This window comes from Mesorhizobium sp. M0227 (assembly GCF_040321855.1).
Taxonomy (GTDB): Bacteria; Pseudomonadota; Alphaproteobacteria; order Rhizobiales; family Rhizobiaceae; genus Mesorhizobium.
Genome location: NZ_JAMYSJ010000011.1, coordinates 1 through 55,580, shown reverse-complemented (window position 1 = coordinate 55,580; position 55,580 = coordinate 1). Strand labels below are relative to the sequence as shown.

Below are 55,580 nucleotides of genomic sequence, written 5' to 3'. Positions count from 1 at the left end.
TATGGCGTGCTGGTCGGTCTCGCGGCAAGCGCCTTTTTCGCGCCGATGATCGCGCTGACCACAGGCTGGTTCGACACCAACCGCAGCCTTGCCGTCTCACTGGTCTCGGCCGGCATGGGCGTGGCGCCGATGACGATCTCGCCCCTCGCCCGCTGGCTGATCTCCGCCTATGATTGGCGCACCGCCATGTTCGACATCGGCATTACCGCCTGGGTGCTGCTGTTGCCGGCGGTGCTGCTGGTGCGCCAGCCGCCGAAGCCCGTCTTAGTCGACCCCGGCTCCGCGCCGGTTGCCGAAGGTGCCGGCCTGACGGTCGGCCAGGCGCTGCGCTCGCCGCAATTCATCGTGCTGGGGCTGACCTTCTTTGCCTGCTGCGCGGCGCATTCCGGGCCGATCTTCCACATGGTCAGCTATGCCATGCTGTGCGGCGTCGCCCCCATGGCAGCGGTCTCGATCTACAGTGTCGAAGGCCTGGCAGGCCTCGGCGGCCGGCTCTTCTACGGCGTGCTGGCCGACAGGCTGGGCGTCAAGCCGGTGCTGATCGCGGGCCTGGCGATCCAGGCGATCGTCATTGCCGCCTATCTGTCGATCAGCCAGCTTGAGCAGTTCTACATGCTGGCCGTTATCTTCGGTGCCACCTATGGCGGTGTCATGCCGCTCTATGCGGTGCTGGCGCGCGAATATTTCGGCCAGCGCATCCTCGGCACCGTGTTCGGCGCCGCCACCATGCTGTCCAGCCTCGGCATGGCGCTGGGACCGCTTGCCGGCGGCATGGTGTTCGACGCCTACGCCAACTATTCCTGGCTGTTCATCGGCTCGGCTCTTATCGGGCTCGGCGCGGTCGGCATCGCCATCGCGTTCCCGCCACTGCCGCGCAGGGAGTTGCAGCCGGCTTAGCCCGGGTCGATTTCCCAAACCTTGCTGGCCAGGCGCGCAATCAGCCTGGCCCGTTCGGTTCGCCACGGATCCTGTCCCCTGTTTCATCCGTTCCCCCCCTTGCGCGGGGCAGTCCACGGACAACATTTGCACCGTGGGATCTCGACTGAGCTCGCGCATCCAGTCCACGCCAGAGAGGACACCCTGATGGCGGAACATCCGAGTGGAAGCGAAAGCAACAGAATTGCCGCAAGCGCTGTTGCCGACGACGATCCGCGTCTTGCATTCATTTATCAGGAGGCGGTGAGAGGTCTCACGCAACAGCAGACCCTTGTGGAGAACATGAGCACCCGCGCCGGCAGCCTTGTCTTTGCCACCGCATTCGCAAACTCATTGCTCGGCGGTGCGGCCCTTTCCAATGGGCTTGGGCTCTGGGACTGGACCGCGGTGGCCCTGCTGTTCGGCATCGGCGGGTTGATCGTCTTCATGCTTTGGCCCTACCACCAATATACATTCCGCTTCGATCCGGAAGAGCTGCTTGATCAATATGTCGACGGCGACAGGCCGACGACGATGTCGGCCATGCGCCGCGCGCTTGCCCTTCGCATCAAGGCGGACATGGCCGGCAACTGGCGAATTATCCAGCGGCTGCGGGTGGCGCTGCAGATTGCGCTGCTGTTTCTGCTGCTCGACATCCTGGCCTGGCTTTTGGCGATCGCAGGCATTTGAGCCGAAGGCGCGTGGCTCCGCCACGGCCAGGCTTGAATGGCAGGCAACGGTCGATGGATCGAAAAGCTCTCTTGAGCATTTAAGCTTTGGCTAATAGTAGCCCCAGGAGAGAACCAATGAAAAAGACGCTGCTCATTTTGAGCCTGCTCATTCCGCTCTCGGCGTGCTCCCGTACCGAACAAGGCGCCGCCGTCGGCGGCTTGGGTGGCGCGGCCGTAGGCGCCGCGGTGGCCGGAGACCCTGTGGAAGGGGCGGTTGTTGGCGGTGCGGTTGGTGCGATAGCAGGGGCCGTCATCGGCCACGCCAGCGAAGCCGGCCAGTGCAGATATCGCGATCGGTACGGCCGGGTTTACGTCGCGCGGTGCCCGAACGGCTACTGATCTCAACGCCTGATCTCCTTCGATCACGCGTTTGCTGGGGGTTAATCGAATGGCCTATCGGATCAAAAAGCTGCTGGGTTTCTTGTGTGCCGTTATCGGCGTTGCCGCGGTGAATGCCGGGGCTTCGGCCGCGCCGGTTGAAGCAAAGACGATTGCCGATCACTTCTCATCGGTGAAATCCATGTCAGGGGATTTCGTGCAATCAGGCCCGAAAGCGGAAAGAAAACACGGCAGGTTTTTTCTCCAACGCCCAGGCAAGATCCGGTTCAACTATGCAGGCCAATCTGGGGTCAGCGTGATCGCGGATGGCAAATCCCTGGTGGTTTATAACAGGAGACTGAAGACATCGCGGCTTTATGCTCTCTCGAAGACGCCGCTTAAGCTGCTGCTCGACAACAAGGTCGACTTCTCCGGCAGTCGCGTCAAAAGCATCAGAGAAGACGGCGCTCAAGTAACCGTCAAGCTGGCCGACAGATCGGCTTTCGGCAATTCGAACATCTCCATGGTGTTCGACAGAAAATCGCTAGATCTGCGCAGATGGAGCCTCACCGACGAGAAGGGACTTACCACGACGGTGACCATCTCAAATGTGAGGCAAGGCGTTCGCGCTCCCGAGGGCACCTTCGTTATCGATTATGCGGCAAACCGTGAATTCAACACCACAACGAAATAGCCGAAACCGCAGCCATAATCACAGCGCCGGAACCAATAGGATCAGCGGCGGTTTAGTCCATGAAGGGACCGGAACCGCAAAGGACGCGGCACAATGATTGAAATTCACAGCATCGAAGCGGCCAACGCCAGACTGCGCATAAGGAGAGCCGAGCGCTCTCTAAAGCGCGCGAATGACTTGCTGGACGAGGAAGGCGGCGTCGCTCTTAACTTGGCATTGTGCGGCCGGATAAGGGCCGCGAGAAGGCATCTGATCGAGGCCAGGACCCGCCTGATGACGATTGATCCCACCAGGACGAGTTGATCGCCGGCGGTCGTACGTCAACCCGGACCGAGAGGTCCATCGTGGCGCAAAGGCCCGCATGGTTAGGCAGTGACCTGCTGGCGGTGATCTACCCAAAAATCCGGTCGCCCTGCTCGTCGACCAGTTGGATGCCCTTCTTGATCGAGATGTCGACGGCGTCGTCGAGCCCGGCGAAGCGGTCGGCGCGGATGAATTTGTGTTCCTTCACCACGCCGTCGATCTCCTTGGAGACGACGCCGCACGTCTGGTACTGGCCATCCGCCTTGTAGGGCGTGGCGCTGATCAGGAACCCCTTGTGCTCGACCTGCTTGGCCGGCGCTGCGCTCGTTGGCCCAGCCGTTTCGGCTCCGCTGGCGCCACCGCCGAAAAGACGCTTCAGAAAAGACATCGGGCTTCCTCCAACAGCATTCATCCCGCACCATGTAGAGTGACGCGGAATGAATTTCACTATCGGTCCTTGGCCCAGCGGGCAAGGGCTGCGTCCGGTCGGCTGGACGAGCTTACTTGTGCGACAGCGCTTCCAGGGCCTCGGCGGCGGCTTCGAGGATGGCGATCGCCTCGGCCTGCTTGTCGGCCGGGGCGTCGACGAAGTCACCCAGAGCCGCGCGCAGCCGGTGGCGGACTGCGCGGAATTCGTCCCGCGCTTCCGAACGATCCCCGCGGCCACCCCGGCCGCCACGACGCCCGCCCTCTTCGCTCTCGTCGTTCCAGCCGAACCAGTCGCGCGCCTTGGCCATTTTGCGGCCGAAGCGCTCGAGATGGTCGAGCACGCCATCGATCATCTCGCGGTTGTCGGCGAGATGCGCCTGGCCAGCTTCGGTGATCGAAAACACCTTCTTGTTGCCGTCGGCGGCGGAGGCGGCATAGCCGGCCTCTTCCAGGAAGGTCAGCGTCGGGTAGACCACGCCCGGGCTCGGGCTGTAGATGCCGCTGGTGCGCTCTTCCAAGGCCTTGATGATGTCGTAGCCGTGGCGCGGGGCCTCGGCCAGCAGCGACAGCGTGATCAGCTTGAGGTCGCCGTCGGCCAGCATGCGCCCGGCGCGGAACATGTCGCCCGGGCCGCCCCGCCCGCCACCGCGACCGCCGTGCCCGAACGGGCCAAAACCGCCGCCCCCTCTGCCACCAAATTTGCCGCCGAATTTGCCGGCCATGTGCATGAACATGCGCTCGCCGAAATGATTGTTCCCAAAATGTTTGTGCATTGATTGCTCCTTGAGTTGTATCTTACGATATATCTTAATTATGCGAGCCAATCGGGAGAGTCAAGATATATCTTACGATGTATCTGAATGCGGCGCCAGAGGCTTGCTTTCACCGGAACGTACCGCTAGAAGGCCCGCGAGCGCCTCGGCTGCTCCGTAAGCGTCTGACGTCAAGCAACGCATCCAACCCCGGTCTTTCCGGGCAATTTTGCCGGTCACCGGCGAATGGATGCCAAAAGCGACGGACCGGATACTTCAGGGAACTCTCAAAATGACTGCAAGACATCAGCGCAGGAAGCTGCCTGCGCGCTATGCCGCTGTTCTTAGCCCGCTGGTGCTGTCGCTGTTGATGACCTTCATCGTCTCGTTCATCTCGACGTTGAAAAGCCTTGGCTTCCACCCCGAGCTGCCGTCCATCTGGCTGACCGCCTGGGGGCTGTCCTGGCTGGTGGCGTTTCCGACGCTGCTGCTGGTGCTGCCGGTGGTACGCCGCATCGTCGGCGCGCTCTGCGAGCCGGCCAGCCGATAACTCGCACGAAAAAAGGTCCGGAGATGTCCTCCGGACCTTTGCGCTTCTGGTCATTAATCACGAAGCGCTACCAGCGACCCTTGCGCCGGTTCCAGGCATAGAGAAGGTCGGCGAAACGATCATAGGCAAAGCGTGTCAGCGGCAAGACAACCGGATTGCCGAACACCGTCGCCAGCCAGCCCTCGCCCGGCGTGACCTTCCACACGGCGATGGCAACGTCGGCGCCGACCAGCAGCCTGCCCGCCACGTCGGTGGCGTGCAGCCGGCGGCGGATATCCTCAAGCGACGCGCCATGCCCGGCAAGCGCTGCCGGTTCAAAATTGATGTCTCGGAACTCGATCCGCCCGGCCTTGACCGCTTCGATCAGCCGCCGCTTCTGCCTGCTTATGCCGGCATCGCAGACCGGGCAGCGCGTGTTGTACCAGACGGTCAGCATTTATCCGTGGCCATGCCTGTGGTGCAGGTCGGGATAATGCGGATGCCGGTGTCGCATTGGGGCATGCCGGTGCCAATGAGAATGCGGCTCGCTTACCGGCCCGTCATGATGGTGCTGGTGGTGTTCGTCATGCACATGGCTGTGCTCATGCTCCAGTTCCTCATGGTCGTGCTCATGCTCATGGCGCTCCGACAGATGCAGCCACAGGCCAACACCCATCAGAAGTCCGGCGGCCGCAAGCTTGAGCGTGACGGCGTCACCCAGGATGGCGATTGCCAGCAGCGCGCCGATGAAGGGAGCGAGCGAGTAATAGGCCCCTGTCCGGGCGGTACCCAGATGACGCAGCGCCACGATGAACATCACCAGGCTGACCCCAATGCCGAAGAAACCGACTGCCGCGGTCGCTGCAATGACCGACGCCCGGGGAAACAAGGCCCCGCCGGCAAGCGCCAGCCCGACATTGACGACACCCGCCACCAGCCCTTTGAGCATGGCGATCACCACCGGATCGGTGGCGGAGATCCTGCGCGTGAAATTGTTGTCGATCCCCCAGGCCAGACAAGCTCCTGCCACCAGCAGGGCGCCACGGTTGAAGGCTACGCCCTCACCTTGCCACGACAGAAGAACGGCGCCCGCCAGAATGGCGAACGCGCCGAAAAGCAGGCGCCGGTCGACATTCTCGCGATAGACGAGCCATGCGATCGCCATCGTCGCCAGCCCTTCCAGGTTGAGCAGCAGCGCCGAACTGGACGCCGTGTTGAGGGTCAAGCCGAACATCAGCAGCACCGGCGCGATGATGCCGCCCATGCCGATCGCCAGCGCCAGCCAGGGAATATCCCCAGCGGTCAGTTGCGCCTCCCCGGCCGCGGCCTGCCTGCCCCGAAGCAGGCGGTACAGAGCCAGCCCGAGACCGGCACCGAGATAGAGCAGCCCGGCCAGCATGAAGGGATTGACGCCATTGAGCAGCAGTTTGCTGAGCGGCGGCGTCGCCCCGAACAGGGCGGCCGAGCAAGCGCGAGTGGCACGCCGGGCCACAGATGCGAATGGGAATGCGGTTCGGACATGATCTCACCCTATGATGGCAGGTGTGTCACTTGCGGCGCATGGCAGCCTTCGGCCCGACGCACTTGTTGTCGCGAAACAGCGCCCACTCCTCGCAAAGGCGCCCATTGGGCAAGCCGCAGAATCCATATTCATTACCGGCCTTATCCTTCCTGATCACCAGGCGCCCGCCGATCTCGCCACAATGGACGGACGCCGGATTGGCCATGCCGACCGGTTTTTGCGCGCCGGCGCCGGCGGAAAACGGCAGCGACGACAAAGCGGCAAAGCTGGCGACCAATATCGAAACCTTCTTCATTGCGATCTCCCCGGCCGCATTCTATCACGGCGAAGCGCCCCGTCTTGCGGCAAGCGCCACCAGGCCGGCACCAACCAGCGACTTCGAGAAACCCTGCCGATTCCTTCACCCGAGCGAGGTGATGATCTCGCGGTAGGCTAATTCGGGAAAGGCCTTCAGCGTCCGCGTCCTGACATTGCCCGCTGCCGCCAGCATCAGCGAGAAGCGCGCCAGCACCGCGTCGTCGGGGGCTTCGACCACAGCCACCATATCGTATTCGCCCATGGTCAGGTAGAACCCCTTGAACGATCCGCCCATGTCTCCCAGTTGCCTCCTGGCGGCGTCGAGCCGCTTCGGTGACTCGCGTACGTTCCTGGCACCTTGCTCCGTCCAGTTCATCAGCACGATGTAGCTTGTCATGGCACACCTCCCTCCGGGGCCACGGAGCACGGCGGCTTCGCCGGGGCGGGCATCCGGGTTGTCGCCCAGAAAATGCATCCGACACGAAATTATCCTCCCGAAGGGCCTCGCCCGCAAGAGTGCGTCCCACAACAAAAAAGGGCGCCATCGGCGCCCTTGAACTCTTTGCATCGGTAAATGTCAGCTATCCAGGAAGCTGCGCAGCTTGCGGCTCCGGCTCGGGTGCTTGAGCTTGCGCAGCGCCTTGGCTTCGATCTGGCGGATACGCTCGCGGGTGACCGAGAACTGCTGGCCGACTTCCTCCAGCGTATGGTCGGTGTTCATGCCGATGCCGAAGCGCATTCTGAGCACACGCTCCTCGCGTGGCGTCAGCGAGGCCAGCACGCGCGTGGTGGTCTCGCGCAGATTGGCCTGGATCGCCGCGTCGATCGGCAGGATCGCCATCTTGTCCTCGATGAAATCGCCCAGATGCGAATCCTCCTCGTCGCCGACCGGCGTTTCGAGAGAGATCGGCTCCTTGGCGATCTTCAGCACCTTGCGCACTTTTTCCAGCGGCATGGCGAGCTTTTCGGCCAGTTCTTCCGGCGTCGGCTCGCGGCCGATCTCGTGCAGCATCTGGCGCGAGGTGCGCACGATCTTGTTGATCGTCTCGATCATATGCACCGGAATGCGGATGGTGCGCGCCTGGTCGGCGATCGAACGCGTGATCGCCTGCCGGATCCACCATGTCGCGTAGGTCGAGAACTTGTAGCCGCGGCGGTATTCGAATTTGTCGACCGCTTTCATCAGGCCGATATTGCCTTCCTGGATCAGGTCGAGGAACTGCAGGCCGCGATTGGTGTATTTCTTGGCGATGGAAATGACGAGGCGCAGATTGGCTTCGACCATTTCCTTCTTGGCGATAGCCGCTTCGCGCTCGCCCTTCTGCACCTGGTTGACGATCTTGCGGAATTCCAGGATCGAGATCGCCGTTTCGGTTGCGAGGTTCTGGATCTCGGCGCGCAGGTCCTTGATCGCGTCCTTCTCGTTCTTGGTGAATTCCTTCCAGCCGCGCGAGGTCAGATTGCCGATCGCGCGCGTCCAGTTCGGGTCGAGCTCGGAACCCTGATATTCCTTCAGGAACTCCTCACGGCGCACGCCATAGCTTTCGGCGAGCCTGAGCAGCTTGCCTTCGTTCTGCACCAGGCGCTTGTTGATGTCGTAGAGCTGCTCGACCAGCGCCTCGATGCGCGCCGTGTTGAGCGACAGCGACTTCACCGCCTTGATCAGCTGGTCCTTCAGCTCCTTCAGCCGGCGGTCCTGGCTGGGCGACAGCGTGCCGGCCGCGGCCAGACGGTTTTCGACCTGCTGGTCCTGCAGCTTCCTGAGCTTCTTGTAGGTGTCGGCGATGACGTCGAGCGTCTCCATCACCTGTGGACGCAGTTCGGCTTCCATCGCCGCCAGCGACAGGCTCGCCTCGTCCTCGTCTTCCTCGTCGTCATCGACCAGCCCGCGCGTATCGGCGGCGACATTCGTGATGTCTTCTTCCTCGTCGCGCGAACGGCGCGGCTTTTCTTCGACCTTGGCTTCCTCGATGCGCTCGACCACCGGCGCCTGCTTCGCCTCGGGGCCGGCATAGGTGGCTTCGAGATCGATGATCTCGCGCAGCAGGATCTTGGATTCGTTGAGTTCGTCGCGCCAGATGATGATGGCCTGGAAGGTCAGCGGGCTTTCGCACAGGCCGGCGATCATCGTCTCGCGGCCGGCCTCGATGCGCTTGGCGATGGCGATTTCGCCCTCGCGCGACAGAAGCTCGACCGAGCCCATCTCGCGCAGATACATGCGCACCGGATCGTCGGTGCGATCGGTCGGTTCTTTCTTGGTGGTGGTGGCGGCGACCGCAGTGCCGGTCTGCTCGGCCAGCTCGTTGGCGTCTTCCTCGGCGTCCGCCGCGGTGTCGGCCGCCTCGGGCTCCTCGCCCTGCTCGTCGTCCTCGACCACGTTGATGCCCATGTCGGACAGCATCGCCATCGTGTCCTCGATCTGCTCCGAGGTCACTTCCTCCGAGGGCAGCACCGAATTCAGCTCGTCCATGGTGACATAGCCGCGCTTCTTGGCGGCCTTGATCATCTTCTTGACAGCATCATCGGAAAGGTCGAGCAGAGGGCCATCGGTGGCGCCTTCGCGTTCGGTTTCGACCTCTTCCTTTTCCTTTGTCGCCATAGTCTTTATCTTCTCCTAGCGGCCGAACTTCAAAGCCGCGTAAGCTGTCGGACCAGTCAAATCGGATGCGCTCGCTTATGAAACGCGCTTCACCGGGCCAGTAACTGCATCAACTCGTTTCGTTTGGTGTATGTCGTTGCCCCAAAACCGGTTTCCCCTTTTGGGCGACATGCATTAAGTCCAGATTAACCCTGATATCTGTGGCAGGCAGGCTGCCTGTCCAGTGACCAGTACCCTCACATCGCTTATTTCCCGTCGACGCGGGTTCGGGTTAACGTTTCGAATCGTCCTGATTCCGCCAATCTGCCAGAAGGTCAAGCGCCTCTCGCATGATTCGCATGAAAAAAGCGAATCAATTACCCGACTTAGCCCGTTACGCGCCATTTGGACGCGCAACAACGCCTTCGCGTCTCAACTCGCTTCAAACTAAGCTCGCCCAGCCCTGCCCGAGGACACGCCGAATCCTTCGATCAGCGCTTCCGTCGCCTGTACATCCTGAAATTGCGCCTGAATTTCGATCAGGTGCCGGTAGTTTTCGTCTGTGGGATCGGTGGCGAGCGCCGCTTCCGCCTGTTTCAGCTCCTTATGTAAGGTGCGCGCGCTGCGCTGCAAGTGCAGCGCCTGGCTGAAAGCATCGCGGGCATCTTCAAGGGCAGCGGTCTCCAGCGCCGGCCATTGCCGCATCCGCCGGATCAGGCCGACGGCCCGCTCCCAGATCTCGGCGCAGCCGGCGCGTTCGACCGTCGCGATAACGGCCTGACGGTCATTGGCCATGTCATGCGCCATCGCGTCGAGGATCGCCGCATGCAGCCGCCTCAGATCGGAGTTGGCGAGATCGAGAAACTCGATATGAGCGAAATTCTCGTCGATCAGTGCCGGATGGTTGATCAATGCGACGATGATCGTCGCCTCGCGCACTGACATCCCCTCGCCGCCGCGCTTGACCAGCGCCGATTGGCCGAGGCTTTCGGTGATCGCCATGCGGCCGCCGCCGGGCTTGGCGAATTGTCCGCCGGGTGCGGCCGCCTTGCCCTGGCCGCGCTCGCCTGGCCGGCCGCCATCTTGACGCCCTTGGCGCGCACTGCGCTGCGAGCCGAAGAAGCTCAGTACGCGCTCGCGCATCTCTTGTTGATAATGGTAGCGCAGGCTTTCGTCGCGGATGCGGCTGGTCAGCTCGCGCAGCGTCTTCTCGAGTTCGGCCCGCCGCTCCGGCGTGTCGAAGACGCCGCCCGCCGTCTCGCGCATCCACAGCAGATCGACCAGCGGCCGTGCTTCGGCCAGCACGATGCGGAACGCGTCCGGTCCTGCGGCCTTGACCAAATCGTCGGGATCCTTGCCTTCCGGCAGCAGCGCGAAGCGCGCCGAGCGCCCGGCCTGCACCGACGGCAGTGCCATGTCGGCGGCACGCCACGCCGCCTTCAGCCCGGCCTTGTCGCCGTCGAAGCACAACATCGGTTCCGGCGCCATGCGCCAGAGCAGCTCGAGCTGGTTCTCGGTGAGCGCGGTGCCGAGCGGCGCCACGACATTCTCGAAGCCGGCCTGCGCCAGCGCGATGACGTCCATATAGCCTTCAACGGCGATCACAGTGCCGTCCTTGACCTGCGCCTTGCGGGCGCGGGCGAAATTGTAGAGCACGTTGCCCTTGTGGAAGAGCTCGGTGTCGGGCGAGTTCATGTATTTGGCCAGCGCATCCGGCTGCAGCGCGCGGCCGCCGAAAGCAATGATCTTGCCTCTGGAATCCGGGATCGGGAACATGATGCGGTCGCGGAACCAGTCATAGGAAACCGGGATGTCGTCGCCGTGTCGCACCAACCCGCAGGCCTCAATATCGGCCTTGGGAACGCCCTTGGCGGCGAGATGCTCCTTGAGCGCATTGCGGCTGTCGGGGGCGAAGCCGAGCCGGAACGATTGCTGCGTCGCCGGTGTCAGCCCGCGATCCCGCAGATAGGCGCGGGCTTTCGCCCCCTCAGGCCCTTGCAGCCGTTCCTGGAAGAAGCTGGTCGCCATTTCCATGACGTCGGTCAGGCTGGCGCGTTCCTTTTCGCGCCGCTCCTCCTGCGCATCGCGAACCGGCATCGGCACGCCGGCCATATCGGCGATCTTTTCGACCGCTTCGGGAAAGCTCATCCCGTCGAGTTCGGTGAGGAACTTGAAATGATCGCCCGAGACCGAGCAACCGAAACAATGGTAGCGGCCCTTTTTGTCCTCGCAGTGGAAGGAGGGGCTCTTCTCGCCGTGGAACGGACAACAGGCCCAATAGTCGCCGCGCGGCGCGTTGGTTTTCTTCCTGTCCCACGCAACGCGCTGGCCGATAACCGATGAAATCGGCACGCGGTCGCGTATCTCGTCGAGGAAGGCGGGTGGAAAGCGCATCGGGGAGGACTCGTTTCCCGATTATATAATCATACCCGCGAAATCCGACGACCCTTAATGCGGGCCATACCCGGTTTCCACAGGCAAAAGAGGCGGCCGTTGCGGGCCGCCTCTTTCCAATATCCGCCTGGGGACCGCTTAATGCGCGGCAAGCGCGCCGAAAATGACGCCGGAGAGCACACCGACCAACACATAGTCGTTGCCGACGCGGATCCATTCCTGGCCGCGACCGGGACGATGCAGGCCGTAGCGGCCATAGTCGCGGATCGGCTGGTGCTGTCTCCAGCCTGAATATTTATGGCCGTTGCGCCAGTTGTTGCGCTTCACGATGACCTTCTTATGGATGACGCGCTTCTGGATGAAGCGCTTCTTGACATCCCTGTTGGTGGGCTTTTGCCAGTCGACCTGGCTGTAATTCGACTGCGGAGCGTTCGGTGCATTCAGCGGTGCGGCTTGGCCGGTGAGCGACGTAGCGGCCAGCATCGAGAAAGCGAGTGCGGAAAGGACAATGCGTTTCAAAAGAAGTCTCCTTGGTTGTCGATGCCAGAGGAATAGCGGGCCACCGATGAACCGAAGCTGAACGCCTGCATTACAATTGTGTAATGATTTCCTTTATTTACCCAATAGAGCTGAACATAATCGCAAAGGCAGGAGCCGGTCGCGCTGCTAACTCTGCCTATCCGTTGCTTCGAGCCCGCCCCGCAATGCAACCATTTGCGCGTCCGTCCATTTTCCGACACCGCCCGTCGCGCTGCAACGGCCCTTGAAATCGACAAGATTTTATTATCCGGCTAAAATATTCGAGTTATTATAAGTCACCGCCATGAACATGATTCGTACCCTCGTTTTCCCTTCTGATCGCCACGCCAAACAGGACGCGCATCCTGTTTGCATGCGGGGGGCGAAATGAGCGGGTCCGTCGTCCTTCTGCATCTGGCCGGCGCCGTGGCGCTGATGCTGTTTGCCACCCGCATGGTGAAGACCGGCGTTGAACGCGCCTATGGCGACGTGCTGCGCCACCGCCTGCGCGCCACCATGCGCAATCCGATCATGGCGGTGCTGGCCGGCACCGGCCTTGCCATCGCCCTGCAGAGTTCCACAGCCGTCACGCTGCTGGTCGGCTCCTTCGCCGGCTCTGGCATCGTCTCGGGCGCCGCGGGCCAATTGGCAGTGCGCGGCGCCGAGATCGGCTCTGCGCTGGTGGTCAAGCTGCTGACCTTCGACCTCACCTTGCTGGTGCCGCTGTGCCTGATCACCGGCACGGTCATGTTCATGGCCACCGAGCGGCGCGACTGGCGCCAGACCGGCCGCATTCTGGTCGGCATCGGCCTTTTGATCCTGTCGCTGGAGATGATCGGCCAGGCGTCTGAGCCGCTGCGCAACAGCCAGCTCATGCCGGTCATCATCAACTACTTCTCGACCGATTCCATCACCGCCTATCTGCTGGCGGCGCTGATCACCTGGCTGTTCCAATCGAGCATCGCGGCGGTGCTGTTGATGGCGACGCTGGCAGGCCGCGGCCTGATCACGCCCGAACTCGGCGTCGTTCTCATCCTTGGCGTCAACCTCGGCTCCTCGATCATCGCGCCGATGCTGACCCGCTCGTCGAGCCCCGAAGTGCGCGTCGTGCCGATCGGCAACCTCCTGATGCGCGGGCTTGGCTCGCTGGTCATGCTGATCCTGGTCATGATCTTCAGGCCGCACTTCGCCTTTCTCGGTTCGACGGCGGCGGACCAGATCGTCAATGCCCACATCCTGTTCAACGTGCTGATCCTGCTCGCCGGCCTGCCGCTGGCAGGGTTCGTCTACCGCGCTTCGGAGAAGATCGTCGCACTTGGCACCAAGCCGGTGCCGGCCGCCTCGCTTGACGTCGTCGAACTGTCCGCGCTCAACGAAAGCGCGCTCGACGTGCCGAGCCAGGCGCTGGCCAATGCCACCCGCGAGGTGGTGCGGGTCTGCGAGACGATCGAGATCATGCTCAAGCGCATCATCGAACTCTATGAAAGTGCCGATGCCGACAAGATCAAGGCGCTAGCCGCACTCGACGACCGCGTCGACCGCAAGCACGCCGCGATCAAGCTCTACCTCGCCAAGTTGACCAGGAACCCGCTGACCGAGGACGAAGCGCTGCGCTGCCAGGAACTGATCGGCGCCTGCGTCAAGCTCGAGCAGGTCGGCGACATCATCGTGCGCAACATGCTGGTGCATGTGAAGAAGAAATTCGAGCGCGGGTTGGAATTCACCGACGAGGGCTGGGCCGAGCTGTGCGCCTTCCATGGCTCGGTGCTGGCCAATGCGCGGCTTGCCTTCAATGTGCTGGTGTCGCGCGATCCCGAGACTGCCCGCCAGTTGGTGCTGGAAAAGGACCAGCTGCGTGACCGCGAGAAGGAAACCAGCGCCAGCCATTTCGTGCGGCTGCGCGACGGCACCGCCAAAAGCGTCGAGACGAGTTCGATTCATCTCGATACCATCCGCGACCTGAAGCAGATCAATTCGCTGCTGGCCTCGATGGCTTATCCGGTGCTCGAAGAGCGCGGTCTGCTCACTGGGTCGCGGTTGAAGGCGAGCTGAGAAGCAGCCGATCTCCCCCACAAGGAGGGAGATTGGCGCTTCACCGCCTCGCTCACTGAAGAAAACCTAAACTCGCGACAAAAATTTCTTCATTGCCCGCAAAGCCCATCCGTGGTTTGAGGCCGTTCCAGCTAAGGCCTTGCCATGTCGCTTCCGCTCATAGCCCTGTTCATTGCCGCTTTTGCCTTCGGCACCACCGAATTCGTCATTGCCGGCGTGCTGCCGCAGGTGGCGCAAGGTCTTGGCGTTTCGGTCCCCTCGGCCGGCTACCTCGTCTCCGGCTATGCAGGCGGCATCGCCATCGGCGGCCCGCTGCTGGCGCTCGCCACCAAGTCGCTGTCACGCAAGAGCCTGCTGCTCGGCCTCGCCATCGCCTTCACCATCGGCCAGGCGGCTTGCGCGCTGGCGCCCGACTTCACCTCGATGCTTCTGTTGCGCATTGCCGTGGCGGTCGCGCATGGCGCCTATTTCGGCGTCGCCATGGTCGTCGCCGTCGGTCTCGTGCGCGAGGACCAGCGCGGCATGGCTGTCGCCGTCATCCTGTCCGGCCTCACCGTCTCCAACGTCATCGGCGTGCCGGCGGGCACCGCGATCGGCAACATCTGGGGCTGGCGCGCCACCTTCTGGGTGATGTGCGCGCTCGGCGTGGCGGCAACGCTGGCCATGGCAGCCCTGTTGCCGCGCACCACCGGATCGTCGGTCAGGCCCGCCGGTTTCGCCCGCGAGGTCCGTGTGCTGGCCCGCCAGCAGGTCTGGACCTCGCTGATCCTGATGCTGATGCTGATGATCGGCCAGTTCGGCCTGTTCACCTACATCACCCCGACACTGCTGGAGGTCACCGGGCTCGACGAGAACCTGGTGCCGTGGGTGCTGCTGCTCAATGGCGTTGGCGCAACGCTCGGCGTCTTCCTCGGCGGCAAGCTCTCCGACTGGAAGCTGATGCCGTCATTGATCACCATGCTGGCCCTGCAGGCGGTGACGCTGGCCGTCATCTACGCCGTCAGCCCCTATCCCTTGCCGATGGTTGTGGCGATCGTCGTCTGGGGCGGCCTCAACTTCGCCATCGGCACACCGATCCAGACCCGCATCCTGGCCTGGACGGCGGACGCCTCGAACCTCGCCTCGTCGCTCATTCCGTCCGGCTTCAATGTCGGCATCGCGCTGGCCGCGTCGTTGGGCGCCGCGATGCTGAACAGCGGCTATGGCTACCGCAGCCTGCCGCTGCTGGGCGCCATCGCCATGCTGGTCGCCGTCGCGGTGGCGCTGGCATCTTATGTCTGGGAAGGGCGCAGCAACGCCACGCCGCCGCTGACGGCTCCGGCGGAATAGACCACTTCACCCGCGCCAGCGCAGCAGGCGCATGGCGTTGGCGGTGACCAGCACGGTGGCGCCGGTGTCGGCCAGAATCGCCGGCCACAGGCCGGTGATGCCGGCAATGGTGGTGACCAGGAACACCGCTTTCAGCCCGAGCGCCACACTGATGTTTTGGCTGATATTGGCCATCACCGCCCGCGACAGCCTCACCATCCGCATGACGTCCGTGATGCGGCCACGCAGGATTGCCGCATCCGAGGTCTCCAGCGCCACATCGGTGCCGCCGCCCATGGCGATTCCGATGTCGGCGGCGGCGAGCGCCGGTGCGTCGTTGATGCCGTCGCCGACCTTGGCGACCTTCAGCCCTTCGCGCTGCAATTCGCCGATGATGCGCTGCTTGTCCTGAGGCAACAGCTCCGCCCGCGCCTCGATGCCGAGCGAAGCGGCAATGGCTTCGGCCGTGCGGCGATTGTCGCCGGTCAGCATGATCGTGCGGATGCCTTCGGCCTTCAGCGCCGCAATGCCGACCGCCGCATCCGGTCGCGGCTCGTCACGCAGGGCGATCAGCCCTGCCACCACGCCGTCGGCGACCAGCACCGAGACGGTCTTGCCCTGCCCGTTGAGGCTGTCGACGGCAAGGCGCTGCACTTGCGTCATGTCGGCGCGTTCGTCCGCCGCCGGACCGGAGCCGAGGAAGACGGCGACGCCACCGACGCTGCCCTCGACACCTTTGCCCGAGATCGCCTTCGCCGCCAGAGCCGGCGGCACCGGCGCACCATCAGCCTTGGCCCTGTCGAGGATCGCCATGGCCAGCGGATGGCTGGAACCCTGCTCGAGCGCTGCCGCCAGCGCCAGCACGGTGCGTTCATCGCGGCCATAGGCCATGATGTCGGTCACCACGGGCCTGCCCGCGGTCAGCGTGCCGGTCTTGTCGAAGGCCACCGCCGTGATCCGGCGAAACCCTTCCAGCACCGCACCACCTTTCATCAACAGGCCACCCCGCGCGCCGGTCGCAAGGCCAGCGGCGATTGCTGCCGGCGTCGAGATGACGAGCGCGCAGGGGCAACCGATCAGCAGGATCGCCAAGCCCTTGTAGATCCATTCGTTCCAGTCGCCGCCAATGAGCAGCGGCGGCAACAGGGCAACCAGCGCGCCGACCGCCAGCACCGCCGGGGTGTAGTATCTTGAGAAGCGGTCTATGAAGCGTTCAGTCGGAGCCTTGGCTTCCTGGGCCTCCTCCACAAGCCGCACGACCCGGGCGATGGTGTTGTCAGACGCGGCAGCCGTCACGCGAACCCTGAGCACGCCGTCGGTGCTGACGGTACCGGCGAAGACGGGCTCTCCAGTGCCCTTGCGCTTGGGCGTGCTCTCGCCGGTCACCGGCGCCTCGTCGATTTCGCTCGACCCCTCGATGATCTCGCCATCGGCCGGAATGCGGTCGCCCGGCCGCACCAGGATGATGTCGCCGACGCCGAGCCGTTCGGCAGGAACTTCCGATGTGCCGCTCGCGCGTTCGACCAAGGCCGTCTTCGGCACCAGATCGGCAAGTCTCTGGATGCTCGCCCGCGCCCGGCCGGCTGCGACACCTTCCAGAAGTTCACCGATCAGGAACAGCACCACCACGGCGGCGGCTTCTTCCGTAGCCCCGATCATCACGGCGCCTATCGCCGCGATGGTCATCAGCATCTCGATCGAGAACGGCGTGCCGGCCAATGCCGCCATCAGCGCTCGCCGTGCGATCGGCACCAGGCCGACCAGCAGGGCGGCAAGGAAGACCCAGCGCTCGGCCGCAGGAAGAAGATGGCCGATGCCGTAGGCGGCGAGAAGCGCTGCCGCGCAGGCCAGCGTCAGCACAGCACGGCGGGAGCGCCACCACGCCTGCCCCGGCGCCGCATCGCTGTGATCATGATCAGCATGATCATGATCCTTGGCCACTGAAGCACGCCCATCGGCCCCGCCTTCCGCCTTGACGATGCCGTAGCCCAGCCGCGCCACCTGCCGCAGCACCTTGTCGTCGTTGAGCCAACCGCTGTGGCTGACCGTCATGCTGGCGCCGGTCACCGAAACCGAGACATCGGCGACGCCGTCGAGACGACGCACCGCCGTATCGATCTTGGCCGCGCAGGAGGCGCAGTCAATGCCGCCGATCTTGAACCGTGTCTGCCCGATCGTTTCCTGCTTGAGCGGCGTCGTCATCACATTACCTGCCTGTCTTGCCCGCGCGGCGTCGCCGCATGGGTCTTGAATGCTGATGTCAGGCACTATAATTGCTCTAGTCACTAGAGCTTCAAGGGGAAAATTTCATGTTTTCGATCGGTGATCTCTCGCGTCGCACCGGGGTCAAGGTGCCGACAATCCGCTATTATGAGCAGATGGGCCTTGTCGCCGCACCCGAGCGTTCGGAAGGCAACCAGCGCCGCTATTCCAGGCAGGAGCTGGAGCGGCTGGCCTTCATCCGCCACGCCCGCGACCTCGGCTTCGCCGTTGACGACATCCGCTCCCTGATCGACTTGAGCGGCCACCCCGAGCAGCCCTGCGGCCACGCCGACAAGATCGCCGAGGAGCAACTGATCTCGGTGCGGGAAAAGATTGCCCAGTTGAAGCGACTCGAGGCCGAGCTCGAACGCATCGCCACGTGCTGCAATGGCCAGACGGTCGGCGACTGCTACGTCATCCGCGCGCTGTCGGATCATGCGCTGTGCGCCGATGAGCATGGTTGAGACACATCCTACAGCTCGATCCGGAACCGCAAGCTTTCCGCCCCGCCATAGGCGGCGTCCTCGAAGAAGCGTTCGACGAGCTTGCCGCCATTGGCCAGGATCACCTTGTGCGAGGCCGGATTGCCCGGCTTGGCGGTGATCTCGACGTGAGCCAGGCCGACCGCCCTCGCCTCGTCCAGCATCAGCCGCAGCGCCTCGGTGGCGTAGCCGCGCCGCCGCTTCCACGGCACCACCGAATAGCCGATATGGCCGAGCACATGCGGCGGCAGTTCCGCCGTGCCCTTCTGCCAGCGAAAGCCGATCGAGCCCGACGCCTCGCCATCCCAGATCCAGCGGCGGAAGCCCGGCAGGCGCGGCACTTTTTTGCCGTCGGGCAAGCTGATCGGGCCGCCCTTGGCCTGGGGATTGTCGAGGTCGGCAAGAAAGGCCACGGGATCCTTTTCGATGGCCGCGAGCTGCCCGCGCGTCGCTTCCATCAGCCGCACATTGTCCGGTGACCAGCCGCGCTCGAGCGCCACCTTGTAGGATGGCAGATGTTCAAGCGCGGGTTTGACGATTTCGATCATGGTGCACCGGCGGAGACGCTACGCCGATAAATAGCAGCATTGCCCGGCAAGGCACGGTCCACCAAGGAGCAGCCTCTTACGACAAGGCCGCGTTTCCATCGCTGGAAACGCGGCCCCGATCTTATGTCCTTGGGAGGACTGGAGCTCCAGCGCAGGCGCGCGGGAGTACCCTTATGCGAAGTCAGGCGATGTCGAAGCGGTCGGCGTTCATCACCTTGGTCCATGCCGCCACGAAATCCCTGGCGAATTTCTGGCTTGCATCCGCGGAGCCATAGACCTCGGCAAGCGCACGCAACTGGGCGTGCGAGCCGAAGATCAGATCGGCACGGGTGCCGGTCCACCTGACCGCCTTGGTCTTGCGGTCGCGCGCCTCGTACACCTCTTCCGAACCCGGAACAGAGCCGGCGGCCGGATCCCAGACCGTGTTCATGCTGAGCAGATTGACGAAGAAGTCGTTGGTCAAAGTGCCCGGCCTGTCGGTGAACACGCCGTGCTTCGATCCGCCGGTATTGGCGCCGAGCACGCGCAGACCGCCGACCAGCACTGTCAATTCCGGCGCGGTCAACGCCAGCAACTGCGCCCGGTCGACCAGCATGGCCTCGACCGACATCGGCTGCTTGCCCCTGACGTAATTGCGGAAGCCGTCGACCTTTGGCTCGAGCGCGGCAAAGGAATGCACGTCCGTTTGCTCCTGCGAGGCGTCCATGCGGCCTGGCGTGAACGGCACCTTCACCTCATGGCCTCCGTCCGTCGCGGCTTTCTCGACCGCGGCAACGCCGCCGAGAACGATGAGGTCGGCCAGCGAGATCTTTTTCGCGCCGGTCTGTGCCGCGTTGAACTCCTTCTGGATGGCTTCCAGCTTCGCCAGCACCTTCGACAGTTCCGCCGGCTGGTTGACTTCCCAATCCTTCTGCGGCGCCAGTCGGATACGTGCACCGTTGGCGCCACCGCGCTTGTCGGAATTGCGGAACGTCGAGGCCGAAGCCCAGGCGGTCGAAACCAGCTCGGAAACCGACAGGCCCGATGCCAGGATCTTCGCCTTCAGCGAGGCGATGTCCTGCTCGCCGACCAGTTCATGGTCGACCGCCGGGATCGGGTCCTGCCAGATCAGCTCTTCCTTCGGCACGAGCGGGCCGAGATAGCGGGCGACCGGACCCATGTCGCGATGGGTCAGCTTGTACCAGGCGCGGGCGAAGGCGTCGGCGAATTGCTCCGGATGCTCGTGGAAGCGCCGCGACACCTTTTCGTAGGCAGGATCTACCCGCAGCGCGAGATCGGTGGTCAGCATCGCCGGCGCGCGGCGCTTTGACGGATCGTGCGCATCCGGAACGGTGCCGGCCCCGGCGCCACCCCTTGGCGTCCACTGATGGGCGCCGGCCGGGCTCTTGGTCAGTTCCCAGTCGAAGCCGAACAGATTGTCGAAGAAATTGTTGCTCCACTTGGTCGGCGTCGTGGTCCAGGTCACTTCGAGGCCCGAGGTGATGGCGTCGCCGGCAATGCCGGAAGCATGCTTGCTCGACCAGCCGAGGCCTTGCGCCTCGATGCTCGAGCCCTCTGGCTCCGCGCCAACCAACGACGCATCGCCGGCACCGTGCGTCTTGCCGAAGGTGTGACCACCGGCGATCAGCGCCACGGTCTCCTCGTCATTCATGGCCATGCGGGCGAAGGTCTCGCGAATGTCGCGGGCCGAGGCCAGCGGATCCGGCGTGCCGTTCGGCCCTTCCGGATTGACGTAGATCAACCCCATCTGCACGGCGCCGAGATGGCCGCGAAGTTCACGGTCGCCGGAATAGCGCTTGTCGTCGAGCCACTTGGTTTCCGAACCCCAGTCGACGTCCTGCTCGGGCTCCCAGACGTCAGCGCGGCCGCCGGCGAAGCCGAAGGTCTTGAAACCCATCGATTCCAGCGCGACGTTGCCGGTGAGGATCAGCAGGTCGGCCCAGGAGATCTTGCGCCCATATTTCTGCTTGACCGGCCACAGCAGCCGGCGCGCCTTGTCGAGATTGGCATTGTCCGGCCAGCTGTTGAGCGGAGCAAAACGCTGCTGGCCTGCCCCGGCGCCGCCACGGCCATCGCCGATGCGGTAAGTGCCGGCACTGTGCCAGGCCATGCGGATGAACAGTGGCCCGTAATGGCCGAAGTCGGCCGGCCACCAATCCTGCGAATCCGTCATCACCTGGTGCAGGTCCTTGATCACCGCATCGAGATCGAGCGACTTGAATTCCTCGGCATAGTCGAACTCTTCGCCCATCGGATCCGAAAGGTTCGATTGCTGGTGGAGAACGCCAAGATCGAGTTGGTTGGGCCACCAGTCACGGTTGCTCCTGCTGGAGGATCCGTGTGCAACGGGGCATTTGCCGGCGCTGGGATCATCGGTCTGTGCGTCCATGTTCTTCTCCGATCGTGGCTGTGTTGAGCTGTTCAACTGCTGCGTGAACAGGGACATAGAAATGTCCCTGGAGGCGGTCCGTTTCATGGCTGGCGCGATGACCATATGCCCGATACGCGACCGAATATGTTGGATGTCCTGTTGCTGCCGGCATGCGCCTCACCAGGCGGTCCCGGCTGCTCCTCATCTTCGTTGCGACTCGTATAGCAAAGCCGCCTGATTAATTTAAGTTGGATTTCCTGATTACAGCGATAAGATGACATTATGACAAACCTGACGCTGAAGCAGTTGCGTTATTTCGAGGCGCTGGCGCGGCACAATCATTTCGGCCGCGCCGCCGATGCCTGCGCGATCTCGCAGCCCGCCATCTCGGTGCAGATCCGGGAGTTGGAGGAAACGCTTGGCACGGCGCTTTTCCAAAGAGGCCCACGCCAGGTCCGGCTGACCAATTTCGGCGAGGAATTCGCCTTGCGCGTCCGCGACATCCTGCGCTCGGTGGACGAGCTGACGGATCTGGCCCGCGCCTCGCGCGACCGGCTGGTGGGACGGTTGCGCATCGGGGTGATCCCGACGATCGCACCCTACCTTCTGCCTGCCATCATCGGCAACCTGGCCCGCATGCATGACGGGCTCGATATCCACGTGCGCGAAACGCAGACGCAGAAGCTGATCCAGGAACTGGCCGACGGCCGGCTCGATGCCGCCATCGTCGCCTTGCCGGTATCGGAAGCGTCGCTGACGGAAATCGTGCTGTTTGCCGAGAACTTCGTGCTGGTCCGACCCGGCGAGGATGAGGGAAAGCCGGTGCCCAACCGCGAAATGCTGCGCGAGATGCGGCTGCTCCTGCTCGAGGAAGGCCATTGTTTTCGCGACCAGGCGCTGTCGTTCTGCAACATGCATTCGGTGCGCCCAAGGGAGTTGCTGGACGGCAGCTCGCTGTCGACCCTGGTGCAGATGGTCGGCGCCGGCGTCGGCGTCACCTTGATCCCCGAAATGGCCGTGCCGGTGGAGACGCGCTCGGCGGCGGTCTCTATCGCCCATTTCGCCAACCCCCAACCGTCGCGGACGATCGGCATGATCTGGCGCAAGACAAGCCCGATCGCCAAACAGCTGCTGCTTATATCCGAAGTGGTTCGCCAGGCCGCCGAAGCATTGCGCGCGCAGCACAGTTCGGCATTGCTTGCGCAGCCTCTGAATCTACCGGCAGCGGCCCAATGAAGGCTGGCTGACCGGATCGTCAGCCTGCCGCGTGGAACCGGATTTCGCCCTTGTTCAGGAAGCAGGTCTTGTCGAACAGCGACAGGTCCAGAGGGTTCGGCAACCGCACATCGCCGATATCGGGACATCGCTTCTTCAATGGATCGTATGACCGATCGATCTGCGAGATGAAGACGAGGATCAATCCCCTCTCGCGCGCCAAGACCTTCAGCGTGCGAACCTGCGCCATCAGGTCCGGGTTTTCCCGCTTCTGGTCGAGCAGTTGCAGATAGTCGATCACCACCAGCGTACCGCGTGCCGCCGAGCCCAGTGCCTTGACGATATAGTCGGCGCTGATGGCGTCGGAATTGTCGAACACGAACCGGTCGTTGAACCGTGCAGGGTCCGTCCCGATGGCGCGAAACCGGTCCAGCACATCCCGCTGCGTATACTCCAGCGTGAAGAACACACCGCGATGGCCTGATTTCATGGCTTCGATTGCGAGTTCGAGGCTCATCAGCGTCTTGCCGTGGCCGGGTCGTGCACCCACCAGAACGAGATCGCCGGGCGCAAGTTGCGCAAACAGTATGCCGGCAGGGCGCCGCCTCGGCTGCCTTGGCTGCAAGCAGACTCCAACTGGCGAAGCCTTCCTGTGCTGCAACACGATCAAGCGCTTCGTGGAGCGGAATCTTGCCCTCGCGGGACAACAGCCTGGCTTGACGCTTCAGATGGTAAACGGGCGCGGACAGCTTCATTGCAAAACCTCCTGGTGCGAGCCGTTTTCGCAACCCCTCCTTATGCCAAGTGCTCGAACAGTCGGTTCGGTGATGAGAGTGCCCTGCATGAACGATGCTTTCCCGGCGGAGGGAGGAGGCGTGGGCTGCGCCAGAATCAGATGATAGCTCAATCCGTGCTGATCGAAAATCGCGGACATTCAAAGATGCGGGGAAGCCCGCGCGCAAGCCTGGAGCCAGCATCCCGGCGTAGGAGCGTTTGCGCGCGTCGACCTCCTTCATGGCTCTTCGTGCGGGTGCGCTAAACAAGATGTGTTTCCGCTTGATAATGCGAGGCGATCTATGATCGATTCTCGCGGCAATACCGCAGGGAATCGCAAAACGCTTCGACAGGAGAATTGATCCGGTGCGGTTGAGATCTGTTCCTCTGGGTGTCGTCGCCAGCCTTCTCGTCGTCATCGCCGTGGCGGTATCGGCCCGATCCTTTGCCGCACCATCTGCCGTTCCAGCCTGGCTGCAGGCTCATGTTGGCGACAGCGACGGCCAGATCTCACAAATTGTCCTCGAACGAGCCCGCGCGCTTTACCGGAAGAAGGTTGCGCAAGGTGCCGTCAAGAACCCCTGCTACTTCGCCATGGATGCGACACGCCCCAGCGATCTAGGCGACGGCGTTCTGGGACGCCGCTATTACGTCATCTGCGAAGCCAGCCAGTCGTTTCGCGCGATTTCGTCCGGTCATGGCAGCGGCCGTAATTTGAAAGGCGTTGTCGATTTTTCAAATGGCAGGCGGTGCGCGAAGAATTTCGGCAATGCGATGGATTCGTCGTTAACGGCCGGCGGCGCGTATATGACCAGAGAAGCGAAAACCTCGTTCAAGGGCTACTACCGCACCGGTGCGAAGCAGGACGCGGTTTTCCAGCGCACCTTCATCCAGTTCGACGGCGAAGGCGAGGCCGCGAACGCCAGGCAGCGGGTGATCGGCGGCCATGCCGCCCAGGTGCTGCACGGCCTTTGCCTGCGCAAAAACCCGAACAGCTCGCACGCCGACCATGACGGCTTCGTGCCGTTCGGCAAGCTGGTGGACTATGCCGGCGGCCGCAGCAATGGCTGCACCAGCTGGTCGCCGGCGGATGCGCGGCAGATCATCCCGATGGTCAAGGACAATCCGACGACGCTCTATATCTACCCGGAATCGCGCGACATCGCCGCGGTCGCCAACCATTCACAGCCGGGCGCCTACTGGAACACGTCCTGCCTGAAGGAAATCGGCACACCGAAATTCTGGCCGCGAAAGACCCTCGAGCCGATCATCGCCCAATACAGGAAGGATCACCCGGCACCACCGCCGCAGCCGCTGCCGATCTGCGAAGCGTCTTGAAGTCCGCATCGCACCGCCGCGCCGCTTTATGTTCGGCGTGCGAACCGCATTGATCGGCAGCCCTGCGACCCACCATCAATGATTTCAATCCGATCTCCAGGCCAGCGCGCCGGTAGCTCCGGTGCCCCGCCTCTCCTCCTCGATGTCGCAACTCGAAACAGCTGTGTGCATAAGGCCGGATGGATCAAGACTGGCTGAATGCTCTGGCCGAGGAAAGAATTTCCGGCACCACGTTCAGCCGATTGTGGTGGTTGGAACCAACGGCCTGCTACCCAGTTAGAAGGCCAGCAAGTCTGGTTGCAGCCTTGCCGCCATATGAATCAGAACCCGCCGACGCAGTCTACGGCCTAGCAGGATGCCGTCCTTGCGGCGGCGTTGCCCGGCTGGGAAGCCGGTGTGGCTGCCTCCGCAACCTGGGCTGCACAGCCGCTGACGACATGCAGACACCGTCGCCGACAGCCAAACAATAGGAGGTATGCCGACATGAAAGCAGTCCGCATCCACGCTTTTGGCGGACCTGAGGTCCTTTCGATCGATCAAGTCCCCTCGCCTCAGCCGCTTGACGACGAGGTTGTGCTCAGGGTCCGCGCCGCAAGCGTCAATCCGATCGACTACAAGACCCGCGAAGGGTCGGTGAGCGAAACCCTGCCGATCACGCTCGGGCGCGACGTGTCCGGCACGGTGGAAATATGCGGTACGCGGGCGCATACGTTGAAGAAGGGCGACCCGTTATTTGCGATGCTTGGTCATGACCGGGGCGGCAATGCCGAATATGTCGTGGTCAAGGCGACGGAGGCGGCTGCGAAACCGGATCGTCTAAGCCATGTCGAAGCCGCGGCGGTGCCGCTTGCCGGCATCACTGCATGGCAGGGCCTTTTCGACCATGGCGGCCTCAAATCCGGGCAACGGGTTCTCATCCATGGCGGCGCCGGCGGCGTCGGTCATCTGGCGATCCAACTGGCCAAGGCCGCGGGCGCGTTCGTCGCGACAACCGTTTCCGCCGAGGACGTCGTTTTCGTGCGTGAGCTTGGCGCCGATCAGACGGTCGACTACAAGAATCAGCGTTTCGAAGAGGTCGTCAATGCGGTCGACCTGGTGTTCGACCTTATCGCGGGCGACACGCAGGACCGTTCCTGGGATGTGCTCAAGCCAGGCGGGACGCTCGTTTCCACTCTTTCCCAACCGTCGCAGGAAAAGGCAAACTTGCGTCGGGCGCGTGGCGTCTCCTATCTGGCCGAGCCGAATGCGGCGCACCTTGCCGAGATCGGCCGCCTCATCGACGCCGGCAAGGTCACCCCCTTCGTGCTAGCCACCTACCCTCTTGGAGAGGTCGCCAAAGCGGAAGAACGGCTGGAAAATGAGCATGTGCGTGGCAAGATCGTGCTTGAGGTTTCCGCCTAGCGAGTTGGTGCTTCTGCAGTCCCTCTCGAACGGGTTATCCGATCCGCGCCTCGCCGTCGCTGTCCGGCAGGTTCGGAAACAGCACCTTCAGCTTGTGCTCCGCGCTTGCCCAACTGCGCGTGTGATGTTGCCAGAGGCACCAATTGCTCACCGCAAAGGCTAGAATGCCAACAGTCACGGCAAGACTGACTGTCGAGCCAATGACAACCTTGAGCATCACGCCGGCAAAGACACCGGCGATGGCACCGTTGACGACATTCACCATTCCTGCGGTTCCGGCGAACGCTTGCCAGGGCCTTGGCTTGAGGCCGACATCGGCCAGCAGAGCCGTTTGGTTGTCATGAGTGGAGTGAACCAGATAGCGCGCCATCGAGGGAGTAAGCTCGGTGTAGTAGTGCCTGATGCGTGCCATGCCGCGGGCGTGGACCATGTCTTCGATGGCCACCTGCACAGCCCTGACGAATGTCACCAGCCCGATGAAGTAGAGGCATGGCAACAGGATCAGGCTGAACAGCATGAAAGGAAGCCCCATCCTTGTCACCTGGGCGACGAAGGCAAGGGCGATCGTGGCGCTGGATACCGACGTCAGGAACAAATTTGCGCGCTGATTCGCCTCCTGAATCGTCGCCGCCCTGGCGGTCCCCAGCACCAAATGCTCCGTGGTCATCATCTGCAGGAGTTGCTGCCGGTTCTCGCCTTCATCGGTTTTTGTCTTCCTTGCAGGCATCGCAAAAACCTGTTGCGGGACGCGCTCCCCCCACCCAATCAACTCCTCAAAGCCGCCCACCCAAGGAACGAACTGCTTCGGAAGGGGTTCCAGCGCAACCAAGAGCGGTTCCGTGATCCCGGAGCAGAGCCGGATCACAGACCGAGGCAATTTTGTAGACAGATAGCGAAACGATTGTCCCCAAGCATCGTTTCGAAACCAGACATGAATTTGATGAGGAGGCGATGATGAGCGCTACCGGTTTGGATGTTTTTGACAGGACGCTGCAGACGACCAACATTTGGCTCGACGAGATCATGGACGATCATGGTCCGGATCGGCGGGGGCGTGGTCTTACGGACCGTAAGGGACAGGCTGCAGATCGGGCTTGCGGCCAAACTTGGGGCGGAACTGCCGATCCTGGTGCGCGGCGCCTATTACGACCACTACCGGCCCGCAGCCGAGCCGGACAAAACGCGCTCCCTTGAAAACTTCTCGCAGCACATCGGCGAGGAATTGAAATCGATCCGCCCCGTCGATCCCGAGGAGGCGGCACGCTCGGTGTTCCGAGTTCTTGCACGGCATATTGATCTGGGCCAGTCGGCCAAGGTGCGCGATGCGCTGCCGAAGGAAATCCAGGCGCTCTGGCCCGAGAGCCTCGGCGTCAAATAGCGACGGCAACGACTCTGACGGCCTCCGAGCGGCGCGCCGAGGCTGGCGTCCAGCAGGGCGTCAGTCCCGTAAACGGTTGGCGGCATGATCCTGATGCTGCTCTGTCGCGACCTGCCTGGAGTCCAAACCGCGTTCTTTGGAATGCTGTGCCTTGTCGCGATTGGACAGTACCTTGTTTTCTTCGAGCTTGTCCTTTGGCGTTACGGTCATGGCGCCTGTCCCGGAACCTTTTCCCTGTGAACCCGCTCCAATGTGTTTCTTGCCGCCGTGTGCCATGGCTGCCTCCAATCTATCCAAATGTTTCCAGGATCGGTGCTCATCTAGTCGTCAGGACGGTTTTTGTGATGGACGCTTTCCTGATTTTTGCCGCGAAGGATGTTGCGGTCGTCCGGATCGACGAGGTCCGGTGTGTCGGTCCTCATGTCCGATCCCTTGCGCAGCGCTTCGCGTTCCGCCGCTGATCGTTTCAGATCCGCCTCTGCATCGAAATCCTCGCCCGCGTTCTTTGTGTTTTCCCGCTCTTCAATGATGCGAATTTGTTGATCGTGGGTTTTGCGTCCAGTCATCGTTTCCTCCGGCGTGTTCGTGTTGGCGCTCGAAAGTCACCGGCCGCCTCAAAGGTCGGGTCACGGCGTGTTGAGCCTGCCCTCGTGCTGATAATGGCGAGGTGACGGGATCGTTCCGAAAGGCGTCGAACAAGCTTTTCGCCGGATGGCTCGGTTCGGACCGCCGCTCACGTTGACGCAGGGCTCCGGCTGCCGCCCCTCTTCTGAACCATGGCCTCCTTCGAACGTTCGGCGACCACCGGACTGGCGCCGGACGCCTTTCCGTCGCGCTCCAGCTCAGCGCAGGAAATCGACCACAGCCTGGATGAACTCTGCCGGATACTCAATGTTCGACAGATGGACCGCGGGCAGCACGACCAGCTCCGCGCCGGGCACCGCCGCGGCAATCATCTCGCCGTGGCTGGCTGCTGTCACCGTGTCATGCCGACCGGCGATCACCAGCGTCGGTCGCGGTATCAGTGCTACGGTACGGCGAAGATCGGCGTCGCGAACCGCCGCGAACAGGCCCGCCAGGCCTTGCCGGTCGATAGCCAGCAGCATGGTGCGAAACTCTTCGACCACGGGCTCGTTGGCGGCAACCATCGACGCGGGGAACCAGTTGCTCAGGAACGTCTCGGCGGTTTCCGACATGTCCGGTGCCTGCCGCACCGCGGCAATCCGCTCGTCGAAATAGCTTGCCGGCGAGAGATGAGACGAGGTGTTGCTCAGGATCAGCCGGTCGATCCGCTCGGGCGCGTGGATGCCGAGCCACTGCGCGACGAACCCGCCAAGCGACAGGCCAAGGAAATGTACGCGTTGCAGGTCGAGCGCGTCGAGCAGTTCGATGACGTCGCGGCCAAGCCGGTCGAGCGAGTAGGCGCCGACAGGAACGCTCGATCCGCCATGGCCGCGAAAATCGTAGCGCAGAATACGGAAATGCTTCGACAACTCGCCAACCTGCCTGTCCCACATGTGCAGCGTGGTGCCGATGGAATTCGATAGCACCAGCACCGGCTTGCTTGCCTCGCCGTCGAAGCGGTAGGCGATGCGCGTGCCGTCGCCCGTCGTGACGAAATTCAGCTTGTTCATGATGAAAATTCCTTCTGGAACGTTTGAATGAGGCCAAACGTAGCCGAGGGATAATTTTGTTGATATTACAAAGATGGGACAATCTTTGTAATAAAAACCGACATGACCGAATTTACTCTCCACGACCTTCAATGCTTCGATGCGGTGATTCGCACCGGCGGCTTTCAGCCTGCGGCGGCCGTGCTGCATCGCTCGCATCCGGCGGTGTTCGCTGCCGTCGCCAAGCTGGAGCGACAGCTCGACCTTTGCCTCCTGGACCGCAGCGGCTATCGCGTGCGTGCGACCGAGGCAGGGCTGTCGTTCCACCGCCGAGCGCTATCGCTGCTGCGCGAGCTGGATGGTTTGCGCGTCCATGCCGCCCAGTTGGCGATGGGTGAGGAAAGCGAGATCCACGTGGTGATAGGCGACCTGTGCCCGCGCCCGCATGTGCTGGGCATGCTCGGGCGGTTCTTCGCACAGTGCCCCGGCACCCGCCTGCATCTGCATTTCGAAGCGGTCGGCGGCCCATGGGAGCGTCTATTCGATGACGAAGCCGATCTGATCCTGCACTGGGTCGACAAGGGCGATGCGCGGGTGGAATGGGTCGATCTGTGCAAGGTGTCCTTCATTCCCGTGGTGGCGCCGGGCTTTCTGCCCGAGCGTATCGAGCAGCCGATCACCCTGGACCAGATGCAGGCACTCACCCAATGCGTCATGCGCGACAGCGCCCGCCATTCGCCACAACAAAACTATTCGCTGATCGAAGGCGCGCCGCAATGCCTCGTCGCCGACCAGGGCATGAAGAAGGAGATAATCCTGCAGGGCCTTGGCTGGGGCCACCTGCCCCGCTTCCTGATCGAGGAAGAACTGCATGACGGGCGCCTGCAATCCATTGCCGGCCGCCATCTGCCGGGCCGCACCGACGAACTGGTGGTGGCCCGGCGCCGCGACCGGCCGCATGGGCCGATCGCCAACCGGCTGTGGGATCATATCCAGCAGGAAGCGCCGGCATTGCGCCGTGCATTGTAGCCGAGGAGGCCCGGACAGATACGACCAACCAGTCGCGAAAGGCGCAAGTGTAAATCGGTCGTTAATGACCGGCCGTGCAATGCTAGGACCTCGGGTCCCGTCCAGCGATCACTTCTTGACATACGCTCCAGGCTGGCGGCCGCTCTTCGGAGCCTTGGCGTCCTTTGAACGCTCCGCGATAGCGGGGCCGGCCCCGGACGTCTTTTCGGTTGCGGCGCTCGGCGTGCCTTGCCTTGGCGGGTTTTGTCCGTCCGACTGGCGGGTTCGGTCTTCCACTTCGCCCATCCGGCGGGTGAGCCCGATGCCGCCGGCGGGCTTCTTGTTGGCGGCCGCATCCTGGGAGAATTCATCGGAAGCGTCGGCATCGGTCTTTGCCGGATATTTCGTCGCGCCGGTTTCGTAGCGGGTTTCGTTCTCAGTCATGACATCTCTCCAGTTGCATGACGGATAAACATCTCGGCGGTATCCGAGTTCCAATTCCTGGACTTCGATTCCGGACGGATCTGGGTTCCCGGAAGAGCCGCCCGGTCGGCCACCCAAGCGACGAGATGAGCAGCACCCTACTGCAGCAGACCCTTGACGATGCCGCTCGCCTTGCCGAAATCCATCTGGCCGGCATATTTCTGCTTCAGTGCGGCAATCACCTTGCCCATGTCCTTCTGGCTGGCCGCACCGGTCGCGGCGATCGCCTCGCGCGCCGCAGCCGTCACCGCCGCATCGTCCAACTGCGTCGGCAGGAAGGTGCGGATGATCTCCATCTCGCCGCGCTCCTGCGCGGCGAGTTCCGGCCGTTTGCCGTCGTCGAAGGCTTTGGCCGATTCCTCGCGCTGCTTCACCATCTTGGCCAGGATCTGCAGGATCTCCTCATCGCTGGCCGGCTCCTTGCCCGAACCGCGATTGGCGATGTCGCGGTCGTGAATGGCCGCCTGGATCAGCCGCAATGTCGGCAGCCGATGCTTGTCCTGCGCCTTCATCGCGCTCTTCAGGGATTCGGCGATTTTGCCGCGCATGGTGCATTCTCCTTCGATCGGCGCGGACAATAGCGCCGGGGGCGAGCCAAGGCAAACCCAGATATGCCGGGGCAAGCCGCTGATTTTGCTAGGCGAAATAAAACATGGCGGCATTTCGCATGATCATTGACCGCTCTGCCCCCTTCCCCTATGTACTGGGCCTTGCATGAACGGAAATTTGACTGCGTGGAGGCCGCGAAATCGCCGCTTCGCGCCGTTTGCCGCGCAGATGGCCCGCCGGGCCTATGGAAGCGCGCAGCCCGATAGGAGTGCCGCCATGGCCGAGATGACCGCCGCCTCGACGCCCGCCTGGACCACTGAAAAGCCGACTGCCCTTCTGGTTCTGGCCGACGGCACCGTCATCGAAGGTCGCGGTCTCGGCGCCACCGGCTCCGCCGTCGCCGAAGTCTGCTTCAACACGGCGCTGACCGGCTACCAGGAAATCCTCACAGACCCCTCCTATGCCGGCCAGATCGTCACCTTCACCTTCCCGCATATCGGCAACATCGGCACCAATGACGAGGACATCGAGGACCTCAATCCCGCCGCCCGCGCCGGTGCCGTCGGCGCCGTGTTCAAGGCCGATGTCACCAACCCGTCCAACTATCGCGCCGGCACCGGTCTCGACCAGTGGCTGAAGAAGCGCGGCATCGTCGCCCTGTCGGGCATCGACACCCGCGCGCTCACCGCGCTGATCCGTGAAAAGGGCATGCCCAACGCCGTCATCGCGCATGCGCCCGATGGCGTGTTCGACCTCGACGATCTGAAGCGCCGCGCCGCCGCATGGTCGGGGCTGATCGGGCTTGACCTTGCCAAGGAAGTCACCTCGGGCCAGTCCTCGGTCTGGCGCGAGACGCCCTGGGTGTGGAACGAAGGCTTTGGCGAGCAGACCGAGCCGACAATGCATGTCGTTGCCATCGACTACGGCGTCAAGCGCAACATATTGCGCCTGCTCGCCGGCCTCGGCGCCAAGGTCACCGTGGTGCCGGCCAAGACCGGCGTTGAAGAAATCCTCGCCATGCAGCCGGACGGCATCTTCCTCTCCAACGGCCCCGGCGACCCGGAAGCCACCGGTGACTATGCCGTACCGGTCATCCGGGATCTGTTGAAGACCGACATCCCGGTGTTCGGCATCTGCCTCGGCCACCAGATGCTGGCACTGGCGTTGGGTGGCAAGACCGCCAAGATGCACCAGGGCCATCACGGCGCCAACCATCCGGTCAAGGACCACACCACCGGCAAGGTCGAGATCGTCTCGATGAACCACGGCTTTGCCGTCGATGCCGACTCGCTGCCATCAGGCGTCGAGGAAACCCACGTCTCGCTATTCGACGGTTCGAACTGCGGCATCACGCTGACCGGCCGACCGGTGTTCTCGGTCCAGCATCACCCCGAAGCCTCCCCCGGCCCGCAGGATTCGCACTACCTGTTCCGCCGCTTCGTCAATTTGATCCGCGAAAAGCGCGGCGAGGAATTGCTGGCTGAACGGGCTTAGCGGACCGCGCGCAACAGCCCGGCGTAGTTTTGGGGGCAAAGACATGCGCAAGAATAAGAACCTGCATGCCACCGAAGAAGCCCTCGAAGACGCCGCGGATGTAGCGACCTACGACGAACGGAAGGCCGTGCTCGAAACCGAAGAAACTCTGCCTGCTGACGTGACCAGGGACATTTTGCGGGGCCGGCTCACGCACGACTAATTGGCGCAGATCAATATTCGGCATTCCAAGTGAATGAATTGAGCACCAGATCCTCGACGAGGAAGCTTTGACCCTTCGAAGGCAAATCGCGTGACTTCGACATTTGGCTGAGACCTGCCTCCGGTCGAGGGCTTCGGCCAATATCCATGGAACAACAGTCCGCTAAAGCGAATGATGGATAGTGCCACCGGCAGACCTCCAAGCAGCACGAATGCCACCCCTACGCCACCGGCCGGCCTTCGCTGGCTTCCGGGATGGCGAACCATTGCTGGCGGTCGAGGCTGATCTCCAACGCCTTGACCATGGCGGCCAGCCGTTCCGGCTTCATCGAACCCAGCACCGGCACCAATCGGGCCGGATGGCGCAGTAGCCAGGCGATCGCGACGGCAGCCAGATCGCCGGCGCCGATCTCGGCGGCCACCGCAGCAAGCGCTGCCCGCACCCGCGCCTCGCGCCCCTCCTTGCCGGTGAACAGCGAGCCGCCGCCGAGCGGCGACCAGATCATCGGCGCATAGGCAAGGCGCTGCGCGTGGTCCAGGCTGCCGTCGGTCAATGCGGCCGTTTTCAGCACCGACATTTCGATCTGGTTGGTGACGAGGGCGAACGGCAACCGTGAGGCCAGCAGATCGAACTGCGACGGCGTGAAGTTGGAGACGCCGACCGCCCTCACCTTGCCAGATGTGACCAGCTTGGCAAGAGCTGCCGCCGTCTCGTCGGCATCCGTCAGCGGGTCGGGCCGGTGCAGCAGCAACAGGTCGATATAGTCGGTGCCGAGATTGGCAAGCGACCGCTCCACCGACGCAACAATATGGCCGGCACCGGTATCGTAGTGCTTCAGCCGGTTGTCCGGCCGGTTTGGCGACTTCAGCATGATATCGCATTTCGAGATCAGCTCGATGCTGTCGCGCTTGCCTTCCCAGCGCGCCAATCCCGCACCGAAGGCCGCTTCCACCTCGTAGTTCCCATAGATGTCGGCATGATCGAAGCTGGTCAGGCCGAGATCGACGGCGGTGCCGATCAGCCGTGCGACCTGATCGGCATCCGGGCGGGCGGCGCTGTCGAGCAGACGCGAGGCGCCGAAGACCAACCGCGACACCGACAGTCCGTCCCGGGTGAGCGCAATGCGGCTGTCATGGCTCACACCTGCGCTCCATCTTCGGCAACGCCGGTGGTCACATTCGTGCGTGCTACGGGCCGCGCCACTTTGGTGACGAAGACGATGACCGCCAGCGTCAGGAAGCACGCGCCGACCAGGTAGGGAGCACCGCCGAAGGTCACCGGCGCGCTTGGCCCGGTGAACCACGAAAAGATCGCCGTATAGAGCAGCGGCGTGATGATCGAGGTGATCGAGAAGATCGAGGTCATCGCCCCCTGCAATTCGCCTTGCGCCGAAGGCGGCACCTTGGCGGCGGCGAGGCTCCTCAGCGGCGGATCGGCCAGCGCTTCCAGGCAGCCGACGACGATCACCGCATAGATCATCCAGCCTTGCGACGCGAAGGCGTAGCCGAAGGCGCTGGCTGCCGTGAATGTCAGGCCGATGACCGCCGTCTTCCACTCGCCAAGCCTCGGGATCACGCGCGGCAGCACCGTCGCCATGACGATCGCACCGCACAGGCCGAAGGCGCCGAGCGAGAAGCCGATCTGCTGCTCGCTCCAGCCATAGCGATAGCTGGAGACGAACGACCAGACCGCCGGATACATCATGTGCCCGAGCGTCATCAGGAAGAAGGTGAGCCCGATCCAGCCGATGCCTTGATATTGGCGCATCTGGAGCAGCGTGCCCACCGGGTTGGCGCGTTTCCACTCGAAGCGGCGGCGATGCTTGTCATCGAGCGTTTCCGGCAGGAAAAACAACGCAATCAGGAAGTTCACGAAGGCAAGCCCGGCGGCGAAATAGAACGGCACGCGCGGTCCGAATGTGCCGAGCAGCCCGCCCAGCACCGGCCCGATGACGAAGCCGACGCCGAACGCAATGCCGAGCAGGCCGAAATTCTTCGCCCGGTTCTCATCGTTCGAGATGTCGGCGATGAAGGCGGATGTCGTCGAATAGCTGGCGCCCGAAATGCCGGCCAGCACACGGCCGATGAACAGCATCGGGTAGGACCAGGCGACGGCACAGATCAGATTGTCGATGGAAAAGGTCAGCACCGAGGCGAGCAGGATCGGGCGGCGTCCGAACCGGTCGCTCAAGCCGCCCATGATCGGCGCGAAGACGAACTGCATCGCCGCATAGACGAAGAACAGCCAGCCGCCTTCGATCGCCGCGCCGCTGATGCTGACCCCGGTCAATTCCCTGAGATAGGCCGGCAGCACCGGCATGATCATGCCGAAGCCGATAATGTCGAGCAGCAGCGTGGTGAAGACGAGCGCAAGGCCCCGTCTGGCGGTTTTGGGGTCGATCATGCAGGATCAAGCTCCTCTGCTCGCCCTCAGGCGCAGGCGGACGCACTTATAGGCGAGCCCGCCGCAAGGAACAATGTGGGAACAGGCTGATTCTATTCATCCTGACACCCCCTGACGGCAACATCGCCGGCAGGTGAAGCTCGAAAACGATCTCGTCAGATCGGCCCACTCAGCGTGTTGCACTCCGACAGCTTGCCGCTCTTGTAACCGCGCGCCAGCCAGGTCTGCCGCTGCTGCGAGGTGCCGTGGTTGAAGCTTTCCGGCACAACATAGCCTTGCGTCTTCTTCTGCAGCGTGTCGTCGCCGATCTGCTTGGCGGCGTTCAGCGCGCTCTCCATGTCGCCCTGCTCCAATATGCCTTTCTGCCCGGTGTAATGCGCCCATACGCCGGCAAAGCAGTCGGCCTGAAGCTCGATTCGCACCGACATCTGGTTGGCTTCGACCTCGCCCATGCTTTGCCGCATCTGGTTGAACTTGGACATGATGCCGGTCAGGTTCTGCACGTGGTGGCCGACCTCATGCGCAATCACATAGGCGCGGGCGAATTCGCCCGAGGCGCCGAACTGCTGGTCGAGCTGCTGGAAGAAGGTCATGTCGAGATAGACCTTGTGGTCGCCGGGACAATAGAACGGTCCGGCCGCCGCGGAGGCAAAGCCGCAGGCCGAACGGACCTGGCCGGAAAACAGCACCAGTTTCGGATCCTCGTAGGTTAGGCCCTGAGATTTGAAGATGCCGGACCAGGTGTCCTCGGTCTCGGCCAGCACGGTGGCCACGAACTGCTTCATCTCGTCATTGGCCGGTGTGGCACCGTTGTCCTGTCCGCTGTTGTCGGTGATCTGGCCGCCGCCGCCCGGCAGCAGGCCGCCGTCGCCGCCACCCAGGATCGTCGACGGATCGAAGCCGAAATACCATCCGGCCAGCACCACCAGGATGACGAGGAAGATGCTGCCGCCGCCACCGGTGCGGCCGCCGATCGGAATGCGGAACTGGCCACCGCCGCCGCCGAGTCCGCCACCGCCGCTGTCGCTGCGGTCGTCCTCGATATTGTCACTCTGACGACGGCCCTTCCAGAGCATGGCAACTCCTCGTGCAGCAACTTCCCCGTTGTTCCGGGGCAACAAACAATTATCCCAATGGTTGCGCCAAGTCACAGCATTTTTCGATGGCCTTTTTGGCCATACGGGTCGCCTTGCGGCCAAGTTCGTTGCGGCGAGCGGCTCGGCGTTGCAATCGTCCCCATGGCCGAGACTATCGAAGACCGTTAATGTCCGTTTCTCTGGGAAGCGAGGGGCGCTTGCGGACGATCGGCCAATTCCTGCTGTTGCTGACGGCATTGACTTGTTTCGGCATCGGGTCCGCCCGTGCCGCCACGCTCGATTCCAGCGTTGCCGTCACCGATCCCGCCACCTTGCAGGCGCTGGAGCGTGGTGGCCTGTCGATCAGCCGCCTGCTGGGCCCGGCACTCGGCCTCACCCGCGAGGTCGACAATCGCGGCCTGTTTTCGGTGCCGGCGCTGGCCACGGTGCGCGACACAGTCAAGCGGCAGATAGCCGACGAGCCGAAGACCAGCCCCGATCCCTATGTTGCTGCCATGGCGAAGTCGAAGGACACCAGCCAGAAATTCAATCCGAAATACATCGATGACGACGGCTCGACGCTGGACCTGACCGGCGTCGTCAACCGCATGGACCGCGGCTATCTCGGCCACACCGAATGCGGCGAAATCCGGCTGATCTACCGTTTCCACTATTCGGTCGCGGAAAAGCCTGTGAAGGGAAAGGCGGGCCAGCGCATTTCCTCGCGCCTGCCGCTGACCATGAGCCTGGTGTTCAACGCCAAACCCAGGCAGGCACAAGCGCGCGCCTCGAAGGACCTGCCAAGCGCCACTGACGTGTCCTGCGCCGATGTTGCCCAGCGCTGGCTGGCAGCTGGAAAAAAAGACCTGCCACCCGACCAGCTTGCCGCCTGGCTGCGCTCCGACGAAGGGCCGCTGTCAGGCACCATGCTGAATTCGTCGCAGATCATGCGGCTCGAACTCAACATGCAGGTGCTCAGGCTGTCGGCCTCGACGCGGCGCGATTTCGGCGGCCATGCCGAATATCTCCTGAAGATCTTCAAATGGGATCCGGCTGCGTCCAGCTTCTATGAAGCGAAGATGGAAAACCAGATCGACCGCGCCATTGTGCTGGCCGACAAGCCGTCCTTCGCCAAATGGCTGCTCACCGACCGCAACATCTACGATCTGGATCATGGCCGGCTGGTCATCGACGAAAAATTCCTTGCCAGGAGCGCCGTCTCCGTCGCACCCGGCGGCCTCAGCCGGTCGCAGAACAACATTGCCTACGGGCTGGTCGACGACGCCGACATCGACAAGGCGCTGAAGGACTATGTCGCCAAAGGCAACACACTCTCGACCATCAAGTCGGTGGCCGGCTTCGACTTGCGGCTCAACGAGATGAGCTGCACCGGCTGCCACCAGACGCATGGCATTGCCGGCTTCCACTACACCGGCGCCGATCCGGCGAGCGAGCCGCGCCGCAACGCCGTCTTTGTGCCGGGTTCGGCCGTCTTTTTCGCCGACCTGCCGCGCCGCCGCGCCATCGTCGAGCAGTTCGCTGCCGGCGGCCATCCGGACTTTACGCGCGGCTTCGCCGCCCGTCCCGACGCGAAATATGCCGAGGCGCTGAAAGGCACCGACCTCTACAACGGCTGGGGCTCGATCTGCTATCGCGGCGAGGACCCAAGCTTCAAGGACTGGATCTGCGGCACCGGCCTGCGCTGCGCCGGCGTCCATGAAAGCGCCATCCATCCGGGCTTCGGCACCTGCGTCAGCGAGGCGGGCACGGCAGTCGGTGACCCCGTCGAGTTCGGCGAGATCAGGATGTCGAGCTGGGGTAGCGACCAGTATTGCCGCCTGTCTCCCGCCACCGACAAGGCTTGCGCCATCGACCCGGCAAGGGACAAGAAACCCGTGGTCAAGCTCGCCGGCTATGGCGCCGCGCGCCAGCGCTACGACAATCCTCAGCAGAAGACCGGCGGCTTTCCCGGCGGCATGCTGCGCAAGGCAAGCTGCGAAAAACTTCCCGACGAGGCGACGTGCGGGCGTCTGGCCAAGACCGGCTTCAACGACTGCATCGCGTCGGGCAAGGACCACAAATTCTGCACGAAGGAGTTCACCAAGACCGCCGGCCTGCGCGCCTGCGACAAGGCCCATCCCTGCCGCGAGGACTATATCTGCACCGCAGGCTACGACGATCTCGCGGAAGCAAAAGCCGGCAAGGGCACCTGCATCCCGCCCTATTTCATCTTCCAGTTCCGCGTCGACGGCCACCCGCGCAGCTGGGTACAGGATACGCAGGAATGAGCCGGCGTTATTCGCGCTTCAAGAGGACAACAACATCATCAACACTCAGCTCGCGGCCGACAAGCTTTGTACGCATCGGCTCAAACAGCTTCGTCATGCGCCGGGAAGCCTGCACTTTGGGCGAGTGCGAGTTAAGGCTCCGGTCCTTGAAGTCCGAGAACCGACCCATTTCCTTCACGAGAAACCGAGCAATGGCCATGTGCTCGCCTTCGTTGTTGCCATCGAAGCCGCTAAAGCGCGGGTTCTTAGCCCAAGGGCCGACCTCGTTTTCGATACGTTGTTTATCGGCCTCTTCAAAGCCGGCATAAGCGCGCTCGATAAACGTCCACATATCGAGCGTATCGACGACCAGAGTCAGGGCATTCTGGCTGTCGACGTGATTATGTAGGATACCGGTAAGCTCCCACTGCAGCGCCCAAAAGTGCCCACCATAGATGGTTTTTTGGATGAGTTCGGCCGTTTTGTCTTCTTCAGTATCCTGATTTTTCAGGATCTCTGCGAGCATCCACATCATTAGCTTTTCGGTATTTGTCGGCTGAAGAGTGTTGGACGATGAGGCTCCGAGGCCTTTCTCCACCAAACGCCGGATCGCTTCCGAACGCGAAGGAACATCGTCTTGCTGCGCACGCCACTCGTCAACCCTGTCTAAGGTTTCCGGTTCGAGACGCATCTCGAACCGCTCGGTCTTGGGTACCATTTTTGATTCTCCGTATAGAAGCCGTATAGTACGGTATTTACCGTACTATACGTACAATCGTACGGTATCGCAACACTTTTCCTTAGGATTGTGCGTTCCCGCCTCCAAGCGGAGCAGCAGATGTCAACCTTCATGCCGGCTGGTAACGTCGGCCTCGCCTCAAACGACGAGCTAATCTTCCTGTTTGGCGCCGGCGCTCTTGCCGTCGGAGCTCTTCGAACGTTCCTCGAAACGCGCCGCGCCCTTTTTAAGCGGACGGCCGGTTTCCGATTCGGTCTTGCGTTCGTCCCTGGCCGCCGCCTGTTTCAGGCCCTCGGCCGCCTGCTTGCCCTTTACGACCGGTGCTTGTTCGATGCCCATCGCTTCCTCCTTCGCGCGACAAACGCGCGGTGTCGGGAGCAACGTGCCCGGCGTGCGGCGGTTCCGGCGGCGCGGGAAATCTGGCGGCTCAGCGCGCCGTCATAGCCTTGCGAAACGCTTCCAGCGTCTCGGCGCTGACATGGTGCTCGATGCCCTCGGCATCGATGCGCGCGGTCTCGGCGCTGACACCGAGCGACCGCAAAAAAGCTTCCACCGTCTGGTGGCGAATGCGGCTTTCCTCCGCGACCTTGCGGCCGGCATCGGTCAGGAACACGCCGCGATAGGGTTTTCGCGACACCAAACCGTCGGTGCACAGCCTGGTCAGCATCTTGGCCACTGTCGGCTGGGCGACGCCAAGCCGTGCGGCGATGTCGACCTGGCGCGCCTCGTTGCCGTCCTCGATCAGATCGGCGATCAGCTCGACATAATCCTCGACCAGCGCGCTGCGGCGCGCTTCGCGCTGCTGCCGAAATCCCTCCGAATGAATTTCGGCGTCGAGCAGCGGCTCACGCGGGACTGGTCTGTTCTTCGGCGCCAATACGCGCTCCTCCCGAGGCTATCACCCGTCCACGCTTTCATAGCACGGGCTCTGATTCTTCAGGCCGTTTATTTGCATTCCGCCACAGGTGCAACCAGCGCTTCCGATTGCCGTTTCACCCGATGACCGCCAGCCGCCTAAAAGCAACGACAATGAAATATAGCATATTGCATAATGTTGAGCCATGGCATAGCTTGAGGCAACATCGTCCAGTCTCGCGGAAAGCCCTCCTTCATGTCTGAAGCCGAAGCCACAGCCTCCCGTTCCTCATGGCGGTTCGCCAGGCCCGACGAGGACGAGCAGCCCAGCCTGCGCGAAGTCAATTCCTCCATCGCCGTGCCGAACTCGGGCGTCTGGTTCCGTCGCCTGTTCGCCTTCATGGGTCCCGGCTACATGGTCTCGGTCGGCTATATGGACCCGGGCAACTGGGCGACGGATCTCGCCGGCGGCGCGCAGTTCGGCTACACGCTGCTGTTTATCATCATGCTGTCCAACCTGATGGCGATCCTTTTGCAGGCGCTGGCGGCACGGCTCGGCATCGCCACCGGCCGCGACCTCGCCCAGGCCTGCCGCGCCTACTATCCCCGTCCAGTCAATTTCGTGCTGTGGATCGCCTGCGAACTGGCCATCATCGCCTGCGATCTGGCCGAAGTCATCGGCACGGCGATCGCGCTGCAACTTCTGTTCGGCATTCCGCTGATCGGCGGCGCCATGCTGACGGCGCTCGATGCCTTCCTCGTGCTGCTGTTGATGAACAAGGGCTTCCGCTATCTCGAAGCCTTCGTCATCGCGCTTTTGATCATCATCTTCAGCTGCTTCGCCATCCAGATCTTCGTCGCCGCCCCGCCGGCCGGCTCGATCCTGCATGCCATGTTCGTGCCGTCGTCGGAAATCGTCACCAATCCGGCGATGCTCTACATCGCCATCGGCATCATCGGCGCCACCGTCATGCCGCACAATCTCTATCTGCACTCCTCGATCGTGCAGACCCGTGCCTATGAGCGCACCGACAAGGGCAAGCGCGATGCCATCAAATGGGCAACGACGGACTCGACCATCGCCCTGATGCTGGCGCTGTTCGTCAACGCCTCGATCCTCATCGTGTCGGCGGTCGCCTTCCATAACACCGGCCATCAAGACGTTGCCGAGATCGGCCAGGCCTTCGAGCTGCTGTCGCCGCTGCTCGGCCTCGGCATCGCCTCGATCCTGTTCGCGGTGGCGCTGCTGGCTTCCGGCCTCAACTCCACGGTGACGGCGACGCTTGCTGGCCAGATCATCATGGAAGGCTTTCTGCGCCTGCGCATCCCCAACTGGGCACGCCGACTGCTGACGCGCGGCCTCGCCATCATCCCGGTGGTGGTCGTCACCGCGCTCTATGGCGAAAAGGGTACCGGCCAGTTGCTGGTGTTCAGCCAGGTGATCCTGTCGATGCAGTTGCCTTTCGCGGTCGTCCCGCTGGTGCAGTTCGTCTCCGACAAGAAGAAGATGGGCAATCTCGCCATTCCGCGCGGCGTCGCCGCCCTTGCCTGGGTAGTCGCCGCAGTCATCCTGGGGCTCAACTTCAAGCTGCTCTACGACACCCTGTTCGGGATCGGCTAAGCTCCGCCTCGCCGGGACATCGGCTACCCTCTGCGCAGAGGGTAGTTTCGCGACAAATCGGCAATCCGCGCTATGTTGTCCCGCAGCATGGCCCGGATCGAAGACATCAGGAAATTCTACGCGCGGCTGCTGGCCGCCAATGCCGGCTCGCCCGACCCACGCCTGGAAGCGGCTTTCGCGGAGGTGCCGCGCGAAGCGTTTCTCGGTCCCGGGCCGTGGACGGTTATCGCCGGCAACGGCAAGGTCACGACGCCGAGCGCCGACCCGGCCCATGTCTACCAGAACGTGCTGGTGACGCTCGACGACGACAAGGGCATCAACAATGGCGAGCCCTTCCTGCATGCCATGTGGATCGGAAAGCTTGCGCCTAAACCTGGTGAGGCCGTCACTCATATCGGCGCCGGCACCGGCTACTACACCGCCGTGCTGGCCAGGCTGGTTTTACCAGGCGGCACCGTCACCGGCTTCGAACTCGACGAAAAACTGGCCGATCTGGCACGCAAAAATCTCGAAGCATATGGCAATGCAACGGTCGTCCATAGCGATGCGGTGACGACGCCCCTGCCGCCATCCGACATCATCTACGTCAATGCTGGCGTCGCAGCGCCACCAGCAGGGTGGCTGAAGGCGCTGCGGCCTGGCGGCCGCATGATCTTCCCCTGGCGCCCGGCCGAGCGCGTCCCACTGGCGGTGATGGTGATCCGCACGCAAAAAGGCTTCGCCTGCGATCCGTTCATGCGATCGTGGTTCATTCCCTGTGTCGGCGCCTCGCTCGCAGACTCAGCGTCGATGACCCCCACCCGCGAGCAGGCCGCGCGCAGCCGCTCGATCTGGCTGGTGCAGGACAAGGCGCCGGACGACACGGCCACCGCCATATCGGGCGATGTCTGGTTCTCGTCGGAAAGTCTCGAAGCCGGACCTCGCAAATGACGGCGGTTTGCCAAAATTTCATATGTCCTGTCGGACCGGTGGCTCGCCGACCGTCCTTGGGCTGAAGTCCGGCCACCGACGGCGTGGATCGAAGAACGGGAGCATTTGGAATGAGAAAGATCATCTCTGCGACATTCGTCAGCCTCGACGGCGTCATGCAGGCGCCCGGCGGCCCGCAAGAGGATCCGGTCGGCGGCTTCAAGTTCGGCGGCTGGACCTTCCATTACTTCGACGAGGCGGGGGCCGCGGCGATGGACGAACTGTTCTCCAAGCCTTTCGCCCTGCTGCTCGGCCGCAGAACCTACGACATCTTCGCCGCCTACTGGCCGTATCAGAAAGATCCGATCGCGGATGCCTTCAACCCCGCGACCAAATATGTGGCGACGCATCGGCCTGACACCCTCACCTGGCAGAACACGCAAGCGCTCGGACCCGATATCGTCGCGACGTTGCGCCGCCTCAAGCAGGAGGATGGGCCGGACCTGCTCATCCAGGGATCTGGCGATCTGATCCAGACTTTGCTCGCCAACGGGCTGATCGACGAAATTCGGCTGATGATCTTCCCGCTATTGCTGGGCAAGGGCAAGCGGCTGTTCGGCGACAGCGCGATGCCGGCCGCCTTCAAGCTCATCAAGTCGCAGGCAACCAGCACCGGCGTCATCATGGCGACCTACGAACGATCAGGCGAGATCAAGGTTGGGTCGTTTGTCACAGGGGAGCCGTCCGACGCCGAGCTCGAACGGCGCAAGAACTGGAAGTAGCAGGACGGCCTTTGCACCCTTTCCTCTCCCCCGATCGACGGGGTAGAGGAACCCAAGTTCTGAGAAGTCTCTCAAGCCGCCACGGGCCGCCGCGCCAGGCCATCGCGGATGTGCCGCGCGAATTCCTGCGCGGCCGGCCCGGCACCGTGCCTGGGCAGATGCAGAGTGATGGCAAAATTCGGCAGCGGCGGCAGGCCGGACTCCGCTGGCAATATGTCGAGATCCGCCGGCACGGTGGTGGCTAGCCAGGCGGTGACGGCGAGGTCGGAGCGCACCGTCGCCGTCGTCGCGTCGATGTTGCCGTTTTCGAACACGGTGCGCCACTCCAGCCCGTGCTCGCCGAGCGCCGCCAGCACCGCCGGGCGGAAGGCGCAGGTGTCGGCGACGATCGAAACCGGCAGCGGCCGCTTGGCGCGGGCAATGCCGCCCTTGGCACCGACCCAGACCAGCCGGTCGATGGCAAGGCACTCGCCCGCCGACGGGCCGACGCGTTCCTCGATCACCGCAAGGTCGATGGTCCCGGCCGCAAGGGCAGCAGCCAATTCCGGCGACGAGGCGCAGACCAGCGATATCTCGACCTGCGGATAGGTCTCGGCATAGGTCTTCAGCACCGGCGCCAGCAAGGTGCCGACAAGGTCGTAGGGCACGCCGAGCCGCACCTGGCCGGCCACCGGTGTCCCAGCCATCTCCGCCCAGATCTCGTCATTCAAGGCCAGCAACCGCTTGCCCCTGCCGAACAGCTGTTCACCGGCGCGCGTCAGCCGCAAGCCGCGCCGGTCGCGCTCGAAGAGGCTGGAGCCGAGCGCCTCCTCCAGCCGCTTGACCTGCTGGCTGACAGCACCTTGCGTCAGGTGCAGCGCATTGGCCGCCGCCGTCATGCTGGCCTTGTCGGCGACGGTGATGAAGGTGCGGATCAGCGCCATGTCGAGATTTCGGATCATGGCTGGCATTATCCATCCTAATGCCGACCATGGCAAACATTGCATTTACTGAAGTTCGCGCGCAGCTACGATCGCAGCCCTGACAGAGGACGCCGCATGCTCGAGCCCATTCTCCCGCTCATCCTTTTTGCCATCGTCGCCACCACCACGCCCGGCATCGCCACGACCCTGTCCACGGCGTCCGGGGCGCAGTTCGGCTTTCGCCGTTCCGTGCCCCTGCTGGTCGGCAGCGCCGCCGGCCTCGCCACGGTGACGGGTGCCGCTGCCGCCGGGCTCGCCGGTCTGCTGCTTGCCGTGCCTTCGCTGCAACTGGCCATGAAGGTCATCGGCTCGCTCTATCTCCTCTGGCTGGCGATCAAGATCGGCCGCAGCGGGCCGCCCAATCTGGATGTGAGCATGGCCAGGCCGAACAGCTTTCTCGGCGGCGCCGGCATTCAATGGATGAACCCGAAGGGTTGGGCGATGGGTCTGGGCGCCGCGGCCTCGTTCGCGGCGCTGGCCAGCGGGCCGCTGCAGCTGGCGCTGCTGCTCGGCGCCACCTTCGGCCTCGCGGCCGCCGCTTCGCTGTCGCTGTGGTGCGTGGCCGGCATGCTGCTGGCCCGCCTGCTCAAGACCGAATGGCAATGGCGCGCGCTCAACATCGTGCTGGCACTGGTGCTGGCCGCTTCGATCATACCGATGTGGCGGACGGCTTAGAGGCAGGACCTGGGTCCTCTCCCCCGCTCTGGCGGGGGCGAGGAACCCAGGCCTTACCAGCTCAAGCCGCGTAGCGTGCCGCCGGCTTGTCGGCGTGCAGGCTGCCGTAGAAGGCCTGCCGGGCACCGAGGAAAATGTCCAGCTTGGCCGGCTCGGCGAGCGCCGGCACGGTGACGGCTTCACCCCTGGCAAGGCCGACAAGGGCCGCATCGACCATATCGTCGGCGCTCATGATGATTTCCTTCGGAAGCTGGTCGATATCGCTGCCGGCAAGCTCCCAGAAATCGGTCCGTGTCGCGCCCGGCAGCACCACCTGCACCTTCACCTCCGTACCCTCGACCTCGCGGTGCAGAGCCTCGGTGAAGTTGACGACATAGGCCTTGGTGCCGCTGTAGATGCCGCCGAACGAGGTCTCATAGGCGAGCACCGAGGCGATGTTGACGACCGCACCTCGGTTGCGCGCCAAAAACCCCGGCAGCACGGCACGGGTCAGCCGCGTCAAGGCGATGACATTGACCTTGATCATGCGTTCGGCAGCGTCCGCATCGGCGGTTGCCACCACGGACTGGCCGCCAAGGCCGGCATTGTTGACCAGCAGCGTCACGCTGTCGTCGCTGGCGATCTCCTGCTCGACGCGGCGGACGTCGTCGTCGTTGGAGAGGTCGGCGCTGATCACGCTAACCTTGCGGCTATAGGTCTGGCGCAGCTTCCCGGCCAGTTCCTCCAGCCGGTCGGCGCGCCGCGCCACCAGCACCAGATCGTAGCCCTGCCCCGCCAGCCGGTCGGCATAGACCGCGCCGATGCCCGACGAAGCACCGGTGACGACCGCCGTGCCCTTGTTGCCCTGTCCACTCATTGTCCTGTTCCTTCTTCGACTGATCTCGTTCGCTTCGACTGATCCGGCGCCGTGGCATCTGCCGCGCTACCGGAAAGCCGCTTGATTTGAATTAGTGGCATATACCACTAATTGTGAAGTAGGCATATGCCACTATCTTGTCAATGATACGGACGAGGATTATTTGAGGGTAGCAGCCGGGCCTCATTCGCCGGCGCCAAGGACCATCATGTCAAAGGACAGCTTGCCCGGCCTCACGCTTTGCAACAACGCCGCGCTGCGCCGTGCGGCGCGCAAGCTCGGCAAGTTTTATGATGATGTGGTGGAGCCGTCAGGCCTCAAGGCGACGCAGCAGGGCCTGCTCTACCAGATTCACATCGGCGACGAGCCGGCAATGGGCGCTATCGCCGCGTCGCTGATCATGGACCTGTCGGCGCTCGGCCATACGCTGAAACCACTGATCCGCGACGGCTATGTCGAGACTTTCGCCGATCCGGAGGACCGCCGCGTCAAGCGTGTGCGGCTGACGCCGCAAGGGTTGGCCAAGCTCGAGGCAGCGATGAAGCTGTGGCAAATCGCCCAGCAGCGTTTCGAGGATGTCGTCGGCAGGGACAAGGCTGAAAAGCTGCGCGCGGCGCTGGATGACATCGCCGCGCTGGATTTTGATCTGCCGCCAGCCACGCCCTAAGGCGTTAGGTCAGCGTTTGCCAAAAAACCTACTCGGCAGGCATCTCTACAGGCCGAGCCGCCCAGCGGCCGGCCACCACGATGCCAAGCCCGACGATCGGGAAGATCGCGGCGACCATGCCGAGATCGGCCGGCGCGCCGTAGCGCAGCACGGCGCCACCGACCACGGCGCCCAGCGCCACGCCGAGATAGAGCGCCGAGGCATTGAGCGACAGCACGATCGGGGCGGCGTCGGGCGCCAGCTTGATGATGCGGCTGGCCTGCGCCGGCGGGAAGGCCCAGCCGACGATGCCCCACGGCACCATCATCGCCATCAGCGCCGGTCCGGCAATATGCGGCGGCAGAAAGGTCGGGATGACCGACAGCAGGACCAGCATGCCGGCGCTCAGCGCCAACGACCAGCCGACGGTGCGGGTCGCGCCGAACCGGTCGGCGGCCTGGCCGCCGCCAATGTTGCCGATGACGGCGCCGACGCCGAAGGCGAGCAGCATGCCGGGCAGCGCGATCTGGCTGAGACCGCCGCCCTCGATGGCAAGCGGCGCGACATAGGCAAAGACGGTGAAGGCGCCGATCAGCGCCAGCACTGTCGTCAACAGGATCGGCATCACGCCGGGACGCAGCGCTGCCGCCAGCCTGCGCTTCAAGGGCAGCCTGGTGCCAACGATGCCCCGCGGCAGCCGGTACCACAGGATCGCGCCTGCAAGCGCGCCAAGGCCGGCGATGGCAAAAAAGGTGCCGCGCCAGCCGGCAACGGTGGCAACGAGCGCGCCCAGCGGCGCACCCAGGGCAACGGCCACCGTAGTGCCGCCAACGACGACGGCGATGGCACGCGCCCGGTGATGGTCATCGACCAGCGCCACCGCGGTGCCTTGCGCGGTTGCGGCGAACAGGCCCGACGACAGCGCCATGACGATGCGCGCGATCAGCAGCAGTTCGAAGGAGGAACTCAAGGCAGCGGCGATGTTGCCGAGCACGAAGAACACCAGCGTCCACAAGATGACGCGGCGCCGGTCCCATTCGCCTGTCAGCGTCGCCAGGATCGGCGTGCCGATCGCATAGGCGAGCGCAAAGGCGGTGATCAGCGTGCCGGCCAGCGGAATGGAGATGCCGGCATCCGCCGCGATGTCGGGCAGAAGGCTGGAGATGACGAAGCCTTCGGTCGAGATCGTAAACGATCCGAGCGCTAGCCAGAAAAGGCGCTTGTCCATGGCGGGATGTCCTTAGTTCAAAAGTTATTGAACAATTGGACATAATAGGGCATCATGTCAATGAAGCCAGGGAAAAATAGCTGAACCTTCCTGACAGCCCTGTGTCAGCACAGGTCGGCGCGAGACGGAGAAAGGCCGCGTGCGGGCCAACAATGATGGATGCGTTGAAATCGGACCCGACTGTGCTTAGTTTCGAGCCATGACCTTGCCACACCCCAATACGGACCAGATCAGCCTGCCGATCGTGCTTGGCGTGCTCGGCGATCCGACCCGGCTCGCCATCGTGCGCTATCTCGCCAGCAAGCAAGGCGTGCCGCTGAACTGCAGCCAGTTCCTGGATTTCGGCTCGAAGACCAATCTGAGCTACCACCTCGCCAAACTGCGCGAGGCCGGCGTCACCCGTGCCGAGGTGGTCGGCACCAACCGCATGATCACACTGCGCCGCGCCGATCTCGACGCCCGCTTCCCCGGCCTGCTCGACAGCGTCGTCGCCGCCGCCGGCGACGATCCGGCAGTGCCGGCAGTCGGCGGCCACGACATCGAAATCCAGGCCTGAACGCCGAAGAATTTGGGTTCCTCGCCTTACGGACGTGGGAAAAGGAAAAGCGGCGTCACACAGGAGCCTCCCGAAAATGCGCATCGCCGTCCTCGCCGATATCCACGGCAATGTGCTGGCGCTCGACGCCGTGCTTGACGACCTGCGCCGGCGCGGCGGCGCCGACCTGACCGTCAATCTCGGCGACAGCGTTTCCGGCCCGCTATGGCCGCGCGAGACGATGGAACGGCTGGAGGCGCTGAACCTGCCGACAGTGCGCGGCAACCACGACCGCCGTGTCGCCGCCGACCCCGCTGATGACACCATGTGGCCCTCCGACGCCTATGCGCAGGAGCGGCTGACCGAGACGCAGCGCCAGATGCTTTTCGCCCAGCCGCTGACGCTGGAGATCGCACCCGGAATCATCGCTTTCCACGCCCGTCCCGACCATGACGAGAAATATCTCGCCGATACCATCGTCAATGGCCAGCTGGTGCGTGCGCCGCTGACGGCGATCCGGCGGCGGCTGAAGGCGCTCGACCCGGCTTGCCGCATCGCGCTGTGCGGCCACAGCCACCGCGCGGAACTGATCCGCGTCCCCGATGGTCCCGTCATCTTCAACCCGGGCAGCATCGGCTGCCCCGCCTATGACGATTCCACACCGCCGGCGCATGTCTCCGAGCAGGGCTCGCCGCATGCGCGCTACGGCATCGTCACCTTGGGCAGCAACGGCCAGTCCGACCGCTTCGAGGCCATCGCCGTCGACTACGACCACGAGGCGGCCGCCAGGCAAGCCGAACAGGCGGGCCGGCCGGAATGGGCTCACGCGCTCAGAACAGGATTCATGCCCCTGCCCGGCTGAACGCTCTTGCGTTCATGCCCGGCTGAGTAGGCTCACGGCTTGGCGGGCCGGGTTGGGACCGGCGGAACGGCGAGCCGAATTTTCGGGCTTACATGGCGCCGCGTCGTCCCTTATAAAACCGGCCGGGCTTGCGGCGGGCTCGATCCGCCGCGGCATGATGTCAGCGCACGGCCAAACGATGAGGCGCACAGTTACGCTCCGAACAACCCTGCATGCGCTGATTGCTGCTCCGCTGTTGATGACGGCGTGGCCGGTGATTGCCCCCGCTATGGCTGAAGAGATGGCCCAAGAGGCGCCGGACCTCGTCATCTCCGTCGTCACCGGCCTGGCGCCGGACGACCTTCTCAAGGTCCGCACCACCGCATCGCCGGTCGCCACGGTCGAGGCGCGGCTGAGCAGCGGCGACATGGTCACCAATCTCGGCTGCAACGACATCAACGGCTACAAATGGTGCAAGATCGAGAGCACGGGCAAGGAGAAGCTGAGCGGCTGGGCGCCGGCGCGCTATCTCATCCCCCTCAATCCGGCCCCCTATGTCGAAGGCGAGACAAGACCGGCCGATGCGCCGGTGGTTGCCTCCACCGGCAGCGCCAATGAGGCCGGGCAGGCCTCGGCGCCGGATCAATCGCAGGCCACCGATAGGGCGCCGGTCGCACCGCCCGACCTGACAGCGCGGCTTGGCGGCGCCGGTCCGGCAGTCGAAAGCACGCCAAAATCCGCCGCCGAAATCGGCCGCGCCGCGATGCAGGATGCGTACGTACTGGCGCTGGCGGCGCCTGACGTCCCGCTTGATTCCGTTCCGACGCCGGCTTCTGGCCCCGAGATTCCCTGCGCCCGCTATGTCGGCCAGCCAATGGAGCGCTGCAAGGTCAGCGTGGTGCACACCGCCGACAAGGCGAACATCACTGTGACCTGGCCCGATGGCGGCACGCGCATCATCTCCTTCCGTGCCGGCCAGCCGGCCGGTTCCGACGCGGACGGCAATTTCCGCTTCACTCGGGAGGGCAGCCTCAACATGATACGCATCGGCGAGGCCGAGCGGTTTGAGATTACGGATCAGCTGGCGCTGGGGAATTAGAATTTAGGGGAGTAGGGGAATAAGGGAATAAGGGAATAAGGGAGTATGTTTGGAATTCCCTCGAACCCACCCTATTCCCCTATTCCCCTATTCCCCTATTCCCCTATTCCCCTATTCCCCTACTCCCCTACCTCGCATTTTCGGGGTTACATCAGTCAGAACTCTTCCCTATAAGGCCCTCCTAGCCTGATACCAGAATCGCGAGCACAACCGGCCGGGTCTTCCCGTCCCGGTTTTTTGTGCAAGCCGCCCGCCGAACGGACCTTTGACATGCCAAGACGCACTGACATCAAGTCGATCCTGATCATCGGGGCCGGCCCCATCGTCATCGGCCAGGCCTGCGAGTTCGACTATTCCGGCACGCAGGCGTGCAAGGCGCTGAAGGAGGAAGGCTTCCGCGTCATCCTGGTCAATTCCAACCCGGCCACCATCATGACCGATCCGGAACTGGCCGACGCCACCTATATCGAGCCGATCACGCCTGAAGTGGTCGCCAAGATCATCGCCAAGGAGCGGCCCGACGCGCTGCTGCCGACCATGGGCGGCCAGACCGCGCTCAACACCGCTCTGTCGCTGCGCCGCATGGGTGTGCTCGAGCGCTACAATGTCGAGATGATCGGCGCCGACGCCACGGCCATCGACAAGGCCGAGGACCGCGCGCTGTTTCGCGAGGCGATGAAGAAGATCGGCCTGGAAACGCCGAAGTCGATGCTGGCCAACGCCACCGACGTCAAGAACACGGACCGCAAGACGCATGAGGCCGAGCGCGCCGCCGTCAAGGCCGAGGCCCCGGCCGATCTCGACGCCGCGCTCGACGCGCTGGAAACCCGCTGGAACCTCGGCGAAGGCGACCGCAAGCAGCGCTACATCAGCCATGGCATGGCGATCGCCGCCCAGGCGCTCGACCATGTCGGCCTGCCCGCCATCATCCGCCCGTCCTTCACCATGGGCGGCACCGGCGGCGGCATCGCCTACAACCGCGCCGAATTCTACGAGATCGTCCAGTCCGGCCTCGACGCCTCGCCGACCACCGAAGTGCTGATCGAGGAGAGCGTGCTCGGCTGGAAGGAGTATGAGATGGAGGTCGTCCGCGACAAGGCGGACAATTGCATCATCGTCTGCTCGATCGAGAACATCGATCCGATGGGCGTGCACACGGGCGACTCGATCACCGTCGCTCCGGCCCTGACCTTGACCGACAAAGAATACCAGATGATGCGCAACGCCTCGATCGCGGTGCTGCGCGAGATCGGCGTCGAGACCGGCGGCTCCAACGTGCAGTTCGCCGTCAACCCGGCCGACGGCCGCCTGGTGGTCATCGAGATGAACCCGCGCGTCTCGCGCTCGTCCGCTCTGGCCTCCAAGGCGACCGGTTTCCCGATCGCCAAGATCGCGGCAAAACTCGCCGTCGGTTACACGCTGGACGAACTCGAGAACGACATCACCGGCGGCGCCACGCCGGCCTCGTTCGAGCCGTCGATCGATTACGTCGTCACAAAAATCCCGCGCTTCGCCTTCGAGAAATTCCCCGGCGCCGAGCCGGTGCTGACCACCGCCATGAAGTCGGTCGGCGAAGTCATGGCCATCGGCCGCACGTTTCAGGAATCGCTGCAGAAGGCGCTGCGTGGCCTCGAAACCGGCCTGACGGGCCTGGATGAAATCGAGATCCCCGGCCTCGGCTATGGTGCCGCGACCGCTAACCACGCCGACGACCGCAACGCCATTCGGGCCGCACTGGGCACGCCGACGCCCGACCGGCTGCGCATGGTGGCGCAGGCGATCCGCATGGGCACGTCGCTGGAAGACGTGCACGCCATGTGCAAGATCGACCCGTGGTTCCTTGAGCAGATCGCCGGCATCGTGGCCATGGAAGCCCGCATCCGCGAGCACGGCATCCCCGAGGATGCCGTCAACCTGCGCATGCTCAAGGCAATGGGTTTCTCGGACGCCCGCCTCGCGTCATTGACGAAAACAGACGCCGAAGTGATTCAGAAAGCTCGCGAAAAGCTCGCCGTTCATCCGGTTTATAAGCGCATAGACACTTGCGCGGCCGAGTTCGCCTCGCCCACCGCCTACATGTACTCGACATATGAAGTGCCGTTTGCCGGCGCGCTGGCCGACGAGGCGCAGGTCTCGTCGCGCAAGAAGGTCGTCATCCTCGGCGGCGGCCCCAACCGCATCGGCCAGGGCATCGAGTTCGACTATTGCTGCTGCCACGCCGCCTTCGCGCTACGCGACGCCGGCTATGAAGCGATCATGATCAACTGCAACCCGGAGACGGTCTCGACCGACTACGACACGTCGGACCGGCTTTATTTCGAGCCGCTGACGGCCGAAGACGTGCTGGAGATCCTGCGCGCCGAACAGGCCTCGGGCGAGCTGGTCGGCGTCATCGTGCAGTTCGGCGGCCAGACGCCGCTGAAGCTCGCGGATGCGCTTGAAAAGGCCGGCATCCCGATCCTCGGCACCTCGCCCGACATGATCGATCTCGCAGAAGACCGCGACCGCTTCCAGAAGCTGCTGCACAAGCTCGGCCTCAGCCAGCCGAAGAACGGCATCGCCTATTCGGTCGAGCAGGCCCGCCTCGTCGCCGGCGAGCTCGGCTTCCCCTTGGTGGTGCGCCCGTCCTATGTGCTGGGCGGCCGCGCCATGCAGATCATCCATGACGAGGGCATGCTGCAGACCTATCTGCTCGACACCGTGCCCGGCCTGGTGCCGGAGGACATCAAGCAGAAATACCCCAACGACAAGACCGGCCAGATCAACACGCTGCTGGGCAAGAACCCGCTGCTGTTCGACACCTATCTCTCAGGTGCCATCGAGGTCGATGTCGACTGCCTCTGCGACGGCAAGGCGACCTTCGTCTCCGGCATTCTCGAACACATCGAGGAGGCCGGCATCCATTCGGGCGACTCGGCCTGCTCGCTGCCGGTGCACTCGCTGCCTTCGGAGCTGGTCGACGAGCTGGAGCGCCAGACGGCAGCCCTTGCCCGCGCGCTCAATGTCGGCGGGCTGATGAACGTGCAGTATGCGATCAAGGATGGCACGGTCTATGTGTTGGAGGTCAACCCGCGTGCATCGCGCACCGTGCCCTTCGTCGCCAAGACCATCGGCCGTCCGATCGCCAAGATCGCCGCCCGCATCATGGCCGGCGAAAAACTGGAAGACGCCTTCGCCCATTACGGCGCCATGCCCGACCCCAGAAACCCCGGCCACATCGCGGTCAAGGAAGCCGTCTTCCCCTTCGCCCGCTTCCCCGGCGTCGACATATTGCTCGGACCGGAAATGCGCTCGACCGGCGAGGTCATGGGCCTCGACCGCGATTTCGCGCTGGCCTTCGCCAAGAGCCAGCTCGGCGCCGGCGTCGACCTGCCACGCTCCGGCACGCTGTTCGTCTCGGTGCGCGACGAGGACAAGAAAGGCATCCTGCCGGCGGTCAAGCGCCTGGCCGGCCTCGGCTTCAAGGTGCTGGCCACCTCAGGCACCGCCCGCTTCCTCGCCGAAAACGGCGTCGACGCGCAGAAGATCAACAAGGTGCTGGAAGGCCGCCCCCACATCGAAGACGCCATCCGCAACCGCCAGGTCCAGATCGTCTTCAACACGACTGACGGCCAGAAGGCGGTGTCGGACTCGAAATCGCTACGCCGCGCCACGCTGATGCAGAAGGTGCCGTATTACACGACGCTGTCAGGCGCGGCTGCGGTGGCGGAAGCGATTGCGGCGCTGAAGGCGGGGAGCCTCGAGGTCAGGCCGCTGCAGGAGTATTTTGCCTAATTAGCTCTCTTCTCCCCGTTCAACGGGGAGAAGATGCCGGCAGGCAGATGAGGGGCAGCGGCAAACGTCCTCTGAAAAAAGCTCAAGCCAACACAACTGACAGAACGCCTTGGTTAATTCGGCAGTTTTAATATACCTTGCTTCCACAGGCTCCGAAGCCGGTTTCGAATATTCATTGCGACTTGCCCCACATTCAAGTGGCCGTATTCGGAACGTGTGTCCATCAGTCCGTTGAGAAGTGCAATCTCATGAAGCGCCTCTATGTTCGCAACGCCGTCAGGCCGTTTGTAGTGGGGACCAATAATCCTTTCCCATTCGTGATTCTCAGGCCGCTTTGACCATGCTTCGCGTTGATCACTTGTAATGTCCATAATTTGCTCCATCCAACGGCTCTGATTTGAACTTAGTGCGAAGTGAGCGGCGGCAGAAGCATACCATCGATCTTGGCGCCGTAGCTCCCCCAGCGGCATTGAACGTGTTGGCACGGTCAGTGACTACCCAAGGATATAGAATCCGGGCATTGTTCCCGAATGGGCTATTTGGGGAAGTGTTTTCACCGCGCCTTTGCGGGTTCCGTACTCTTTACTGACAAAGTTTCAATTGTTGGTGGCGTTCTCGCTCCCGCGATATTCTTTGCGCGCGGCGAGGCAATGGATGCCGCGTATCAAGGTTATCTCGCGTGGACGATTCTAACGGTGGTCGGCGGTGGTATTGCGCTTCGGTTGGTGACCGCGCCGTATTTTATTTGGAAGGATGACCAAAGGGAAATTTCTAGGCTTCGCGAGGAAATAGCAAATACCTCGCGCAAGAGGCGCCAATTCTTCGAAGAGACTTTCCTTCAGGATCGAGCCGACTTGGCCCGCCAGCTGACCCACTATGCCATGGTCAATGCCCCGATGGACGCGTTCTCCGATTTCGACGCGGACGCACATCTGAATGAAATTACACGTAAGGCCGTCATACAACTGGGAGATCCAAATTTCCGTGTTTATTGGGAAACCTTCTGTTTCGCGTTCCGAAATCTGGTGCGAGGGGCGAAGTTCGCTAAGGATAATGTAGATCGTCTCGCAGACGAGCACCTGCGGCTTCTACGCGACCGATTCGATTATGATTTCAGTGCAATGAAAGCAGGATCAACGGCCTTGATATACATATTAACCGAAAATCATGATCACAATAAAGTATATGTGGAACTCCTTGAGAGATTGAACGCCAAATACCCACATGTCCAATTTGATGACATAATCGCTAGTTTGTGGACACTGTCTGACCCCCAATCGCTTCCAGACGTCGACGAAAAGAAGCCGCTGTAGCCCCGCCTCAAGCCACCGCCACACACTCGATCTCGATATCAAACTCCATCGGCCATGACGCCACCGGCACGAAGCTGCGCGCCGGCGGGTTCGTCGAAAAGTACTTCGCATAGACCCGGTTGATGACGTGGTAGAAGCCGGAATTGACGGCGTAGATGCGCACCATCACCACGTTTTCCAGCGAGGTGCCCGCCGCTTCCAGGCAATGCTTCAGCGCCTTCAGCGACGCCTCGGTCTGCGTTTCGATATCGCCGCGCACCATCTCGCCGGTCACCATGTCCACCGGCGGCGTCGCCGAGATGAACACGAAGCCGTTGGCCCTCACCGCTGTCGAGCAGGGAAGGCCGAGCGCCCGCACCTTGTCCGACATGACCGGCACTTCGATGATTTCTTTCTTCATGGTGGTTCTCCCTGAGTATGCAGCAGGCTGCCGCGTTAGCGCTAATGAAGAGCCCGGTAGTGTGCTGAGAGTTCTGCAAATTCGCTGAGAGAGGGCGGTCATGGCAGGCTGGTGATGTTCAACGTCACCGATTCCCGCGA

53 protein-coding genes and 3 pseudogenes (1 of these 56 running past the window's edge) are annotated in these 55,580 nt (G+C 63.2%); 27 read left to right on the top strand and 29 right to left on the bottom strand.

What is annotated here, in order from left to right; all coding sequences use genetic code 11:
- The 5 genes from NKJ00_RS17150 to NKJ00_RS17130 form a co-directional block, all read left to right on the top strand.
- On the top strand, positions 1–897 hold the 3' portion of the coding sequence (locus NKJ00_RS17150) for an MFS transporter (protein ID WP_023809657.1). It extends 306 nt beyond the left edge of the window; only the last 897 of its 1,203 coding nucleotides appear in the window; its start codon lies beyond the left edge, outside the window; the stop codon is at positions 895–897.
- 21 nt (positions 898–918) lie between these two features.
- Positions 919–1,605, top strand: a complete 687-nt coding sequence (locus NKJ00_RS17145; protein WP_352613118.1) for a hypothetical protein — start codon at positions 919–921, stop codon at positions 1,603–1,605.
- Between the two features lie 116 nt (positions 1,606–1,721).
- Positions 1,722–1,985, top strand: a complete 264-nt coding sequence (locus NKJ00_RS17140; protein WP_127297410.1) for a YMGG-like glycine zipper-containing protein — start codon at positions 1,722–1,724, stop codon at positions 1,983–1,985.
- Between the two features lie 49 nt (positions 1,986–2,034).
- A complete protein-coding gene (locus tag NKJ00_RS17135) occupies positions 2,035–2,658 on the top strand; it encodes an outer-membrane lipoprotein carrier protein LolA (protein WP_128305484.1) in 624 nt (207 codons plus the stop codon).
- Between the two features lie 93 nt (positions 2,659–2,751).
- Positions 2,752–2,961 (top strand): hypothetical protein, encoded by a 210-nt coding sequence (locus tag NKJ00_RS17130; protein ID WP_023809661.1) that lies wholly within the window; start codon positions 2,752–2,754, stop codon positions 2,959–2,961.
- Positions 2,962–3,049: 88 nt separating this feature from the next.
- Here the strand turns inward: NKJ00_RS17130 and NKJ00_RS17125 are convergent, their stop codons facing one another.
- On the bottom strand, positions 3,050–3,349 hold the full coding sequence (locus tag NKJ00_RS17125) for an HlyU family transcriptional regulator (RefSeq protein WP_127268097.1): 300 nt from the start codon (positions 3,347–3,349) through the stop codon (positions 3,050–3,052).
- Between the two features lie 112 nt (positions 3,350–3,461).
- A complete protein-coding gene (locus tag NKJ00_RS17120) occupies positions 3,462–4,163 on the bottom strand; it encodes a PadR family transcriptional regulator (RefSeq protein WP_023809662.1) in 702 nt (233 codons plus the stop codon).
- 271 nt (positions 4,164–4,434) lie between these two features.
- Here NKJ00_RS17120 and NKJ00_RS17115 point away from each other — a divergent pair, with 271 nt between their 5' ends.
- The gene (locus NKJ00_RS17115; RefSeq protein ID WP_023809663.1) at positions 4,435–4,692 is read left to right on the top strand and encodes a DUF2798 domain-containing protein; all 258 of its coding nucleotides are present in this window, start codon (positions 4,435–4,437) and stop codon (positions 4,690–4,692) included.
- 67 nt (positions 4,693–4,759) lie between these two features.
- On the opposite strand, the gene NKJ00_RS17110 is transcribed toward NKJ00_RS17115, so the two are convergent.
- The 7 genes and pseudogenes from NKJ00_RS17110 to NKJ00_RS17080 form a co-directional block, all read right to left on the bottom strand.
- Positions 4,760–5,128 carry a thiol-disulfide oxidoreductase DCC family protein gene (locus NKJ00_RS17110; protein WP_352630546.1) on the bottom strand — a complete coding sequence of 123 codons (369 nt, stop codon included), beginning with the start codon at positions 5,126–5,128 and terminating at the stop codon, positions 4,760–4,762.
- Positions 5,129–6,192 (bottom strand): annotated as a pseudogene (locus NKJ00_RS17105) (DMT family transporter). It abuts the gene before it with no gap.
- A gap of 26 nt (positions 6,193–6,218) precedes the next feature.
- On the bottom strand, positions 6,219–6,488 hold the full coding sequence (locus tag NKJ00_RS17100) for a putative hemolysin (protein ID WP_352555750.1): 270 nt from the start codon (positions 6,486–6,488) through the stop codon (positions 6,219–6,221).
- Between the two features lie 105 nt (positions 6,489–6,593).
- Complete coding sequence (locus NKJ00_RS17095) at positions 6,594–6,887, bottom strand: GYD domain-containing protein (protein ID WP_352555748.1); 294 nt, start codon at positions 6,885–6,887, stop codon at positions 6,594–6,596.
- A gap of 180 nt (positions 6,888–7,067) precedes the next feature.
- Positions 7,068–9,089: an RNA polymerase sigma factor RpoD gene (rpoD, locus tag NKJ00_RS17090; protein ID WP_352630544.1), complete on the bottom strand. Its 2,022-nt coding sequence runs from the start codon at positions 9,087–9,089 to the stop codon at positions 7,068–7,070.
- A gap of 426 nt (positions 9,090–9,515) precedes the next feature.
- Entirely contained in the window at positions 9,516–11,462 is a 1,947-nt protein-coding gene (gene dnaG, locus NKJ00_RS17085; protein WP_352630542.1) for a DNA primase, read from the bottom strand.
- A gap of 138 nt (positions 11,463–11,600) precedes the next feature.
- Positions 11,601–11,981: an RcnB family protein gene (locus NKJ00_RS17080; RefSeq protein WP_127270906.1), complete on the bottom strand. Its 381-nt coding sequence runs from the start codon at positions 11,979–11,981 to the stop codon at positions 11,601–11,603.
- A gap of 387 nt (positions 11,982–12,368) precedes the next feature.
- Between NKJ00_RS17080 and NKJ00_RS17075 the strand changes: the two genes are divergently transcribed.
- Both NKJ00_RS17075 and NKJ00_RS17070 read left to right on the top strand, forming a co-directional pair.
- Positions 12,369–14,033: a Na/Pi cotransporter family protein gene (locus tag NKJ00_RS17075; RefSeq protein WP_023809671.1), complete on the top strand. Its 1,665-nt coding sequence runs from the start codon at positions 12,369–12,371 to the stop codon at positions 14,031–14,033.
- Positions 14,034–14,177: 144 nt separating this feature from the next.
- The gene (locus NKJ00_RS17070) at positions 14,178–15,362 is read left to right on the top strand and encodes an MFS transporter (RefSeq protein ID WP_023809672.1); all 1,185 of its coding nucleotides are present in this window, start codon (positions 14,178–14,180) and stop codon (positions 15,360–15,362) included.
- A gap of 6 nt (positions 15,363–15,368) precedes the next feature.
- Here NKJ00_RS17070 and NKJ00_RS17065 read toward each other — a convergent pair whose 3' ends face one another.
- A complete protein-coding gene (locus NKJ00_RS17065) occupies positions 15,369–17,543 on the bottom strand; it encodes a heavy metal translocating P-type ATPase (RefSeq protein WP_352630540.1) in 2,175 nt (724 codons plus the stop codon).
- 107 nt (positions 17,544–17,650) lie between these two features.
- Here NKJ00_RS17065 and NKJ00_RS17060 point away from each other — a divergent pair, with 107 nt between their 5' ends.
- Positions 17,651–18,067: a MerR family transcriptional regulator gene (locus NKJ00_RS17060; protein WP_023809674.1), complete on the top strand. Its 417-nt coding sequence runs from the start codon at positions 17,651–17,653 to the stop codon at positions 18,065–18,067.
- 8 nt (positions 18,068–18,075) lie between these two features.
- Here the strand turns inward: NKJ00_RS17060 and NKJ00_RS17055 are convergent, their stop codons facing one another.
- The gene (locus NKJ00_RS17055) at positions 18,076–18,633 is read right to left on the bottom strand and encodes a GNAT family N-acetyltransferase (protein ID WP_352630537.1); all 558 of its coding nucleotides are present in this window, start codon (positions 18,631–18,633) and stop codon (positions 18,076–18,078) included.
- A gap of 181 nt (positions 18,634–18,814) precedes the next feature.
- Positions 18,815–21,022 carry a catalase/peroxidase HPI gene (gene katG / locus NKJ00_RS17050; protein WP_352630535.1) on the bottom strand — a complete coding sequence of 736 codons (2,208 nt, stop codon included), beginning with the start codon at positions 21,020–21,022 and terminating at the stop codon, positions 18,815–18,817.
- Between the two features lie 264 nt (positions 21,023–21,286).
- Between katG and NKJ00_RS17045 the strand changes: the two genes are divergently transcribed.
- Positions 21,287–22,240: a hydrogen peroxide-inducible genes activator gene (locus tag NKJ00_RS17045; RefSeq protein WP_352630533.1), complete on the top strand. Its 954-nt coding sequence runs from the start codon at positions 21,287–21,289 to the stop codon at positions 22,238–22,240.
- 19 nt (positions 22,241–22,259) lie between these two features.
- On the opposite strand, the pseudogene NKJ00_RS17040 reads toward NKJ00_RS17045, so the two are convergent.
- Positions 22,260–22,974 (bottom strand): annotated as a pseudogene (locus NKJ00_RS17040) (DNA helicase).
- Between the two features lie 385 nt (positions 22,975–23,359).
- Between NKJ00_RS17040 and NKJ00_RS17035 the strand changes: the two are divergent.
- Positions 23,360–24,331: a hypothetical protein gene (locus NKJ00_RS17035; protein WP_352630531.1), complete on the top strand. Its 972-nt coding sequence runs from the start codon at positions 23,360–23,362 to the stop codon at positions 24,329–24,331.
- 483 nt (positions 24,332–24,814) lie between these two features.
- Positions 24,815–25,732 carry an NADP-dependent oxidoreductase gene (locus NKJ00_RS17030; protein WP_128305495.1) on the top strand — a complete coding sequence of 306 codons (918 nt, stop codon included), beginning with the start codon at positions 24,815–24,817 and terminating at the stop codon, positions 25,730–25,732.
- A 34-nt stretch (positions 25,733–25,766) separates the two neighbouring features.
- Here the strand turns inward: NKJ00_RS17030 and NKJ00_RS17025 are convergent, their stop codons facing one another.
- Entirely contained in the window at positions 25,767–26,561 is a 795-nt protein-coding gene (locus NKJ00_RS17025) for a hypothetical protein (RefSeq protein ID WP_352630528.1), read from the bottom strand.
- A 125-nt stretch (positions 26,562–26,686) separates the two neighbouring features.
- On the opposite strand from NKJ00_RS17025, the pseudogene NKJ00_RS17020 reads away from it, so the two are divergent.
- A pseudogene (locus tag NKJ00_RS17020) lies at positions 26,687–27,110 on the top strand (DUF2267 domain-containing protein).
- Between the two features lie 60 nt (positions 27,111–27,170).
- Here the strand turns inward: NKJ00_RS17020 and NKJ00_RS17015 are convergent.
- The 3 genes from NKJ00_RS17015 to pcaD form a co-directional block, all read right to left on the bottom strand.
- The gene (locus NKJ00_RS17015) at positions 27,171–27,386 is read right to left on the bottom strand and encodes a hypothetical protein (protein ID WP_127297496.1); all 216 of its coding nucleotides are present in this window, start codon (positions 27,384–27,386) and stop codon (positions 27,171–27,173) included.
- 44 nt (positions 27,387–27,430) lie between these two features.
- A complete protein-coding gene (locus NKJ00_RS17010; protein ID WP_127297497.1) occupies positions 27,431–27,676 on the bottom strand; it encodes a hypothetical protein in 246 nt (81 codons plus the stop codon).
- A 276-nt stretch (positions 27,677–27,952) separates the two neighbouring features.
- The gene (gene pcaD / locus NKJ00_RS17005; protein ID WP_352630526.1) at positions 27,953–28,744 is read right to left on the bottom strand and encodes a 3-oxoadipate enol-lactonase; all 792 of its coding nucleotides are present in this window, start codon (positions 28,742–28,744) and stop codon (positions 27,953–27,955) included.
- A 102-nt stretch (positions 28,745–28,846) separates the two neighbouring features.
- On the opposite strand from pcaD, the gene NKJ00_RS17000 reads away from it, so the two are divergent.
- On the top strand, positions 28,847–29,752 hold the full coding sequence (locus NKJ00_RS17000) for a LysR family transcriptional regulator (protein WP_352555725.1): 906 nt from the start codon (positions 28,847–28,849) through the stop codon (positions 29,750–29,752).
- Positions 29,753–29,860: 108 nt separating this feature from the next.
- Here the strand turns inward: NKJ00_RS17000 and NKJ00_RS16995 are convergent, their stop codons facing one another.
- Together NKJ00_RS16995 and NKJ00_RS16990 are read right to left on the bottom strand one after the other, a co-directional pair.
- The gene (locus NKJ00_RS16995) at positions 29,861–30,175 is read right to left on the bottom strand and encodes a hypothetical protein (protein ID WP_352630524.1); all 315 of its coding nucleotides are present in this window, start codon (positions 30,173–30,175) and stop codon (positions 29,861–29,863) included.
- A gap of 137 nt (positions 30,176–30,312) precedes the next feature.
- Positions 30,313–30,762, bottom strand: a complete 450-nt coding sequence (locus NKJ00_RS16990; protein ID WP_013530126.1) for a GatB/YqeY domain-containing protein — start codon at positions 30,760–30,762, stop codon at positions 30,313–30,315.
- A gap of 277 nt (positions 30,763–31,039) precedes the next feature.
- Between NKJ00_RS16990 and carA the strand changes: the two genes are divergently transcribed.
- Together carA and NKJ00_RS16980 are read left to right on the top strand one after the other, a co-directional pair.
- Entirely contained in the window at positions 31,040–32,257 is a 1,218-nt protein-coding gene (carA, locus tag NKJ00_RS16985) for a glutamine-hydrolyzing carbamoyl-phosphate synthase small subunit (protein WP_352630521.1), read from the top strand.
- Positions 32,258–32,300: 43 nt separating this feature from the next.
- Positions 32,301–32,459, top strand: a complete 159-nt coding sequence (locus NKJ00_RS16980) for a hypothetical protein (RefSeq protein WP_352630520.1) — start codon at positions 32,301–32,303, stop codon at positions 32,457–32,459.
- A 220-nt stretch (positions 32,460–32,679) separates the two neighbouring features.
- On the opposite strand, the gene NKJ00_RS16975 is transcribed toward NKJ00_RS16980, so the two are convergent.
- From NKJ00_RS16975 to ypfJ, 3 genes are all read right to left on the bottom strand, one after another.
- Positions 32,680–33,600, bottom strand: a complete 921-nt coding sequence (locus NKJ00_RS16975) for an aldo/keto reductase (protein WP_352630518.1) — start codon at positions 33,598–33,600, stop codon at positions 32,680–32,682.
- Positions 33,597–34,862, bottom strand: coding sequence for a TCR/Tet family MFS transporter (locus NKJ00_RS16970; protein WP_352630517.1), 1,266 nt, complete (start codon positions 34,860–34,862; stop codon positions 33,597–33,599). The genes NKJ00_RS16975 and NKJ00_RS16970 overlap by 4 nt, the downstream gene beginning before the upstream one ends.
- A gap of 155 nt (positions 34,863–35,017) precedes the next feature.
- On the bottom strand, positions 35,018–35,938 hold the full coding sequence (ypfJ, locus tag NKJ00_RS16965; protein ID WP_352556107.1) for a KPN_02809 family neutral zinc metallopeptidase: 921 nt from the start codon (positions 35,936–35,938) through the stop codon (positions 35,018–35,020).
- Positions 35,939–36,126: 188 nt separating this feature from the next.
- Between ypfJ and NKJ00_RS16960 the strand changes: the two genes are divergently transcribed.
- A complete protein-coding gene (locus NKJ00_RS16960) occupies positions 36,127–38,226 on the top strand; it encodes a hypothetical protein (RefSeq protein ID WP_352630516.1) in 2,100 nt (699 codons plus the stop codon).
- A 7-nt stretch (positions 38,227–38,233) separates the two neighbouring features.
- On the opposite strand, the gene NKJ00_RS16955 is transcribed toward NKJ00_RS16960, so the two are convergent.
- The 3 genes from NKJ00_RS16955 to mntR all read right to left on the bottom strand — a co-directional run bounded on the left by NKJ00_RS16955 (position 38,234) and on the right by mntR (position 39,821).
- The gene (locus NKJ00_RS16955; RefSeq protein ID WP_352630515.1) at positions 38,234–38,923 is read right to left on the bottom strand and encodes a YfbU family protein; all 690 of its coding nucleotides are present in this window, start codon (positions 38,921–38,923) and stop codon (positions 38,234–38,236) included.
- Positions 38,924–39,094: 171 nt separating this feature from the next.
- Complete coding sequence (locus NKJ00_RS16950; protein ID WP_352630514.1) at positions 39,095–39,283, bottom strand: hypothetical protein; 189 nt, start codon at positions 39,281–39,283, stop codon at positions 39,095–39,097.
- 88 nt (positions 39,284–39,371) lie between these two features.
- Positions 39,372–39,821, bottom strand: coding sequence for a manganese-binding transcriptional regulator MntR (mntR, locus tag NKJ00_RS16945; protein WP_352630513.1), 450 nt, complete (start codon positions 39,819–39,821; stop codon positions 39,372–39,374).
- A gap of 234 nt (positions 39,822–40,055) precedes the next feature.
- On the opposite strand from mntR, the gene NKJ00_RS16940 reads away from it, so the two are divergent.
- From NKJ00_RS16940 to NKJ00_RS16930, 3 genes are all read left to right on the top strand, one after another.
- Positions 40,056–41,420 (top strand): Nramp family divalent metal transporter, encoded by a 1,365-nt coding sequence (locus tag NKJ00_RS16940; RefSeq protein ID WP_352556103.1) that lies wholly within the window; start codon positions 40,056–40,058, stop codon positions 41,418–41,420.
- Positions 41,421–41,507: 87 nt separating this feature from the next.
- The gene (locus tag NKJ00_RS16935; protein ID WP_352556101.1) at positions 41,508–42,350 is read left to right on the top strand and encodes a protein-L-isoaspartate O-methyltransferase family protein; all 843 of its coding nucleotides are present in this window, start codon (positions 41,508–41,510) and stop codon (positions 42,348–42,350) included.
- A 110-nt stretch (positions 42,351–42,460) separates the two neighbouring features.
- A complete protein-coding gene (locus NKJ00_RS16930; RefSeq protein WP_352556099.1) occupies positions 42,461–43,111 on the top strand; it encodes a dihydrofolate reductase family protein in 651 nt (216 codons plus the stop codon).
- 71 nt (positions 43,112–43,182) lie between these two features.
- Here the strand turns inward: NKJ00_RS16930 and NKJ00_RS16925 are convergent, their stop codons facing one another.
- Positions 43,183–44,052 (bottom strand): LysR substrate-binding domain-containing protein, encoded by an 870-nt coding sequence (locus NKJ00_RS16925; protein ID WP_352556111.1) that lies wholly within the window; start codon positions 44,050–44,052, stop codon positions 43,183–43,185.
- Between the two features lie 96 nt (positions 44,053–44,148).
- Between NKJ00_RS16925 and NKJ00_RS16920 the strand changes: the two genes are divergently transcribed.
- Positions 44,149–44,748 carry a LysE family translocator gene (locus NKJ00_RS16920; protein WP_352630511.1) on the top strand — a complete coding sequence of 200 codons (600 nt, stop codon included), beginning with the start codon at positions 44,149–44,151 and terminating at the stop codon, positions 44,746–44,748.
- Between the two features lie 61 nt (positions 44,749–44,809).
- Here NKJ00_RS16920 and NKJ00_RS16915 read toward each other — a convergent pair whose 3' ends face one another.
- A complete protein-coding gene (locus tag NKJ00_RS16915) occupies positions 44,810–45,604 on the bottom strand; it encodes an SDR family NAD(P)-dependent oxidoreductase (protein WP_352630510.1) in 795 nt (264 codons plus the stop codon).
- A 208-nt stretch (positions 45,605–45,812) separates the two neighbouring features.
- Between NKJ00_RS16915 and NKJ00_RS16910 the strand changes: the two genes are divergently transcribed.
- Positions 45,813–46,271: a MarR family winged helix-turn-helix transcriptional regulator gene (locus NKJ00_RS16910; protein WP_352630509.1), complete on the top strand. Its 459-nt coding sequence runs from the start codon at positions 45,813–45,815 to the stop codon at positions 46,269–46,271.
- Positions 46,272–46,299: 28 nt separating this feature from the next.
- Here NKJ00_RS16910 and NKJ00_RS16905 read toward each other — a convergent pair whose 3' ends face one another.
- Positions 46,300–47,478 (bottom strand): MFS transporter, encoded by a 1,179-nt coding sequence (locus tag NKJ00_RS16905; RefSeq protein WP_352556091.1) that lies wholly within the window; start codon positions 47,476–47,478, stop codon positions 46,300–46,302.
- A 199-nt stretch (positions 47,479–47,677) separates the two neighbouring features.
- On the opposite strand from NKJ00_RS16905, the gene NKJ00_RS16900 reads away from it, so the two are divergent.
- The 5 genes from NKJ00_RS16900 (at position 47,678) to NKJ00_RS16880 (ending at position 55,040) form a co-directional block, all read left to right on the top strand.
- Positions 47,678–48,034 (top strand): ArsR/SmtB family transcription factor, encoded by a 357-nt coding sequence (locus NKJ00_RS16900; protein WP_352630506.1) that lies wholly within the window; start codon positions 47,678–47,680, stop codon positions 48,032–48,034.
- A gap of 76 nt (positions 48,035–48,110) precedes the next feature.
- A complete protein-coding gene (locus NKJ00_RS16895; RefSeq protein ID WP_352630504.1) occupies positions 48,111–48,875 on the top strand; it encodes a metallophosphoesterase family protein in 765 nt (254 codons plus the stop codon).
- Positions 48,876–49,053: 178 nt separating this feature from the next.
- Positions 49,054–49,953: an SH3 domain-containing protein gene (locus NKJ00_RS16890; protein WP_164893066.1), complete on the top strand. Its 900-nt coding sequence runs from the start codon at positions 49,054–49,056 to the stop codon at positions 49,951–49,953.
- 270 nt (positions 49,954–50,223) lie between these two features.
- Positions 50,224–53,727 carry a carbamoyl-phosphate synthase large subunit gene (carB, locus tag NKJ00_RS16885; RefSeq protein ID WP_352556087.1) on the top strand — a complete coding sequence of 1,168 codons (3,504 nt, stop codon included), beginning with the start codon at positions 50,224–50,226 and terminating at the stop codon, positions 53,725–53,727.
- 530 nt (positions 53,728–54,257) lie between these two features.
- Positions 54,258–55,040, top strand: coding sequence for a hypothetical protein (locus NKJ00_RS16880; RefSeq protein WP_352630501.1), 783 nt, complete (start codon positions 54,258–54,260; stop codon positions 55,038–55,040).
- Positions 55,041–55,047: 7 nt separating this feature from the next.
- Here NKJ00_RS16880 and NKJ00_RS16875 read toward each other — a convergent pair whose 3' ends face one another.
- Complete coding sequence (locus NKJ00_RS16875; RefSeq protein ID WP_352556081.1) at positions 55,048–55,440, bottom strand: Rid family hydrolase; 393 nt, start codon at positions 55,438–55,440, stop codon at positions 55,048–55,050.
- Positions 55,441–55,580: the final 140 nt, after the last annotated feature.

Bases quoted from the DNA above. Each gene is read 5' to 3' on its own strand.
- NKJ00_RS17140 (WP_127297410.1), top strand. From the start codon at position 1,722: ATGAAAAAGACGCTGCTCATTTTGAGCCTGCTCATTCCGCTCTCGGCG.
- NKJ00_RS17135 (WP_128305484.1), top strand. From the start codon at position 2,035: ATGGCCTATCGGATCAAAAAGCTGCTGGGTTTCTTGTGTGCCGTTATC.
- NKJ00_RS17130 (WP_023809661.1), top strand. From the start codon at position 2,752: ATGATTGAAATTCACAGCATCGAAGCGGCCAACGCCAGACTGCGCATA.
- NKJ00_RS17125 (WP_127268097.1), bottom strand. From the start codon at position 3,349: ATGTCTTTTCTGAAGCGTCTTTTCGGCGGTGGCGCCAGCGGAGCCGAA.
- NKJ00_RS17120 (WP_023809662.1), bottom strand. From the start codon at position 4,163: ATGCACAAACATTTTGGGAACAATCATTTCGGCGAGCGCATGTTCATG.
- NKJ00_RS17115 (WP_023809663.1), top strand. From the start codon at position 4,435: ATGACTGCAAGACATCAGCGCAGGAAGCTGCCTGCGCGCTATGCCGCT.
- NKJ00_RS17110 (WP_352630546.1), bottom strand. From the start codon at position 5,128: ATGCTGACCGTCTGGTACAACACGCGCTGCCCGGTCTGCGATGCCGGC.
- NKJ00_RS17100 (WP_352555750.1), bottom strand. From the start codon at position 6,488: ATGAAGAAGGTTTCGATATTGGTCGCCAGCTTTGCCGCTTTGTCGTCG.
- NKJ00_RS17095 (WP_352555748.1), bottom strand. From the start codon at position 6,887: ATGACAAGCTACATCGTGCTGATGAACTGGACGGAGCAAGGTGCCAGG.
- rpoD (WP_352630544.1), bottom strand. From the start codon at position 9,089: ATGGCGACAAAGGAAAAGGAAGAGGTCGAAACCGAACGCGAAGGCGCC.
- dnaG (WP_352630542.1), bottom strand. From the start codon at position 11,462: ATGCGCTTTCCACCCGCCTTCCTCGACGAGATACGCGACCGCGTGCCG.
- NKJ00_RS17075 (WP_023809671.1), top strand. From the start codon at position 12,369: ATGAGCGGGTCCGTCGTCCTTCTGCATCTGGCCGGCGCCGTGGCGCTG.
- NKJ00_RS17070 (WP_023809672.1), top strand. From the start codon at position 14,178: ATGTCGCTTCCGCTCATAGCCCTGTTCATTGCCGCTTTTGCCTTCGGC.
- NKJ00_RS17065 (WP_352630540.1), bottom strand. From the start codon at position 17,543: ATGACGACGCCGCTCAAGCAGGAAACGATCGGGCAGACACGGTTCAAG.
- NKJ00_RS17060 (WP_023809674.1), top strand. From the start codon at position 17,651: ATGTTTTCGATCGGTGATCTCTCGCGTCGCACCGGGGTCAAGGTGCCG.
- NKJ00_RS17055 (WP_352630537.1), bottom strand. From the start codon at position 18,633: ATGATCGAAATCGTCAAACCCGCGCTTGAACATCTGCCATCCTACAAG.
- katG (WP_352630535.1), bottom strand. From the start codon at position 21,022: ATGGACGCACAGACCGATGATCCCAGCGCCGGCAAATGCCCCGTTGCA.
- NKJ00_RS17045 (WP_352630533.1), top strand. From the start codon at position 21,287: ATGACAAACCTGACGCTGAAGCAGTTGCGTTATTTCGAGGCGCTGGCG.
- NKJ00_RS17030 (WP_128305495.1), top strand. From the start codon at position 24,815: ATGAAAGCAGTCCGCATCCACGCTTTTGGCGGACCTGAGGTCCTTTCG.
- NKJ00_RS17015 (WP_127297496.1), bottom strand. From the start codon at position 27,386: ATGGCACACGGCGGCAAGAAACACATTGGAGCGGGTTCACAGGGAAAA.
- NKJ00_RS17010 (WP_127297497.1), bottom strand. From the start codon at position 27,676: ATGACTGGACGCAAAACCCACGATCAACAAATTCGCATCATTGAAGAG.
- pcaD (WP_352630526.1), bottom strand. From the start codon at position 28,744: ATGAACAAGCTGAATTTCGTCACGACGGGCGACGGCACGCGCATCGCC.
- NKJ00_RS17000 (WP_352555725.1), top strand. From the start codon at position 28,847: ATGACCGAATTTACTCTCCACGACCTTCAATGCTTCGATGCGGTGATT.
- NKJ00_RS16995 (WP_352630524.1), bottom strand. From the start codon at position 30,175: ATGACTGAGAACGAAACCCGCTACGAAACCGGCGCGACGAAATATCCG.
- NKJ00_RS16990 (WP_013530126.1), bottom strand. From the start codon at position 30,762: ATGCGCGGCAAAATCGCCGAATCCCTGAAGAGCGCGATGAAGGCGCAG.
- carA (WP_352630521.1), top strand. From the start codon at position 31,040: ATGGCCGAGATGACCGCCGCCTCGACGCCCGCCTGGACCACTGAAAAG.
- NKJ00_RS16980 (WP_352630520.1), top strand. From the start codon at position 32,301: ATGCGCAAGAATAAGAACCTGCATGCCACCGAAGAAGCCCTCGAAGAC.
- NKJ00_RS16970 (WP_352630517.1), bottom strand. From the start codon at position 34,862: ATGATCGACCCCAAAACCGCCAGACGGGGCCTTGCGCTCGTCTTCACC.
- ypfJ (WP_352556107.1), bottom strand. From the start codon at position 35,938: ATGCTCTGGAAGGGCCGTCGTCAGAGTGACAATATCGAGGACGACCGC.
- NKJ00_RS16960 (WP_352630516.1), top strand. From the start codon at position 36,127: ATGTCCGTTTCTCTGGGAAGCGAGGGGCGCTTGCGGACGATCGGCCAA.
- NKJ00_RS16955 (WP_352630515.1), bottom strand. From the start codon at position 38,923: ATGGTACCCAAGACCGAGCGGTTCGAGATGCGTCTCGAACCGGAAACC.
- NKJ00_RS16950 (WP_352630514.1), bottom strand. From the start codon at position 39,283: ATGGGCATCGAACAAGCACCGGTCGTAAAGGGCAAGCAGGCGGCCGAG.
- NKJ00_RS16940 (WP_352556103.1), top strand. From the start codon at position 40,056: ATGTCTGAAGCCGAAGCCACAGCCTCCCGTTCCTCATGGCGGTTCGCC.
- NKJ00_RS16935 (WP_352556101.1), top strand. From the start codon at position 41,508: ATGGCCCGGATCGAAGACATCAGGAAATTCTACGCGCGGCTGCTGGCC.
- NKJ00_RS16930 (WP_352556099.1), top strand. From the start codon at position 42,461: ATGAGAAAGATCATCTCTGCGACATTCGTCAGCCTCGACGGCGTCATG.
- NKJ00_RS16925 (WP_352556111.1), bottom strand. From the start codon at position 44,052: ATGATCCGAAATCTCGACATGGCGCTGATCCGCACCTTCATCACCGTC.
- NKJ00_RS16920 (WP_352630511.1), top strand. From the start codon at position 44,149: ATGCTCGAGCCCATTCTCCCGCTCATCCTTTTTGCCATCGTCGCCACC.
- NKJ00_RS16915 (WP_352630510.1), bottom strand. From the start codon at position 45,604: ATGAGTGGACAGGGCAACAAGGGCACGGCGGTCGTCACCGGTGCTTCG.
- NKJ00_RS16910 (WP_352630509.1), top strand. From the start codon at position 45,813: ATGTCAAAGGACAGCTTGCCCGGCCTCACGCTTTGCAACAACGCCGCG.
- NKJ00_RS16905 (WP_352556091.1), bottom strand. From the start codon at position 47,478: ATGGACAAGCGCCTTTTCTGGCTAGCGCTCGGATCGTTTACGATCTCG.
- NKJ00_RS16900 (WP_352630506.1), top strand. From the start codon at position 47,678: ATGACCTTGCCACACCCCAATACGGACCAGATCAGCCTGCCGATCGTG.
- NKJ00_RS16895 (WP_352630504.1), top strand. From the start codon at position 48,111: ATGCGCATCGCCGTCCTCGCCGATATCCACGGCAATGTGCTGGCGCTC.
- NKJ00_RS16890 (WP_164893066.1), top strand. From the start codon at position 49,054: ATGAGGCGCACAGTTACGCTCCGAACAACCCTGCATGCGCTGATTGCT.
- carB (WP_352556087.1), top strand. From the start codon at position 50,224: ATGCCAAGACGCACTGACATCAAGTCGATCCTGATCATCGGGGCCGGC.
- NKJ00_RS16880 (WP_352630501.1), top strand. From the start codon at position 54,258: ATGGGCTATTTGGGGAAGTGTTTTCACCGCGCCTTTGCGGGTTCCGTA.
- NKJ00_RS16875 (WP_352556081.1), bottom strand. From the start codon at position 55,440: ATGAAGAAAGAAATCATCGAAGTGCCGGTCATGTCGGACAAGGTGCGG.